Annotated in this window: 44 protein-coding genes (2 of these 44 cut by a window edge); 30 read left to right on the top strand and 14 right to left on the bottom strand. The window is 69.7% G+C overall.

Going from position 1 to position 57,671, the window contains the following annotated elements; genetic code table 11:
- Positions 1 to 610 carry the 5' portion of an N-acyl amino acid synthase FeeM domain-containing protein gene (locus ACG00X_RS13490; protein WP_394488704.1) on the bottom strand. It extends 77 nt beyond the left edge of the window, so 610 of the gene's 687 nt are visible here — the first part of the coding sequence; its start codon is at positions 608 to 610; the stop codon falls past the left edge of the window.
- 386 nt (positions 611 to 996) lie between these two features.
- Here ACG00X_RS13490 and ACG00X_RS13485 point away from each other — a divergent pair, with 386 nt between their 5' ends.
- From ACG00X_RS13485 to ACG00X_RS13380, 22 genes are all read left to right on the top strand, one after another.
- A complete protein-coding gene (locus tag ACG00X_RS13485) occupies positions 997 to 3,054 on the top strand; it encodes an SPFH domain-containing protein (RefSeq protein WP_394488703.1) in 2,058 nt (685 codons plus the stop codon).
- 12 nt (positions 3,055 to 3,066) lie between these two features.
- Positions 3,067 to 4,347, top strand: a complete 1,281-nt coding sequence (locus ACG00X_RS13480; RefSeq protein WP_394488702.1) for a sensor histidine kinase — start codon at positions 3,067 to 3,069, stop codon at positions 4,345 to 4,347.
- Positions 4,348 to 4,411: 64 nt separating this feature from the next.
- Positions 4,412 to 5,098, top strand: a complete 687-nt coding sequence (locus ACG00X_RS13475) for a response regulator (protein WP_394488701.1) — start codon at positions 4,412 to 4,414, stop codon at positions 5,096 to 5,098.
- Positions 5,099 to 5,291: 193 nt separating this feature from the next.
- Entirely contained in the window at positions 5,292 to 5,906 is a 615-nt protein-coding gene (locus ACG00X_RS13470; RefSeq protein WP_394488700.1) for a Pvc16 family protein, read from the top strand.
- A gap of 2 nt (positions 5,907 to 5,908) precedes the next feature.
- Entirely contained in the window at positions 5,909 to 6,697 is a 789-nt protein-coding gene (locus ACG00X_RS13465; protein ID WP_394488699.1) for a hypothetical protein, read from the top strand.
- A gap of 33 nt (positions 6,698 to 6,730) precedes the next feature.
- Positions 6,731 to 8,833, top strand: coding sequence for a phage tail sheath family protein (locus ACG00X_RS13460; RefSeq protein WP_394488698.1), 2,103 nt, complete (start codon positions 6,731 to 6,733; stop codon positions 8,831 to 8,833).
- A 12-nt stretch (positions 8,834 to 8,845) separates the two neighbouring features.
- Entirely contained in the window at positions 8,846 to 9,298 is a 453-nt protein-coding gene (locus tag ACG00X_RS13455) for a phage tail protein (protein WP_394488697.1), read from the top strand.
- A 51-nt stretch (positions 9,299 to 9,349) separates the two neighbouring features.
- A complete protein-coding gene (locus ACG00X_RS13450) occupies positions 9,350 to 11,728 on the top strand; it encodes a hypothetical protein (protein WP_394488696.1) in 2,379 nt (792 codons plus the stop codon).
- A gap of 29 nt (positions 11,729 to 11,757) precedes the next feature.
- A complete protein-coding gene (locus tag ACG00X_RS13445; RefSeq protein WP_394488695.1) occupies positions 11,758 to 12,264 on the top strand; it encodes a phage tail protein in 507 nt (168 codons plus the stop codon).
- A complete protein-coding gene (locus ACG00X_RS13440) occupies positions 12,257 to 13,165 on the top strand; it encodes a CIS tube protein (RefSeq protein ID WP_394488694.1) in 909 nt (302 codons plus the stop codon). The genes ACG00X_RS13445 and ACG00X_RS13440 overlap by 8 nt, the downstream gene beginning before the upstream one ends.
- 9 nt (positions 13,166 to 13,174) lie before the next feature.
- Entirely contained in the window at positions 13,175 to 13,354 is a 180-nt protein-coding gene (locus ACG00X_RS13435) for a hypothetical protein (protein WP_394488693.1), read from the top strand.
- Between the two features lie 2 nt (positions 13,355 to 13,356).
- A complete protein-coding gene (locus tag ACG00X_RS13430) occupies positions 13,357 to 14,436 on the top strand; it encodes a phage late control D family protein (RefSeq protein WP_394488692.1) in 1,080 nt (359 codons plus the stop codon).
- A complete protein-coding gene (locus tag ACG00X_RS13425; RefSeq protein WP_394488691.1) occupies positions 14,433 to 15,149 on the top strand; it encodes a phage baseplate assembly protein V in 717 nt (238 codons plus the stop codon). The genes ACG00X_RS13430 and ACG00X_RS13425 overlap by 4 nt, the downstream gene beginning before the upstream one ends.
- 124 nt (positions 15,150 to 15,273) lie before the next feature.
- Positions 15,274 to 17,244 carry a hypothetical protein gene (locus tag ACG00X_RS13420; RefSeq protein WP_394488690.1) on the top strand — a complete coding sequence of 657 codons (1,971 nt, stop codon included), beginning with the start codon at positions 15,274 to 15,276 and terminating at the stop codon, positions 17,242 to 17,244.
- Positions 17,245 to 17,902: 658 nt separating this feature from the next.
- A complete protein-coding gene (locus ACG00X_RS13415; RefSeq protein ID WP_394488689.1) occupies positions 17,903 to 18,301 on the top strand; it encodes a GPW/gp25 family protein in 399 nt (132 codons plus the stop codon).
- Positions 18,302 to 18,384: 83 nt separating this feature from the next.
- Positions 18,385 to 20,577 (top strand): baseplate J/gp47 family protein, encoded by a 2,193-nt coding sequence (locus tag ACG00X_RS13410; RefSeq protein ID WP_394488688.1) that lies wholly within the window; start codon positions 18,385 to 18,387, stop codon positions 20,575 to 20,577.
- Between the two features lie 102 nt (positions 20,578 to 20,679).
- Positions 20,680 to 23,919, top strand: a complete 3,240-nt coding sequence (locus ACG00X_RS13405; RefSeq protein ID WP_394488687.1) for a phage tail protein — start codon at positions 20,680 to 20,682, stop codon at positions 23,917 to 23,919.
- Positions 23,920 to 23,941: 22 nt separating this feature from the next.
- Positions 23,942 to 26,368 carry a hypothetical protein gene (locus ACG00X_RS13400; protein ID WP_394488686.1) on the top strand — a complete coding sequence of 809 codons (2,427 nt, stop codon included), beginning with the start codon at positions 23,942 to 23,944 and terminating at the stop codon, positions 26,366 to 26,368.
- A gap of 4 nt (positions 26,369 to 26,372) precedes the next feature.
- On the top strand, positions 26,373 to 27,641 hold the full coding sequence (locus ACG00X_RS13395) for a hypothetical protein (RefSeq protein WP_394488685.1): 1,269 nt from the start codon (positions 26,373 to 26,375) through the stop codon (positions 27,639 to 27,641).
- A gap of 1 nt (position 27,642) precedes the next feature.
- On the top strand, positions 27,643 to 29,418 hold the full coding sequence (locus ACG00X_RS13390) for a hypothetical protein (RefSeq protein WP_394488684.1): 1,776 nt from the start codon (positions 27,643 to 27,645) through the stop codon (positions 29,416 to 29,418).
- On the top strand, positions 29,418 to 31,325 hold the full coding sequence (locus ACG00X_RS13385) for an ATP-binding protein (RefSeq protein ID WP_394488683.1): 1,908 nt from the start codon (positions 29,418 to 29,420) through the stop codon (positions 31,323 to 31,325). Before ACG00X_RS13390 ends, ACG00X_RS13385 begins: the two co-directional genes overlap by 1 nt.
- 128 nt (positions 31,326 to 31,453) lie before the next feature.
- A complete protein-coding gene (locus ACG00X_RS13380; RefSeq protein ID WP_394488682.1) occupies positions 31,454 to 34,822 on the top strand; it encodes a phage tail protein in 3,369 nt (1,122 codons plus the stop codon).
- Between the two features lie 14 nt (positions 34,823 to 34,836).
- On the opposite strand, the gene ACG00X_RS13375 is transcribed toward ACG00X_RS13380, so the two are convergent.
- Complete coding sequence (locus ACG00X_RS13375; protein WP_394488681.1) at positions 34,837 to 34,983, bottom strand: hypothetical protein; 147 nt, start codon at positions 34,981 to 34,983, stop codon at positions 34,837 to 34,839.
- Between the two features lie 184 nt (positions 34,984 to 35,167).
- On the opposite strand from ACG00X_RS13375, the gene ACG00X_RS13370 reads away from it, so the two are divergent.
- On the top strand, positions 35,168 to 35,902 hold the full coding sequence (locus ACG00X_RS13370) for a hypothetical protein (protein WP_394488680.1): 735 nt from the start codon (positions 35,168 to 35,170) through the stop codon (positions 35,900 to 35,902).
- A 13-nt stretch (positions 35,903 to 35,915) separates the two neighbouring features.
- Here ACG00X_RS13370 and ACG00X_RS13365 read toward each other — a convergent pair whose 3' ends face one another.
- Both ACG00X_RS13365 and ACG00X_RS13360 read right to left on the bottom strand, forming a co-directional pair.
- Positions 35,916 to 36,989, bottom strand: a complete 1,074-nt coding sequence (locus ACG00X_RS13365; RefSeq protein ID WP_394488679.1) for a phosphotransferase — start codon at positions 36,987 to 36,989, stop codon at positions 35,916 to 35,918.
- 101 nt (positions 36,990 to 37,090) lie between these two features.
- Positions 37,091 to 37,795 (bottom strand): Crp/Fnr family transcriptional regulator, encoded by a 705-nt coding sequence (locus ACG00X_RS13360; RefSeq protein ID WP_394488678.1) that lies wholly within the window; start codon positions 37,793 to 37,795, stop codon positions 37,091 to 37,093.
- 97 nt (positions 37,796 to 37,892) lie between these two features.
- Here ACG00X_RS13360 and ACG00X_RS13355 point away from each other — a divergent pair, with 97 nt between their 5' ends.
- Complete coding sequence (locus tag ACG00X_RS13355) at positions 37,893 to 39,620, top strand: type IV pilus assembly protein FimV (RefSeq protein WP_394488677.1); 1,728 nt, start codon at positions 37,893 to 37,895, stop codon at positions 39,618 to 39,620.
- Between the two features lie 15 nt (positions 39,621 to 39,635).
- On the opposite strand, the gene ACG00X_RS13350 is transcribed toward ACG00X_RS13355, so the two are convergent.
- The 4 genes from ACG00X_RS13350 to lptF all read right to left on the bottom strand — a co-directional run bounded on the left by ACG00X_RS13350 (position 39,636) and on the right by lptF (position 43,288).
- On the bottom strand, positions 39,636 to 40,580 hold the full coding sequence (locus ACG00X_RS13350; RefSeq protein WP_394488676.1) for a CysB family HTH-type transcriptional regulator: 945 nt from the start codon (positions 40,578 to 40,580) through the stop codon (positions 39,636 to 39,638).
- An 88-nt stretch (positions 40,581 to 40,668) separates the two neighbouring features.
- Positions 40,669 to 41,037 carry a sirohydrochlorin chelatase gene (locus tag ACG00X_RS13345; protein ID WP_394488675.1) on the bottom strand — a complete coding sequence of 123 codons (369 nt, stop codon included), beginning with the start codon at positions 41,035 to 41,037 and terminating at the stop codon, positions 40,669 to 40,671.
- Positions 41,037 to 42,164, bottom strand: coding sequence for an LPS export ABC transporter permease LptG (gene lptG, locus ACG00X_RS13340; protein WP_394488674.1), 1,128 nt, complete (start codon positions 42,162 to 42,164; stop codon positions 41,037 to 41,039). The genes ACG00X_RS13345 and lptG overlap by 1 nt, the downstream gene beginning before the upstream one ends.
- Positions 42,161 to 43,288 carry an LPS export ABC transporter permease LptF gene (gene lptF / locus ACG00X_RS13335; RefSeq protein WP_394488673.1) on the bottom strand — a complete coding sequence of 376 codons (1,128 nt, stop codon included), beginning with the start codon at positions 43,286 to 43,288 and terminating at the stop codon, positions 42,161 to 42,163. Before lptF ends, lptG begins: the two co-directional genes overlap by 4 nt.
- A 30-nt stretch (positions 43,289 to 43,318) precedes the next feature.
- On the opposite strand from lptF, the gene ACG00X_RS13330 reads away from it, so the two are divergent.
- The 6 genes from ACG00X_RS13330 to prsR all read left to right on the top strand — a co-directional run bounded on the left by ACG00X_RS13330 (position 43,319) and on the right by prsR (position 52,063).
- Complete coding sequence (locus ACG00X_RS13330) at positions 43,319 to 44,782, top strand: leucyl aminopeptidase (protein ID WP_394488672.1); 1,464 nt, start codon at positions 43,319 to 43,321, stop codon at positions 44,780 to 44,782.
- Positions 44,782 to 45,204 (top strand): DNA polymerase III subunit chi, encoded by a 423-nt coding sequence (locus ACG00X_RS13325; protein WP_394488671.1) that lies wholly within the window; start codon positions 44,782 to 44,784, stop codon positions 45,202 to 45,204. Before ACG00X_RS13330 ends, ACG00X_RS13325 begins: the two co-directional genes overlap by 1 nt.
- Positions 45,205 to 45,338: 134 nt before the next feature.
- Positions 45,339 to 46,478: a branched-chain amino acid ABC transporter substrate-binding protein gene (locus ACG00X_RS13320; RefSeq protein WP_394488670.1), complete on the top strand. Its 1,140-nt coding sequence runs from the start codon at positions 45,339 to 45,341 to the stop codon at positions 46,476 to 46,478.
- Between the two features lie 628 nt (positions 46,479 to 47,106).
- On the top strand, positions 47,107 to 48,489 hold the full coding sequence (locus ACG00X_RS13315; RefSeq protein WP_394488669.1) for a TIGR03013 family XrtA/PEP-CTERM system glycosyltransferase: 1,383 nt from the start codon (positions 47,107 to 47,109) through the stop codon (positions 48,487 to 48,489).
- A gap of 134 nt (positions 48,490 to 48,623) precedes the next feature.
- A complete protein-coding gene (gene prsK, locus ACG00X_RS13310) occupies positions 48,624 to 50,705 on the top strand; it encodes an XrtA/PEP-CTERM system histidine kinase PrsK (protein ID WP_394488668.1) in 2,082 nt (693 codons plus the stop codon).
- Complete coding sequence (prsR, locus tag ACG00X_RS13305) at positions 50,702 to 52,063, top strand: PEP-CTERM-box response regulator transcription factor (protein WP_394488667.1); 1,362 nt, start codon at positions 50,702 to 50,704, stop codon at positions 52,061 to 52,063. The genes prsK and prsR overlap by 4 nt, the downstream gene beginning before the upstream one ends.
- A 49-nt stretch (positions 52,064 to 52,112) precedes the next feature.
- Here prsR and ACG00X_RS13300 read toward each other — a convergent pair whose 3' ends face one another.
- The 6 genes from ACG00X_RS13300 to acnA all read right to left on the bottom strand — a co-directional run.
- Positions 52,113 to 53,333, bottom strand: coding sequence for a potassium/proton antiporter (locus ACG00X_RS13300; protein WP_394488666.1), 1,221 nt, complete (start codon positions 53,331 to 53,333; stop codon positions 52,113 to 52,115).
- Positions 53,334 to 53,351: 18 nt separating this feature from the next.
- Positions 53,352 to 54,512: a mechanosensitive ion channel family protein gene (locus ACG00X_RS13295; protein WP_394488665.1), complete on the bottom strand. Its 1,161-nt coding sequence runs from the start codon at positions 54,510 to 54,512 to the stop codon at positions 53,352 to 53,354.
- Between the two features lie 58 nt (positions 54,513 to 54,570).
- Positions 54,571 to 55,674: an acyltransferase family protein gene (locus ACG00X_RS13290; protein WP_394488664.1), complete on the bottom strand. Its 1,104-nt coding sequence runs from the start codon at positions 55,672 to 55,674 to the stop codon at positions 54,571 to 54,573.
- Between the two features lie 81 nt (positions 55,675 to 55,755).
- Positions 55,756 to 56,307 (bottom strand): hypothetical protein, encoded by a 552-nt coding sequence (locus ACG00X_RS13285; protein WP_394488663.1) that lies wholly within the window; start codon positions 56,305 to 56,307, stop codon positions 55,756 to 55,758.
- A 51-nt stretch (positions 56,308 to 56,358) separates the two neighbouring features.
- Entirely contained in the window at positions 56,359 to 57,432 is a 1,074-nt protein-coding gene (locus tag ACG00X_RS13280) for a M35 family metalloendopeptidase (RefSeq protein ID WP_394488662.1), read from the bottom strand.
- Between the two features lie 146 nt (positions 57,433 to 57,578).
- Positions 57,579 to 57,671: the final stretch of an aconitate hydratase AcnA gene (gene acnA, locus ACG00X_RS13275; RefSeq protein ID WP_394488661.1), read on the bottom strand. Its footprint extends 2,631 nt past the window's final position; 93 of the gene's 2,724 nt are visible here — the last part of the coding sequence; the start codon falls outside the window, past its right edge — the gene reads right to left on this strand; the stop codon is at positions 57,579 to 57,581.

Here is a 57,671-nt window from a genome sequence, read left to right as displayed (position 1 = left end):
GCGATTCCGGGTGACCGCCCCAGAGCGCGATCTGCTCGCGCACCTCGAAAAAGTCCACGCTCATCAGCACGGCGGGGGCGTTCACCCGCGGGTTGTGGCGCGCAGGCGTGCGCGGCACCAGGCCCAGGCAGCGCCGGTAGAAGGCCACATGACGCGGGTTGACCTCGATGACCAGGCGGTCGCAGCGGGCGCGGCGGTGGGCATGCAGATAGGCGAGGTGGAAGATCTGGGCGAGCACCCGCCTGGGATCGAGCGCGTGCTTGTCCATCGCCAGGCCGCCGAATTCGCAAAGCTTTTGCCGCCCCGCGCGCCATTCGTCGAGCTCGGCCTTGAACAGCAGATCGGCATGCAGGCCGCCCTCGCCGTCGAAGCGCACCGACAGCGTGCCGACGATGCGCTCGCCGTCGCGCGCCGTGCAGACGACGTCGCCATCCTGGTTGCGGCTGCTGTAGCGCTCGCGCGTCAGCGTGAGGCCGCGGTCGCCGTAGCGCCGCTCGACGAGGTCGCGGGCGTCACCGTGCAGGCCGCCGAAGCCGCTGTCCAGCGCCAGCCCGGCGCTGTCGTCGGTGTCGTTGGCATGGCGGCGTTTTTCATCGAAGTTGGGAAACATCAACAGAGCATCCATCTCGCCCGGGTGTCGAGCTGCTGTCAGTCTATGAATGCACCGTGCGGCCCCGCGGATAGCTCACAAATCGATACACGGCAAGGCTTGCAGCCATGAGATTTCTCACGCTATGCCGCCGTTTGGTGGGGGAGGCAATGCGGCATTGTCCTACGCGGCAACCCTCGCGGAGTGCTTAACCTGACGTTGCCTGCTTTCCTCCCTCCCTGGGCAGGCGCCTGCTACGAGCGTGTGCGGGCATTGCCCCCGGCCCTGGTGCCGGGGTTCTTTTTTTGTAGCAAGCGCGGGCCAGGCCTGCGACCGTTGCTTCCTTATGCGGCCCTAACGCGACCGTCGACACAGTGGAGCTTCCTCCACCAACCGTCGTGCGTCGCATGGACATCCTGTTTTTCCCGGTCGAGCATCCCTGGCTGAGCCTGCTGGCGGCCGCCGGGCTGTTGGCGCTGATCTTCTACAAGCGGACCTTGCGCCTGTTCGGCTTCGTCATCGTGCCGGACGACTCCATCGGCACGGTCACCAAGGGTTTCGTGCTGTTCGGCCGCCACCGCGAATTGCCGCCGGGGCGCATCGTGGCGCTGTACGGCGAGGCCGGCCTGCAGGCCGACACGCTGGCGCCGGGCCTGCATCTGGGCCTGTGGCCGTGGCAGTACGAGGTCGAGCTCGTCAAGTTCACCATCGTGCCCGACGACGCCATCGGCATCGTCGAGGCCTGCGATGGCGTGCCGCTGCCGGATGGCCGCGTGCTGGCGCGGCATGTCGACTGCGACAACTTCCAGGACGCGCGCGCCTTCCTCGCGGCCGGCGAGCGCGGCCTGCAGATGAGCGTCGTGCCGCCCGGTGCGTGGCGCATCAACACGCTGCTGTTCACCGTGCGGCTGGAGCGCATGACCGTCATCGAGCCGGGCAAGATCGGCATCGTCGAGGCGCGCGACGGCATGCCGCTGACCGGCGGCCGCGTCATCGGCCGCACCGTGGCCTGCGACAGCTTCCAGGACGCGCGGGCCTTCATGGCCGGCGGCGGTGAGCGTGGCCCGCAGATGAGCGTCATTCCGCAAGGCAAGTACCGCATCAACCCCGGGCTGTTCCGCGTCACGCAGGTGCCGGTGACGGACGTGCCCGACAACAAGGTCGGCATCGTCACCACGCGCGAAGGCGCGTCGCTGACGACGGGCGAGATCGCCGGCCCCGAGGTGCCGGGCCACAACCTGTTCCAGGACGCGCTGGCCTTCGTCAACGCCGGTGGCACCAAGGGCCTGCAGGAGCAGGTGCTGTTGGCCGGCCGCTATTTCATCAACCCGATGTTCGCGACCGTCGAGATCATCGACATGACCGAGGTGCCTATCGCGTCGGTCGGTGTGGTCGTCGCCTTCGTCGGCCGTGCCGGTGTGGACGTGACGGGCGAGGGCTTCCGCCACGCCAACATGGTCCGCAAAGGCGAGAAGGGCGTGTGGGTCGATGTGCTGGACCCCGGCAAATACGCGATCAACACCTACACGCACAAGGTGCGCGTCGTGCCCACGGCCAACGTCGTGCTGAACTGGGCCACCGGCAAGACCGAGGCGCACAAGCTGGATGCCAACCTGTCGACCATCACCGTGCGCTCGGCTGACGGCTTCACGTTTAACCTCGACGTCAGCCAGATCATCCACATCCCGCGCAACGACGCGCCCAAGGTCATCGCCCGCTTCGGCAGCATGGAGGCGCTCGTCACGCAGGTGCTGGAGCCCACCATCGGCAACTACTTCCGCAACGCCGCGCAGAACTCGGACGTCATCGACTTCCTCAAGAAGCGCAGCGAGCGCCAGGCCGACGCCAAGGCCGCCATCGCGCTGGCGCTGAAGGCGTATGACGTCGGCGCTGTCGAGACGCTGATCGGCGACATCGTGCCGCCGGCCGAGCTGATGAAGACGCTGACTGACCGCAAGCTGGCCGAGCAGGAGAAGGTCACGTTCACGACGCAGATGGAGGCGCAGGGCGTGCGCCAGCAACTGGAGCAGGCCACGGCGCTGGCCCGCACGCAGGCGCAGGTGGTGGACGCCGAGCGCAAGGTGGCGATCGCCGAGTTCACGGCCCAGGCCGCGGTGAAGACGGCCGATGGCGCGGCGCGTTCCAAGAAGATCACGGCCGAGGCCGACGCCGAAGTCACGCGCGTGACCGGCCAGGCCGAGGCCGGCCGCACGCTGGCCATCGGCGAGGCCGAAGCCGAGGTCATCCGCCAGAAGATCGGCTCGATGGAATCCGGCAACTACGCCATCGTGCAGGTCGCGCAGGCGCTGGCCGGGGCCGGCGTGCAGCTGGTGCCGGAGGTGCTGGTCGGCGGCGGGCAGTCGGCGGGGCAGGGCGGCACGCTGGTCGACGTGTTGCTGGCGGGGCTGGTGAAAGACAGGCTGGCGAAGCCCGAGCAGCCTCAGCCTGTCGCTGAGGCCACCTAAACTGCTCGTCCCGTGATTCCCCGCCCCATCGTCCAGTTCCTGCCCTGGATCGCCACCGGTTCGCTGATGGCGCTCGCCTGGGTGGGCTGGAAGCTGCGCCTGGCCTGGGAGGGGCTGCGCGCGGCCCAGCGCGCCGCGCAGCTCGAGCGGGCTTTGCGCGAGTTTGGCGACCTCATGCGAGACGCCGAGCGCCCCGAGGCCCACGCGCACGAGTTGCTGCAGGCGCTGGAGCAGCTGTCGGGCCTGGCCGCTGCGGCGCTGCTGCGCCCGGCCTGCGGTGCGCAGGACGTCGTGCTGGGCGAGCCCGACGCCAACGCGCTGGCAGGCCTGCAGTTGTGCGCGGGCGCCAGCCGGGCGCTGGGCCCGGGCACGGCCCACCATGCCGGCGAACCCGATCTCTACCTGCCGTTGCGTGGCCGCGATGCGGCGCTGGGCGCGGTCACGCTGCGCGGCCTGGGGAGTGCGCCGCTGGCGGCCGACCATCTCGCGCATGCGCAGGCCTTGTGCGACCAGATGGGCCTGGCCCTGCAGCGGCGCAGCGTGCAGGACGAGGCGCGCCGTGCGGGCGAGCTGGCCGACATGCAGTCGGCCCGCAACGCCATGCTGGCGGCCATCTCGCACGATTACCGCACGCCGCTGGCCACCATCATGGGGTCGGCCTCGGCGCTGCAGACGCAGGCCGAGCGGCTGTCGCACCAGCAGCGTCAGGAGCTTGCCGCGCGCATCATCGAGGAGACGACCCGGCTGGTACGCCTCACCGACAACACTTTGCAGCTCGCACGCCTGGGGGCGCCGGGTGTTGCGCTGCGCTGTGACTGGGAGTCGGCCGAGGAGATCGTCGGCGCGGCGCTGCGGCGCGTGCGTCGCCGGCCGGATGGCCAGCGCGTGAAGGCGCGTGTCGAGCCCGAGCTGCCGCTGTTGTGGTGTGATGCGGCCCTGATGTCTCAACTGCTGGACAACCTCATCGACAACGCCCTCAAGTACAGCCCGGTCGAAGCACCGGTGGAGCTGGTGGTGCGCCGTGTCGGCAGTGAAGCGCTGCTGGCCGTGCGCGACCGTGGCCCCGGCATCGAGCCGGCCTGGCGCGACCGCGTGTTCGACGCCTTCCAGCGTGGCGACCTGGCTGCCTTCAAGCAGCGCCCACCGGGCGCCGGCGTTGGCCTGGCCGTGTGCCGGGCGATCGCCGAGGCGCATCAGGGCGGCTTGAGTCTGCGCCCGCGCGGCCACGGCGGCTGCAGCTTCGAAGCGCGGCTGCCTCTGCACGACGCGCCCGCGTTGCCGGAGGCGACGTGACAGCCCCCACGCTCACTTCGCTTGCCGGCCCCCGTGTGGGCGCGGCCTGCTATGGGGTGGCCGTGTGAGGCTGCTGCTCGTCGAGGACGACCGCGAACTGCGCGTCACGTTGCGCGAGGCGTTGGCGGTCGAGGGCTATGAGGTGCTGACGGCGGCCAGCCTGGCGGATGCAATGGCGCAGCTCGCGCATGCTGGCACGCTCGACGCCGTGCTGCTGGACCTCGGCCTGCCCGACGGCGACGGCGAGGAGCTGCTGCAGGCCTTGCGGCGTGATCGCGCCACGCCGCTCATCGTCATCTCGGCGCGGCAGGTGGAAGGGCACAAGATCCGCCTGCTGGATGCCGGCGCGGACGACTACCTCGTCAAGCCCTTCGGCATCGGCGAGTTGCTGGCTCGGTTGCGCGTGGCGCTGCGCCATCGCGGCACGGTGGCGCAGCCGGCCATCACCCTCTACCGCCGCGACGGGCTGGAGGTCGACCTTACCGCGCATCGCGTGCGCCGCGACGGTGCCGACGTGCGGCTGACGCCCACCGAGTTCAAGCTGCTGGCGCGGCTGGTGCGCCAGGCGGGGCAGGTCGTCACGCACCGTCGGCTGCTGGCCGACGTCTGGGGAGGCGATGCCACCGAACAGACGCATTACCTGCGGCTCTACATGGCGCAACTGCGCGCCAAGCTGGAGGCCGATCCGGCCGAACCCGGCCTGCTGCTGACCGAGCCGGGCGTGGGCTATCGCATCGTCGAGCCGCGCTGACACCCGCCGAAAACGTCGGCCGGCGCCGCTGTTCAGACCTGTCGCCTGCTTCGGTTTCTACCGATTGAGGATGGGGGCGCGACTGTCCCTAAACGAAAGGATGACCGCCGCGTGACGGCGTTCTTAGGATCGCTTCGCCTTGGATGACCAGGGTTGGAGTTCTGGTGGAACAGCTGATTAGGCGAGGCCGCTGATGGCCCGGTACACCGCGATCCGTGCCGTGGGCGAAAGCGTGCTGGAGCTGATGCGCGAGGCCTGCCCGGCGGACGAGCTGCAACTGGGGCCGGCGCCGGCGTTCGAGCTGGCCTCGCTGGGCAGTCTCACCGAGGGGCAGAGCCCGCCCGCCGATGGCTTCTATCTCATCCTCTGGCGAGTGGGCATCGGCGGTTCGCCGCGCAACCTGCCGCCGCGGCGCGCGCGTGACGGTCAGCTCTACAAGCCTTCGCTGCCGGTGGATCTCTATTTCCTGCTGCTGCCCGTGGCTTCGCGGCCGGACAAACAGACGCAGATGCTGGGCTGGGCGCTGACGTTTTTGCACCAGTTGCCCGCACTCAGCGGTGAGGTCATCAACCGCTATACCAAGGGCGGCCCGTCCATCTTCCGCCCCGAGGAGTCGGTCGAGCTGATTGCCGACCCGCTGTCCACGGTGGACTACCTGTCGCTTTGGGACCGCGTGAAGAGTGGGTTCCAGGCGGGCATGACCTATGTGGCGCGCATGGTGCTGCTGGACATCGAGCAGGTCGAACCGACCGGCGCGCCGGTGACCGAGCGGCGCTTCGTTGTGGGCGCGCCAGCGCAAGGCCTGTGATGGTGGCGACGTTGCTCCGGCCCTCGGCGGACGACATCAGGCTGTCGACCGGGGAGGCCCTTGCGTTCATCGATGTCGCCACGGGCATGCCCATCCTCGACGGCCTGAGTTGCCGCCTCGTGTTGCGGCGTGATGGCCAGCTGCTCGGGCATGCGCGTGTCACGCCGTCCGGCGTTCACCACTGGCCTGATCTGGCGCCGAGATGGCATCAGCCCGCGCCGGTGCAGGCCGACGTCTTCGTGCGCGACGAGCTGGGTCGCTTCCTGCCCCTCAGCCTGCCCTGGCCGCTGCCGGCGGCGCCCGCCGGGCAGGTGATTGGCATCACGGTGCGTGGCTCGGCGCGTTTGCTCCAGGTGGAGCTGCTGTCCGCCCCGGGCCGCGTTGCACCGCCCGGGCTGGCCAGCCTGCATGGCTTGCTGATCTGGCAGGCCGATGAGGGCGCCGTCCCCTGGGCCCGCGTTCGCTTTGTGGATGGTGCCGGCCACATGGTCGATGGCGCGAGCGACGCGAATGGGCGCCTGACCCTTCACCTGCCACGCCCGCGCCCCGACAAGGCCGGCTCACCGCCGGAGCCGGCCGCACAGTTGCGCGTCTTCGCCGGCGCCGCCATGGTCGGGCGCGCCGTGCCCGATGTGCTCGGCTTCGCGGCTCAGCCCGAGGTGCGCGCACTGGCCGGCATCGGGCTGGACGATGCCTATGTGCCCCCCGCCTTTCAAGCCGGCGAGCCGCTGATCCTCGCAACGGCGGGCCTGCCGTCCGTGCTGCGCCAGCTGCGGCTCAAGACCCTCTGACCCCACCCGACTTCGCTCACGAAGGAGACCGTCATGCCCGAATATCTTGCGCCTGGTGTATTCGTCGAGGAGGTGTCCTTCCGATCGAAGTCCATCGAAGGCGTCGGCACCACGACCACCGGCTTCATCGGCCCCTGCCGATACGGCCCGGTCACCGAGGCGCCGGAACTGCTGACCAGCCTGACGGAGTTCGAGCGCAGCTACGGCGACGGCAATCGGCTCGGCTTCGACAAGGACGCCGTCATCGGCACCAACTATCTCTGGCAGGCCGTGCGCAGCTACTTCGAGGAGGGCGGCAAGCGGCTGTACGTCAGCCGTGTGTTCCGCCCGCTCAAGGGCCTCTATCCCGCCAACCTGAACTTGCCGTTCACCGGCCTGCCTTACGACGATGGTCATGGGCGGCTGCTGGTGGGCTCTGCGACGGACGTGTTCCGCATCATCGCGCGCTACCCCGGCGCGTTCGGCAACCTGCAGCTGCGCTTCGGTGTGAAGCTGGGCGCGAATGTGCTGGGGGCGCTGCCCGACCCCGGCGGCGGCCCCGGCCTGACGCCCACACTGGCCAACCTCGCTGACGGCGATGTCGTGTGGATCACGACGGCCAAGGCCCAGCTCGACCCGGCGGCAGCCGGCACGCCGCTGCCACCACCCGGGCCGGCGCCCACGCCCGCCACCACGCCGCCGACCACGGCACGCGCCATCGGCGACATCCCGCTCTATGTCGCGCGTCGGGACGCAGCCACCGGCGTCTGGCGCTTCCTCGGCCTGCACCCCGACCGGGTCGCTGCCGAACCGACGGGCTTCCTGCTCGGCGACTTCAACGTCGATCTGAACTCCACCAGCAACGACTCCATCCGCCCGTTGTCGCTCAGCCTCGATGTGCTGACCCTCGACGGTCGCTCGCTCGGCACCTGGAGCGGCCTGCCGCTGGAGCCCAAGCACAAGACGGCTGGGGTCGCGGATGGCATCTTCGACCTGTTCAGCCTCAAGGGCCCGGCTAGCGAAGGCCTGCCTGTCGTGTTGCTCAACGGCAGCGTCGCCGGCGATGGCACGGTGAGCAACACCGTCGATGACGGCAGCGAGCTGCTGAAGGCCCTGGACAGTCTGGACACCGGTCTGGACCTGAAGATCACGCAGATCGAGTGGGACGACGCCGGCCGCAATGAACTGGCCGCGCTGAAGAAGAAGTTCGAGCGCGGCCTCATCGCCACGGCTTATCTGAAGGGCGGCAACGACGGTGCCTTGCCGGGCCGGACCGAGTACGAAGGCCGCGCCGATCCGACCGAGGACTACGCCACCGGCCTGAAGCAGTTCGAGGCCTTGGAGGACATCTCCATCGTTGCCGGGCCCGGCTCGACCTGGCGCGCCAAGGACCGCCCGGAGGACGTGGCTGCCGTCACCAACCTGCTCATCGCCCACGCCGAGAAAATGCGTTACCGCATCGCCGTGCTGGATTCGCACGAAGGGATGAAGCTGGCGGACGTTCGCAAGTTCAAGGCCAAGCTGGACAGCAAATATGCGGCGCTGTACTACCCGTGGGTCACGGTGTTCGACCCGGTCACCCGCCAGCCGCTGAACCTGCCGCCGTCGGGCTTCGTGGCCGGCATCTATGCGCGCAATGACACGGAGCGGGCCGTCTACAAAGCGCCCGCCAACGAGGTGGTGCGCGGCGCGATCGGGTTCGAGACGCAAATCAATGCCGCGCAGCAGGAGGTGCTCAATCCCGAGGGCATCAACTGCCTGCGCTTCTTCGAAGGGCGGGGCAACCGGCTGTGGGGGGCGCGCACCATCAGCTCCGACCCCGAATGGAAGTACGTCAACCTGCGGCGCTACTTCGCCTACCTCGAGCGCTCCATCGACAAGGGCACGCAATGGGCGGTCTTCGAGCCCAACGGCGAGGCGCTGTGGGCCAACGTGCGTGCGACGGTGCGGGACTTCCTCGTCAACGAGTGGGCCAACGGCGCGCTGCTGGGAGACAAGCCGGAGAAGGCCTTCTTCGTGCGCTGTGACCGCTCGACGATGACGCAGAACGATCTCGACAACGGGCGGCTGGTCTGCCTGGTGGGCGTGGCGCCGTTGCGGCCGGCTGAATTCGTCATCTTCCGCGTCGGTCAGTGGACCGCTGATCAGAAGTCCTGATAGGAGCACAACATGGCTGTCGTTCGTGATCGCCCCTACGTCCAGTTCAACTTCCACGTCAACCTTGGCGACGGGGTGACCAACACGCCGCAGGCGGGCTTCCAGGAAGTCAGCGGCATCGGCATGGAAGTCACCATCACCGAATACCGCCCGGGCAACTACGCCTTCAACAACGTCATCAAGACGGCGGGCTTGAACAAGGCCACCGACGTGACGATGAAGCGTGGCGTCATCGGCTCGCTGGATCTCTACAAGTGGCTGGACGATGTGCGCAACGGCGCCAACAGCGGCCTGCGCACCGTCACCGTCGAGCTCAAGAGCGAAGACCGCACGCAGACGGTGCAGACCTGGCGCCTCATCAACGCTCGCATCATGAAGCACACCTCCGGCCCCTTCAACGCGAAGGGCACGGACGTGGCGATGGAGGAGCTGACCTTGAGCTACGAACGGCTGGAGATGGAGTGAAGCCATGAGCCGGCGTTCTGTCCCTGGCGCGTCGTGCGTGGAGCGCTCGGCATGATCGGCGTGCAGATCGTCGACGACCCGTCGCCGGCCGGCGACGGCATGCCGGTCATGGATGTGCCGGTGTTCATCGGCTTCGCGGCGCGTGGGCCGCGCGACCGCCCCGTCGCGGTTGACAGCACCACGGCGTTCGAGGCCGTCTTCGGCGGCTTGCTGGATCTTGTGCAGGCCGGCCGCGGCGAGGACCCCGGCGAGCGCCTGACGGCGCATCTCTACCCGGCCGTTGCGTCGTTCTTCGCGGCGGGTGGGCGGCGTTGTCACGTCATCCGCGTGACGGGGCCGGCGGCGCGATCGGCTCACTTCGCGGTCCCCGGGCTGCGCCGGCTGCAGTACAGCGGCGCTACCGCGTCGCTGGATGCGAACGACGTCGTGCTGCGGGCCGCGAGCCCCGGCACCTGGGCGGATCGGTACGCGCTGTCAGCGCGGGTGCGAAGCCAGGCCCTGCATGTGGGCGACGCGTTGGCACGCGGCGACCTGCTGCGGGCCCGCCGGCCGCTGCACCCCGAGGCGCCGGCCTGGCGGCGCGTGGCGGCCGATGCGGTGCTGACGCCGGACTGGGCGGGCACCGGCTGGTTGTTTGAGGATCTGTCGAGCGCGGCCGTGGACCTGTCCACCTGGCTGGTCGAGCGTGTGCAGCTGGACCTGGCGCTGCGCTCACCCGGCCAGGGCGTGCTGCGCCTCGATGCTTGCGGCCTGTCTGCCGGTGCGCCTCAGCTGCCCTGGCAGGCGCTGGATGCCGAGGCGCGCTACGACGCCGGCCTGCTGCTCGCTGACTGGCCGCTTGCTGGCACGGTCGATGCGCTCGAGGGCGATTGGGCGCTGCTGCCGACGGGCGTTGGCAGTGACTTCGAGGTCTGGCAGCCAGTGACACCCGACGCGGGCGACCCGCTGGAGCGCAATGGCCTGGCGCAGTACGACGCGTCACTGTTTCTCGACCCGGCCTGGTCGCCCGGCTTGCATGGGCGCCAGCTGATGCGCTGGGCCGACGATGTGCGCTTTCTGGGCGACCGCCCGCGGCGCCTGCGCGGCCTGCATGGCGCGCTGGGCCGCGATGACGCCTGCGCCGAGGAGGCCAGCTGGATCGTCGTGCCGGATGCGGTGCATCCCGGCTGGCGGCCCACCCCGGAGGCGCAGGCCCGTCAGGTCACCGTGACCACCACACCCGACCCCGCCTGCACCTGTCCCCCGAAGACCTTCGACGACTGCGCGCCGCCGCCACCCGTGCCGCCACGCCCGCCCCGGCTCGGGTTCGTGCCCGATGCGCTGGCGCCGGCATTGCTGCCGGCCGGCAAGGCCTTCACGCTGAACCTGTGGCGGGACCCGGCCGACGAGGGCGCGCCCCAGCGGCTGGAGGTGCAACTCGCCGGCCAACCCGACTTCTCGGACGCCCGCGTGCTGGCCGACGCGCTGGCGCCGGCGGCACTGCTGCTGCCGGGGCTCCCGGCCGGCGCCTGGTGGCTGCGCGCACGCGCGCACCGGCAGGGGCTGACCGGCGCGTGGAGCGAGTCGGTCGAGCTCGATGTGCGCGCCACGGGCTGGCGGGCGCTGGCGGGCACGTCGGCCGATGTGGTGGCGCAGGTGCACCAGGCGCTGCTGTCGCTGGGCGCCGCCTCGCGCGAGCACTTCGTGCTGCTGTCCCTGCCGCTGGACTGGCGCGAGCGCGACGTCGCCGGCCACGTCGGCGCGCTGCGTGCCGAGGCGGCGCGGGTGGACGCGGCGCAGGCCGGCAGTGCCGCGAGCTTTGCGGCGCTGCATCACCCCTGGCTGTTGCAGCGAGATGCCGATGACCGGTTGCGTGCCCATCCGGCCAGCGGCGCGCTGATGGGCTTGCTCGCTCGGCGCAGCCGGCTGCATGGGGCCTGGGGCGCGTCCGGCGCGGAGGCGCTTGCCACGGCACTGGCCGCGACGGGCGAACTGCAGCCGGGCCCGGTGCTGGAAGCCCTGGGCGTGAACCCGCTCGTGCTGCGCGCCGACGCGCTGGGCACCGGCATCTCGGCGGTCCGCAGCCAGACGCTGTCGCTCGATCCGGACTGGAGCGCCATCGGCGTGCGGCGGCTCTTCATCCTGCTGCACCGGCTGTGCCGGCGCGAAGGGGAGCGTTTCGTCTTCGAGCCCAACGACATGACCTTGCGGCGAGGTCTGGAGCGCAGCTTCGATGCGCTGCTGCACCGCCTGATGCAGCGGGGCGCGTTTCGCGGCATCGATGCGTCGTCGTCCTACCTGTTGAAGACGGCCGCCGGCGCCGATGCGGCGCGCGAGATCGAGCGCGGCGAATGCAGCCTGCTCATCCAGGTGGCGCCGAGCCGGCCGCTGCGCTTTCTGACGCTGCACCTGCGCCGCTCCGGTGAGCAGCTCGAGATCGAGGAGCGCTGAGCCATGCCGCTGCCGAATGCCGTCCTGTCATGGCCGCCCGCGTGGCGGATGGGAGGTCGATGATGGCCGATGCCGAGCGCGAACAATGGCAGCCCTTCTCGACGTTGAACTTCGTCGTCGAGATCCTGCCGGATGGTGACAGCAAGCCGCTGGCCGGTGCGTCGTTCTCGGACTGCGACGGGCTGGAGATCAACCACGAGGTCAAGACGCTGAAGGAGGGCGGCAACCCCAACCGCGTCCACCGCCTGGCCGGCCCGGTGAGCTTCGGGCAGCTGACGCTCAAACGCGGCGTCACGCGCGGTACCGATCTTTGGCGGTGGTTCGACCGCAGCCTGGCCAACCCGGCCCTGCGCGCCGGCATCACGATCAGCGTGCTGCGGCCGGACAAGAGCGAGTGGGGCCGCTTCGTGCTGTCGCGCTGCCTGCCGGTCAAGCTCAAGGCGCCCATGCTCAATGCGCGCGATGGCAACGTTGCCGTGGAAGAGATCCAGGTGGCCTACGAGGCCTTCCGCTGGGAGGACAAGTCCCATGCCTGAGCTGAAGATCCAGCACGCCAAGCTCGTCGAGCTCAAGGACGACCTCAAAGACGTGATGCCCGGCGGCAAGTCGCTGACGGTGCAGTTCAACCCCGAGTCGCTGAAGCTGGTCTATGCCAACCAGGTCAAGGAGCAGCCCAACGCGTCGGGGGGCGGTGGCAACCAGAGCCAGGGCAGCGCCGCGCGGCAGTTTGTGGGCACGGGTTCGACCAAGTTGGCGGTGCAACTGTGGTTCGACGTGTCGGCGGCGACCAGTGCGCCGTTCATCGTGGACGACGTGCGCCGCATCACGGCGCAGGTGCTCTATTTCATCAAGCCCAAGCCGGCGCCGGCCGGCTCGCGCGACGCCTCGCAGCGCACGCCGCCGGGCTTGAGGTTCACGTGGGGCAAATTCCTGTTCGACGGCATCGTCGAAGGCATGGAGGAGACCATCGAGTTCTTCTCGCCCAATGGTGAGGCGCTTCGCGCCAGCATGGCCCTGACCATGGTGCAGCAGGACATCCTCGTGCCCGCCTTCGATGGCAGCGGCCAGGTGCCCGGCTCGCGCCCGCTGTGGCCGGCGGGCGGTGGGCAGTCGCTGCAAACGCTGCAAGACAGCGCACGGGCGGCAGGCGCGGCTCCCGCGCGCGGCAGCGGCGCGGGCGCGGGGGCCGGCACGCCATCGGGCGGCGGCGCGTCGGGCCCCGGCGGCGGGGCGATGAATGTGTTCGGCAGCGGCGGTGCGCCGGGCCTGGCGGCCGGGGCTGGCGGCGTGCTGGCGCTGAGCAGCGGTGCGGCCTTCCAGAAGAGCGGTGGCTGGCAGGCCGTGGCACTGGCCAACGGCATCGAGAACCCGCGCGCCGTGCCGGCGGGCCAGCTCATCGACCTGTCAGCCACCAAGCCCCGCATCGTCAGCGGTTGAGGAGCGTCCATGCCTGTGCAGATCAGTGATTTCGACCTCGTGCAGGCCCCAGCGCCTGCACCTTCGGCCGGGGCGGCGCCTGCCGCCAGCGCGCCTGCGCCGGTCGGGCCCACGCTGCCGCAGCTGGCCCTGCTGCGACGCCTGGCGGTGGCGCAGCGCGAATTGCAACTTCGCACCTTCTCGCACTAGCCATGCCCGAAGCCTCACTCCCTCTCACCAGCGGCAGGCCGACGTTGGTCATCGAAGGGCAGGTCGTCGCCGACCTTGGCGCCGCGCTGATGGCCTTCGAGGTGCGCGAGCGCATCGACGGGCTGGCGCAGGCGCAGCTCGCCTTTGGCAACTGGGGAACGCACGCCGGCGCCCCGGGCTACACCTTGTTCGAGCGGGATCGGCTGGAGTTCGGCAAGGCGCTGCAGATCAAGCTGGGCGAGGACCTGCTGTTCAGCGGCCGTGTCATGGCGCTGCAGGCGCGCTTTCCCGAGGGGGGCGCCGGTGAGGCGGAGCTGCTCGTGCAGGTGGAGGATCGCCTGCAGGATCTGCGCATGAAGCGCCGCACGCGCAGCTTCGAGCGCGCTTCGCTGGCTGCGGTGGCCCAACGCATGGCCAGCGACCACGGCCTGACGGCCAGCGTCGATGCCGAGTCCCCCACGCTGCCGCTGCTGGCTCAGGTCAACCAGAGTGACCTGGCCTTCCTGCGCGAGCTGGCGCGCCGCTGCGAGGCGGAGGTGTGGCTGGACGGCACGACGCTGCACGTCGCGGCGCGCAAGCGCCGGGGCGGTGCGCCGCTGTCACTGGACTATGGCGGCCGGCTGTTGAGCTTCGATGTGCGTGCCGATCTCGCCCTGCAGCGCACCGAGCTCAGCGTGGCCGGCTGGAGCGTCGCGGACAAGCGGCCCATTCGCGAGACCGTCAATGCCGGCAGCCTGCTCGGCGGCGAGACGAGCGACGGCGAGGGCGGCGCAGCGCTGCTTCAGAGCAAGATCGGCGCGAGGCCCGACACCGTCGCCCACCTGCAGCCCGGCTCGGCCGATGAGGCGCGGCAACTGGCCGAGGCCTGGCTGCGGCAGATCAACCGCCGCTTCGTCACGGGCCACGGCACGGCGCAGCCGGATGCGCGGCTGCGCTGCGGCGCCACGGTGGCGCTGACCGGCCTGGGCCCGTTGTTCAGCGGTGCCTACGCGTTGGCCGAGGTCTGCCACCGCTTTGACATGGCGGCCGGCTTGCGCACCGAGTTCGTCGCGGAGCGCCCCTGGATAGGAAGGCCCGCATGAGCCTGTTCGACCTGAGCCCGGCCGAGGCCCTCTACGCCGACCGCCACCCGCAGGGGTGGGGCGGGCGCTGGTATGGGTGCCATGTCGCCGAGGTCGTCGATCTGGTCGACCCCGACGGCCAGGGGCGCGTCAAGATCGCCTTGCCCTGGGCGCCCGATGCCGACGGCCAACGCTACGAGGCCTGGGCGCGCATGACCACGCTGTTCGCCGGCAAGGGCCGAGGCAGCTGGTTCATGCCGGAGGTGGGCGACGAGGTGCTCATCGTCTTCCAGGGCGGCGACCCGCGCTGGCCGTTCATCGTCGGCGGCCTGTGGAACGGCAAGGACACGCCGCCGCAAAGCGCCAGCGCGCAGAACAACCACAAGGTCATCAAGAGCCGCAACGGCGTGGTCGTCACGCTCGACGACAGCCAGGGGCAGGAGCGGCTTCAGCTCGAAACGCCCGGCGGCTGCAAGCTCACGCTGAAGGACGGCCCCGGCGTGGTGACGCTCGAAGACAGTAACGGCAACAGCGTGAAGCTGGAGACGGCGGGCATCACCGTCACCGCGTCGGCCAAGGTGACCGTCAACGCCAGCCAGGTCGCCGTGTCGGCCGGGCTGGTGCAGGTGGATGCCGGAATGTCGAAGTTCTCGGGCGTCGTGCAGGCCGACACCGTCATCACCAACACCATCATCGCGGCGACCTACACGCCGGGCGCGGGGAACATCCTATGAAGCTGTTCACTGCGCCCTTGCCGGGCCGCCGCGCCGGGCCGCCCCAAGCAAGGTCCGCCCCTCTCGGAGGGGTGCCCGCCGTAGCCGGTGGGCGGGGTGCCCAAAGGTTCTCGGGGAACATCCTATGAGTGCTTCTCACGTGCTGCGCTGGGTCGGTGGGCAGAGCTTCGTGGCCGCGCCGGTGAACAACGCGCCGGTGCTGCTGCGCTTTGACAGCGACGACTTCATGGACCGCCTGCTGGCGACGCTGGCCGACGCGCCGCAGACCCTGCCGGCGTTCGTCGCGCGGCCGGAGTCCTGGCAGCAACTGGGGGCGCCCACGCCGGCACCGGCGCCCGCGCCGCCGCGGTCGGCGCTGGCACGGGCCTTCGCGCGCCAGCGGGCGTTGCGGGGCTTCCAGCGGCCGGCGCTTCCGGCGCCGGCGCCGGCACCACTGCCGCTCAAGTTGTTCCAGCCCGTGCATCAACGCTTCTATGTCGCGGCGGCCCACCTCGTCTGCGAGTTGCCGGGGCTGCCTACGCGCGCCACGGCCGGGGGTGACCGCAGCGGCATGCTGCTGCGCCGGCTGTTGCCGGACGGGCGCGAGGCCGCCTTCGTGAAACTGCCGGGGCAGCCGGGCCGCTGGCATCCGCTGGCCGATGCCGGGCAGCCGCTGCCGGGTGAAGAGTGGCTGTCCGTCTTCCCGCTCGCCTACCGGTCGCCGGACGGCCACACCCGCAAGCTGCTGGCCGGCCTGGTGCCGGCGGCGCGGCATGATGATTTCCGCTTCGCGCCCGTCGGCACCACGCCAGAGCCGGCGCTGGACCGGGCGGCCGAGCTCAAGGCCGGCGCCCGCATGAAGCTGATTGCGCCGTGGCAGGGCTTGATCGAGCGCGCGCAGGCCTCGCGCGAGGCCGCCGGCGCCGAGCTGACCGACAAGCCGTGGGAAGACAAGGGGCAGGTCGCCACCGCCGCCGGAGAGACGCTCAAGACGCTGAATGACCAGCTGCAGGAATCCAGCTGGCGCCAGTTGCAGGACATGCAGGAATGGCTGGCCGCCACGTTGCCGCAGGTGCACGCGGCGCTGGCCGACGGCCTCAGCCTGCCGCAGCCGCAGGCGCAGGCACTGCTCAACCTGCTGGCCGGTGCGCACTGGAACGCCACGGACCGCAACGCGGTGAAGGACGCGCTGTCGGATGACGTCAAGGTGATTGCGGCGGGCGCCGCGACGACGCTGCGCCAGGCCTTGTTCAAGATCGGCCAGGCGGGCGTGGGCGCGGCGCTCGATGCGACGGAGCAACCGTTCCCGGAGGGGCCCGGGTGGCCGCCCTTCAGCTTCCCGCTGGCGGTGGCGACGGCCCCGGCCGATCCGACAGCCGTTCTCGCGGGGCCCTTCAATGCCTGGGCGGAAGTCGAGCCGCCGCCTTCATCACCGGACCCGCGCGACCCGCAGGAAGAAGCCCAGCGTCGGCTGGAGACCCTCTACAACGCCGTGGCGCTGGCCATCGACGAGGCGCTGCTGGGCGGCACGCTGGGGCCGGGCAGGGCCCAGGCACCCGATGCTGCCCGCATGGCCACCGAACTGCAGGCCACGCTCGCTGCCGACACCGGTGCGCCACGCTATGTGCTGCGGTTCGTGCACCAGCGCTGCGACTGCGGGCCCTTGCATCCGGCGGTGATGTCCGGCCGCAGCGAGGTGTTCGAGCTGGCCGGCTTCTTCGACAGCGATGCGCCGCTGCGCCCCATCCGCATCGCGCTGCCGTTCGACACCTCGCCCGGTGGGCTGCGCAAGTTCGGCAAGAACAGTGCCTTCATCATGAGTGACCTGCTGTGCGGCCAGATGAAGCGCGTGCGGCGGCTGGGCTTCGGCAGCCTGGTGCTGTCGGTGCTGCCCTGGCCGTTTCACAAAAGCCTGCGCGTGCGCAAGATGGCCCCTTGCGCCAAGCCCGGCGGGGCGAATTTCGGCACGATCTGCTCGCTGTCGATCCCGATCATCACCATCGTGGCCTTCGTGCTGCTCATCGTCATTGCGACGCTGCTGGACCTGATCTTCCGGTGGCTGCCGTTCCTGATGGTGTGCTTCCCGATTCCGGGGTTGAAGGGGAAGAAGCCATGAGCAGCAGGGGTGCTTTGTTGAAGCGAGCTGCTTCTCGGTGCATTGCCGGGAGTCCCGCCCGGCGGCGGGGTAACTTTCTTCTGCCGCGCCAGAAGAAAGTCACCAAAGAAGAGGCGCTGAACCGCACACGAGCGCGGCGCCGCGATGAGCGGCGCGCGAAAACAAGTGCCGGACATGGCTCGACGAAGCGAACCGCTGCGCTCTCGCGTCTGACTTGTCACGAGCACCGCGAATCGGAACACCTGTCCGTCCGACGCGCGGCTGCACGCCGTGCTCACCAGAACAGCCTAATGCAGCGTCGCTCGGGCGACGCGATTGATGAGCACTCCCGGTGCCGTCGCCCCAGCGACGCGGTATTTGCTGATCAGCCCGGCGTGCAGCCGGCGTTAAGCGGCGTGAAGAGGCGATGGATGGCGCTCGTCACAGGGACAGCAGCGAGAGCGAAGCGGGTCGCGTCGGTGCGCAACGCCGCAGCTTGTTCTCGCGCGCCGCTCCTGGCGCTGTCGCGATGGCGTGCGGGTCGGCGCCTCTTCTTTGGTGACTTTCTTCTGGCGCCGCAGAAGAAAGTTACCCCGCCGCCGGGCGGGACTCCCGGCAGCTCGGCTCCGAGTCGAAAGGCTCTTCGCAAGAGCATCCAAACGACGAGAGGACGCCGATCATGAGAGACGAAGCCGCCCTCTACGGCCGTGGCGTCGCTTTCCCGCTGCGCCTCACCCCAGAAGGCCGCCTCGCGTGGTCCGAAGGCGAAGCCAATGTTCGCGAATCCATCCGCATCCTGCTGCTGACGGCCCAAGGCGAGCGCCTGCGCCGCCCCGACTACGGTGCCGGCCTGGAGCGCTTCCTGTTCGAGCCGAATGTGCCGACGACCTGGCGTGCCATCGAGGAATCCATCCGCCGGCAGCTGGCCCGCTGGGAGCCGCGCGTGCAGGTCGAGGCCATCCAGGTGGCCGCCGACCCGAACGACGCCGAGGCCGCGCTGGCCGAACTCAGCTTCACGCTCGTCGCCACGGCCCAGGCCGGCCGCATGAGCCTCTCCATCCCCGTGCAAGGCAGGTAAGTCATGTCGCCTCCACGTTCCCTCCGTTCACGGGCCCCTGTCGGGGCGGTGTCGCCCAACGGGCGGCCGGGCGGGCGCTGATCATGCCCATCCAGCTCCCCGCCATCGACGACCGCGACCATGCCGCGCTGGTGCGTGACACGCTGGCCCTGGCCGCCGTGCACGCCCCGGAGTGGACGCACACCGGCCCCAGCGACCCCGGCGTTACGCTGGTCGAGCTCTTCGCCTTCATGGCGGAGAGCCTGCTCTACCGCGCCAACCTCATTCCCGAGCGCAGCCGGCTCAAGTTCCTGCAGCTGCTGGGCATCGGGCTGCGGCCGGCCCAGCCGGCCCGTGCCCTGGTGCAGTTCAACAACGAGGCCGGCGAGCGCAAGACGCTGACGCTCGCGTCGGGCCTGCCGCTGCAGGCCGGCGCCATTCCGTTCCTGACCGACACCGGGCTGGACCTGCCGCCCGTGTCGGGGCGGGTGGTCTTCAAGCGCACCGTTGGCAGCCCCGACCCCGCGTTGCTGGACTACTACCGCCAGCTCTACGAGGCCACGGGCCAGGACCTGTCGGGCAGCGATGCCGGCGTGGACCCCATCCTCTACGACAGCGTGCAGGTGGACGACCTGCCCGCCGCCATCGACCTGAGCGCCGAGACGGTGGATGGCGCGTTGTGGATCGCGCTGCTGGCCGCGACGCCCGACGAGGTCGAGAAAGCAAATGCCCGTAACGAGCTGGCCGGCCGCACGCTGTCCATCGGGCTGGTGCCGCAGCCGGCGGAGACGAGCGCGCGCCTGCAGCCGGGCCGGCCGGCGGCGGCTCCGCCCGTGCTGCGTGTGTATGCGCCCAAGGTGGGGGCCGGCGGCACCGGCACGCCGGGGGTGTACATCCGGCTCGACGCCACGACCCCCGAAGGTTTTCCCGAGCAGGCCGGCATCCTGCAGGTCACGCTGCCCGTCTCGGCCGATGCCATCGGCACCTGGCCGGAGACCGAGCCGCTGGAAGCCGGCGTCGGCGAGCTGCCGCCGCAGCTCACGGACGACGAGGTGGCCGCGCGCGTGGTGAGCTGGTTGCGTGTCGACGGGCTGGCCACCGCCGGTGTGCGGCTGGCCTGGGCCGGCACGCACTGCGCCGCCGTGCGGCAGCGCAGCCGGGTCAGCCGTGAGCTGCTGCAGCCCGGTGACGGGGCGCCCGAGCAGCGCCGCAACCTCAGCCACGGCCAGGTGCTGGCCGATTCGCTGCAACTGCTCGTGGCCGGCCAGCCATGGGCACTCACCGACGAGCTCGAGGCGGCGCCCCCGGAGGGCCAGCCCGGCGCCACCTTGTTCGCGCTGGATGCCGAGAGCGGCGAGATCCGCTTCGGCGACGGCGCACGCGGCGCGCGGCCCGCCAATGGCGCCGAGATCTCGGCCCGTTTCGACTGGGCGTTGGGGGCCGCCGGCAATGTCGCGGCCCAGGCCATCAAGCTGGGCCCCACGCTGCCGCCGGGGGTCAAGGTCAGCAACCCACGCCCGGCCAGCGGCGGCCTGGACGCCGAAAGCGCGGCCGACGGCGAGAAGCGCATTCCGCTGGTGCTGCGTCACCGCGACCGCGCCGTCAGCGCCGATGACTTCGACGCCATCGTGCGCGAGACGCCGCAGGCCGATGTCGGTCGCGTCGAGGTGCTGCCGGCCTGGCACCCGGAGCTGTCGCCGGGCCTGCCGGGCGACCAGCCGGGGGTGGTCACCTGCATGGTCATCCCGCGCCAGGACCCGCGCCGGCCCGACTACCCGCTGCCCAACGCCGACTTCATCGATGCCATCTGCGACCACCTGGCGCCGCGCCGCCTCGTCACCTGCGAGGTGTTGCTGCGCGGCCCCGTGTATGCGGGGCTGTGGATCAGCGTCGGCATCGAGCTGCACGCGGGGCAGGGGGTGGCCGAGGTGCGGGAGCGCGTGAAGGCGGCGCTGAAAGCCTTCCTCGCCCCGCTGCCTGGCCCCGGCAATGCCACGGGCTGGCCGCTGTTCAAGGCCGTGGCCGCGCTGGAGCTGGCCACCGTGGCCGCGCGCGTTGACGGCGTGCTGGGCGTGACCGGCCTGCTGCTGGGCGATGCGAGCGGCGCGCAGCGCGACAGCGTGCCGCTGGCCGGGCTGCAACTGCCGCTGATCGCCGGCCTGGCCGTGAGCCTGGGCGACCCCGTGCCGCTGTCCGACCTCATCGGCCAGGGCACGGGCGGCGACGGCACTGGCGGCGGCTCCGCGGGCGCCGTTGCCATCCGGCTGCCCGTGCCCCGCGTTCCGGAGAACTGCTGACATGGCGATTCAGCGCATGCACGACGACAGCGACGACGCAACGCTTGCCCGCCCAGGGGGCGTCGCGTGCGGCGTTGTGGGCAGCGTTGGAGGGAGGGGCTGATGGACGCCAACGGCGGCCGCTTCCACGCGCTGGCCACCAAGGCCGACTGGCTGGCCCATGCGCCCGACGGCGACTGGGGCTGGCTGCCCGACGACCCCGCGCACGAGGACGCGCTGGGGCAACTCGTGCTGAAGCCGGCGCTGTACGAATTCAAGGCCAGCGGCGCGAGTGCGCTGCCCGAGCCCACGTCGCGGGCCGGCGGCGCGTTCGACCGCTACGGCAATCTCTATTCGCTGACTGCCGACGGCACCCGCATCCGCGTCTGGTCCAGCGGCAGCGGCTTGCTGACCACCTTCTGGCCGCTGCCGCAGGCGGCGGAGGCGCCCGCTGTGGCCGGCGGCTTCGGCCCCTGTGATCCTGTGATCGCCGAGCCGCTCGTCATGGATGCGCTGACGGTGACGACGGGCCATTACCTCGTCGTGGCCAGTGTCGCCGCCGGCGGCCTGCTCATCTTCGACCTGCACGGCGGCGGGCCGCCGCTGCCCCAGCCCTGGGCGGGCATGCCGGCGCCGCATGCCCTGCTGGCGCTGGACGATGGTGGTGTGGCGCTGTTCGGCGCGTCGCGGCTGCACCGCCTGGGCGCCGACCTGCGACCCTGCGTGCCCCGCACCGCAGGGCCGGTCGTGTTCGGGCCGGCTGCGGCGCTGCCGGCGCTCGAAGACCCGGCGCCGCTGCTGCCCGCCGGGCCGCCCTGTCAGCTCGAGCTCGGGGCCGACGCCACCGCAGTCGCCGCGTTGCCGGGTGGGCGCTTCGTCGTGTTGCGCCGTCAGGCGGACGGGTCGAGGCTGTCCGTCATCGACGCGGCGGGCCTGGAGAGTGCGGCCGTCGGCCCGCTGGAGCAGCAGATCCAGGCCAACACCGTCGGGCATGTGAGCACCGCGCTGTCCAGCGCCACGCTGGCGGTCGAATGGCCGGCCGAGGCCGGCGGCGAGAGCTTCGGCGTGCTGCTGCTCGCGGCCAGTGGCGACCAGGCCTTCCGCTTCGCGGCCGCCGAGCCGGTCTCGGGCACCTGGCAGTTCACGCTGCAGCAGGACTTCATTCCGTTGCGCCGTTACCTTGCGGGTGGCCTGGCAGCGCTGGCGGCCGGACAGGTGCTGCACCGGTTCTCGTCGGCACGGGTGTTCTACGCCGGTGCAGACCGCTGGCTGCCGCTGCTGACATTGCCGCGCCCCCGCTGCCTGCGCGAGGGCACGCTGACCGGGCCGGTGTGGGACAGCGGCACGCCGGCGTGCGTCTGGCATCGCGTGGCGCTCGATGCACGGCGCCCGCCGGGCAGCACGCTGACCCTGCAGAGCCGCACGGCGGAGACACCCGAGGCGCTGCAGCTGCAGCCCTGGCGAGACGAGCCCCGGCTGCAGCCGCATCCCTCTGGGCCCGAGCTGCCCTGGCGCGAGCCCGCCGTCACGGCGTGCAAGGAAGTGCAGACGCTGACCTGCCTGCTGCAGGCCGCTACCGGCCGCTACCTGCAGCTGCGCCTGCAGGCGGGCAGCGATGGGCAGCACAGCCTCGGCCTGGCCAGCTTGCGGGCCTGGTATCCGCGCTTCAGCTATCTGCAGCACTATCTGCCGGCGGTCTATCGCGCCGACGCGGCCAGCGCCGCCTTCACCGAGCGCTTCCTGGCGCTGTTCGAGGGCGAGCTGACGCGCTGGGAGGATCGCATCGCTGCGGCGCAGCTGCTGCTGGATGCGCGCACGGCGCCGCGCGAGACGCTGGACTGGCTGGCCGGCTGGCTGGCCGTCGGCTTCGACGGCTCCACCGGCCTGGCGCGCCGCCGCGCTTTGCTGCGCCATGCGACGGCGGCCCATGCGCGCCGTGGCACCGTGCCCGGCATGCTGCTGGCCGCCACGCTCGCGTGGGAGCACGACAGCGTCGACGTCGAGCCCCTCCTCGCGGTGCCCGAGGCGCTGGCAAACCGCGTGCATGGCGTGCGGCTGCAGGAACTCTTCGGTCTGGCGCCGCCGCTGGCGGCGCAGGCCTGGCGCCCGGCGCTCGGAGGCGGTGACCTGCTGGCGCGGCTGGGCGGCGTCGATGCGCTGGTGGTGGGGCAGCGCACGGCGGCGTTGCGCACGGTGCTGGGCTTTGTGCCGCGCGCGGCAACCGAGGAGGCGGGCCACGTGTTGCCATCGGGTGATGAGCTGCCGGGTGATGCGCTGTTGGGTGAGGCGCCAGCGGCGCCTGCATTGCCGGCCGACAGCCCCGACACCTCCGCTGGGCTGCAGGCGCTGCGTGACCACCTCCAGGCCACGCGCGTACAGGCGCCGTTGCGCACGCGCTGGCAGCGCTTTCTGCAGCAGCGCTGGGCCACGCTCCCCGCGCTGAATGCCGCGTGGTCGAGCCACTGGGCGGCCTGGGCCGACATCCCCGTGCCCACGCAGCTGCCCGCGAGCGATGCCGAGCTGCTGGACTGGGCGCAGTTCGAGCATCAGACGGGCCTCGCTGCCGGCGCAGTGCTGCCGACAACGGCCTGGCAGTCGGCGCAGGGGGCCGCTGCGCTGCGCGCCCGGCTCGCGCCCATTGCCGGGCTGGGCGCCGACGGCGCGGACGCCGCGCTGCTGCAATCGGCGCTGGGTTTCCTGCCGCGCGGCGCGCAGGAGGAGGCGGCGCTGATGGCGTCGTGGCGGCTTGCGGAATTGCCCGACGACGAGCCGCAGTCCCGCAACGAGGCCTTCGACGACTACCTCGCCGCCACCCGGCCCTGTGCGCCGTTGCGCCAGCGATGGCAGGACTATCTGGCCCGCCGCTGGCGCCGCATCTCGCTGCTGAACGCGGCCTGGGGTACCGGCTGGCGCAGCTTCGACCGCATACCCAGCCCGCTGCGCCTGCCCGCCGGTTCGGTGGCGCTGGCCGACTGGTGGCGCTTCGAGGCGCAGATCGTGCGCGCACTCACGCCGGCGCATCGCTTTCGCATCGTGCTGCCGCTGCCGGCCGACACCAGCTCGCTGGACTTCGACGAGCTGGCCCGCCGCCGCGCGGCCGTGGAGCGTGCCGTGGCGCTGGACAAGCCGGCCCACACGGTGGCGGAAATCCGCTTCGGCTTCGAGCTGTTTCGCGTCGGCGAGGCGCGGCTGGGCCACGACACGCGGCTTGAACAGGGGCTGGCGCGCCGGCCCGAGCTGGCGGCGCTGACGGCCGATTCCATCTGGCCGCCCCTCGTGCTCGGCGAGCGCGACCTGGGGGGCGGCCAGCTCACTCATCCACGCCCCTTGCCGCCGCCGGACCGCGTCGGCCTGGATCGCTAGACGCCATTTCTGGGAGACCGACATGGGATGCTGCACAGGCTCCACCTTCACCCCCGCGCCGGATGCGGCGCTGGACCCGATGCAACGCGTCAACTACACCTTCGGCATGGTGCTGGGGGTGGACGACTTCCGGCAGGAGCAGACCTACCTGATGGCGCGCGACGACCGCCTGCTGCGCGAGCTGGTGGGCTACGGCACCTTGCGCGGGCTGACGGTCACGCTGCAGGGCGACCAGGTGCGCGTGTCGCCTGGCATGGCGCTGATGCCGGACGGCCGGCTCGTCGCGGTGCCGGCCGAGCAATGCGCGGATGTCGCGCGCTGGCGCGAGACCGAACTGGCGGCCACGCCTGGCGCTGGTGGCGACCAGACCATCTACGTGCGGCTCTACGCCGCCGATGCGAGCGGCTCGCCCGTGCCCATCCCCGGCGAGCCCTGCCGGGACGAGAGCGAACTCAGCGCCGATGCACGCATCGCCGACAGCTTCCGGCTGGACTTCTCGTTCGCGGCGCCCGATGCCAGCGAGGACCTCGCGTTGCGCGCGGTGGTGGCCTGGATACGCTCGATCAAGGTGGGCCCCAACGGCGTGACGCTGACCGAGTTCTGCGACACCGTGCGCGCGCAGCTGGCCCAAGTCATCGCGACTACCTGGAGCGATGTGCACGCCCCCGTGCCACAGCCGCCGGTGCTGGGCCTGCCGGGCACGCTGCCGGCGCCGCCGGCCGGCCTGCGCATCCCTCGTGCGCAGCTGGCCGAGTACTACGCCGCCGCGTTCGACGTGTGGGTGCAGCTGGTGCGCACGGCGCAGATGACCCACCACGGCCCGGTGCCCGTGGCGCAGGCGCTGCCCGAGCACGGCCTGCTGCTGGCGGCGCTGGAGGTGCAGGCGGGCAAGGCACAGGCGGTTCACATGCTGGGGCGTCAGCAGCTGTTGCATCAGCGCCTGCTGCAGGAATGGCTGCTGCGCGATGGCAGCCAGGACGCGCCGCGCGAGGCGCATTTCGTGCTGGGCAAGGGCGACCCCGAGCTGGACCATGCGCAGGACCTGCAGGCTGACTTTGCCGAGCACAACCAGGCGATGACGCGCATCGACATCGTGGGCGACAACACCGACGGCGCGCTGCCCGGCGCGACGAAGGCGAAGATCGTGCCGGCCGTGAAGTGGCCGGGTGGTGGCGACGGGGGCGGCCCCGACTACTACGGCCCCGGCATGACGCAGCCCATCCCGGTGGCCGATGGCGGCACCGGGCAGAACCTGCTGCCGCAGACCGGCGCGCTGCTGGTGGGGCGCGGCGCGTCGGACGAGACCGGGCAGGCACAGTTCGAGCTGGGCTCGCTGGTGGGTGCGGCGCTGACCAAGCCGGTCGGGCCGTCCAGCAACATCCTGGTCGACCTGGCGCTGTCGCCCCAGATCCGGCTGGACACCGTGCAGGACATCGGGCCGCAGGCCCACCCCACGTTCGCGGCGCTGGACGTGACGGGCATGCTGACCGTGGACCATCTTGTCGTGGACACGGAGGTCGACGTCCATGGCGGGCTCTCGGTGACGGGCGAGGTGACGCTGGGGGCGCCGGTCAGCAGCGTGCTTGCGACCGACGCGCAGGGCGTGGTCGGCGCCGCGCGGGTGTGGGATGGCGATGAGAGCGCGCTGACCCAGGAGCCACCGATCCCCTACCTCTACGCGCCCGGGCAGGGCGACGGCGAGAGCGGGGCGGCCGTACGCGTGGTGGACGGCGGCACGGGGCTGACGCGCCGCCCGCAACGCCGGCAGGTGCTGGTGGGGGCCGACCCCGAGGTCACGGGCGTGCAAGGTGGCGACTATGTGCTCGCGACGCTGCAGTCCGGCGCGAACATCGACATCCGCCTGGAGCGCGATGAGGGCGAGGATTGGCAGCTCGTCATCGATGCCGCCGCGGTGGCGCCGACGCAGGTCGTGGCCACCGGCAGCCCGTCCAGCCTGACGGCCAGCATGGACGGCAACGTCGCGTTCATCGACACCGCTCAACCCTTGCACTTGGACGCGCGGCCGGCGTTCGCGGGCTTGAGCCTCACGAACCTCGAGGTGGAGCCGGCGCCGGACGGCTTGCTGGGCTGGCGCGAGAAGGACCAGCAGGTGGTGCTGACGCGGGGCGGCGGCAGCACCGACATCACCCGCTGGCCGGTGCGCTACATCAGGCAGCGCGACGATCTCGTCTACAAGGACGGCGACATGGTGCTGGTGGCGCTCATCAGTGGTGGGCTGAAGCTGCCCAGCCCCAAGGAGACTGGCATCGGTGATGGGCGTGTGCTCGTCGTGACCTCGGCGACCGAGAAGTTCTCGCTGGACGGCATCGGGTCCGCCACCGACAGCACGTCACCGTCCACCATGCCCCTCGGGATTGGCCAGAGCTGCACGCTGATCTCGGCGTTGGAGCTGCCGGTGCCGGGGTGGCTCGTCATCGGGCGGAGCTGAGGCCATGGCCAGCGTTCTGAACGCCCGCCTCAACCAGGTCGTCGCGGTCGAGGGCGAGCCGCGCAGCTCTTTCTTCAACGGCCGGCTGCTGAGCGCCGAGGACCTCACACGGGAACAGGCCGCGCGTGACGACGCCGAGCGCCGTCTGGCAAGGCTCATCGGCTGCGGTGTGGCGCAGGGGTTGACGGTGATGGGCAGCGCCGGCAGCAGCGTCGTGCACGTCGCGGCGGGCCTGGGGGTCACGGCGGCCGGCGCGGTCATCGACATCGGCAACCTCGATCTGGATCTCAGCAGTGCCTCCCAGGGGGCCTCTTTCAACGGCTTTGGCAACTGCGCGGCGGGCCTGTCCGAGGCCCAGCCCTCGGCGGGTTTGCATCTGCTGACGCTCACGCCCGCGTGGAGCGGCCAGGGGCGGGCCGCCACGCTGCTGGGCGAGGTGGGGGCCTGCAACCGCCGAACGCAGCAGCCGGCGGTGCGCGCCCGGCTCATCGAGGTGGTCGCCACCTCGGGCCTGTCGCGCAACGAGCTGGCCGTGGCGCTGCTGTCGCCGGGCTTCGGGCTTGCCACGGTGCCAGGGGCGGCCCGCGTGGGCTGGTGGATGCGTCAGCGCATCGACGGCTGCGCGGCCGCGCCCGGCTTGACGGCTGAAGAGCTGCCGCTGGCCTTGCTGCAACTGGGCGGCGGTGCGGTGCCGGCGTGGATAGACACCGACAGCGCGCGCCGACGCCTGGCGCCGCCGCCGGGCAGCGCGGGCAACGCGATGTGGCCGCAGGGCTGGCCTGTGGAGATGCAGGCCCTGGCCGCCCAATTCCTCGCACAGCTGTCCGAACCCGCCACGACGGCGGACGATGTCACCTGGCTGCCCCCCGCGCTGCCGTTGACCGCCGCGCAGCTGGAGCGCGTGCGCGCAGTGCTGCCCGAGGTGCCGCTGTATGCCGACCTGCTGGACCGCGCCTGCTTTGCCCGCGCGCTGGTGGAGGGGTGGGAGGGCGAGCCGGTCCTGCGCGGCGGGGCCTCGTTGTATCTGGCGCAGCTCAACGGCCATGCGGACCGCCTGCTGCTGCGGGCGGTGGCCACCAGCGTCGGCACGCTCAGCGACGCGCAGCGCAGCGTGGCCCGGGAGGGCGCAGAGCAGACGTCGGCCCGCGTGGCCTCGGCGGCCGGGCGTGTGCTGGCCGCCGGGCGGCGGCATCCGGCCGGGGGGCCGAGTGCGGATGCGCTGGCGGCCGCCGCATCGGCACTCACGCAGGCGCCCAATCGGCGCAAGCGCTGACATGCCCGCCGCCCTGTCCATCCAGCGCCTGACGGCGCAGCTGCCCCCGAACGCGCAGCCGGTCGGGGCCCGGCTGGCGCTGCAGTCGCTGGTGGCCGACCTGGAAGACGCCGTGCCGCGCGGGCTGCCGCCGCAGGCCTTGCTGTGGATGCGGCGGCTGCGCCTGCAGGCCCCGCCAGCCGCGCTGCTGAACGCCCTGCCCGTGGCGGGGCGCCACGCGTGGATCGGTGCGGGGCGGGAGCAGATGGCCGAGGCGCTGGCCCAGGCGGCGCGCCCGGCGCTCGGCGCGGTGCCGGATTCCGCCCCCGCCGTGCTGTTTGCCGACGAGGCGGAGATGCTGGCCTGCCTCGCGCTGGCGGCCCAGGCCGGCGCGCTGGACCGCTGGTGGTGGCGCGGCCTGCTGGGACGAGCCTGGCCACAGCCTGCGGCGGCCTGGCACGCGCGTCCGCACGCCCAGTCCGCCACGCGTCGCCTGCTGAGGCAACTGGGGCAGGGCGGGGCGCTGGTGGCGCTGGACGCTGCGGAGTCGAGCGTCGCGGCCTGGCGGGGCCCGGCCGCGGCTGCGCCGTTGCCGGCGGGCGGGCCGATGACGGCCGCCGCCGCGCAAGGGCTTGCGCAGCAGCCGCCGTTGATGGCCGTGGCCGGGCTGCCGCCGGGCGTGTCGGCACAGCAGGCGGGTGCAGCCGCCCCGCTCGCCGCCGGAGCCGATGCCGGTGTCGATGCCGACGTGCCGGACCTTGCGCGCACCGATGCGCCGCGCGTCCTTGCTCGGCGGGCGCGTGAGGTCGCGCCGCTGCCCGGCGCAGGGTCGCGGCCCCGCCAACGGACTGCCGCGCCTGCCGCAGCATTGCCGCCTGAGCGGGCCACGGCGGCGGCCGCGCCGCAGCCAGGCGAGCCGCTGCAAGGCCCGGCGCCGCAGGCGCCAGCACCGATGCAGCGGCCCGCAAGGCCGCAGGAGGCGCCAGACGGCCCGGTTCGCCCTCGCCCCAGCGGGGCCGGCGCGCTGTCGCCGCCGAGCACCCGGGGGTGGCGCGAGCCGGTTGCGGCGCAGGCGCCCGTCGAGGCCACCAGGCCGCCGGGCGTTGCGGCGCACGCCCTGGGCAACGCAGCAGCCTTGCCAGCGGAGCCACAGGCGCCGCACGACGCGCAGGGCCCGGCGCCGGCGGCGCCGACGGCCGCGCGCTCACGGGTGCCGCAACCGCCCGATCTGCCTGCTGCGATGGGATTGCAGCCGGCCGCTGCCGACGCCGCCTTGCCGGCATGGCCCTGGCCCCAGGCGCTGCACAGCCATGTGGCACCGTTGCTCTTCGTCGTGAATGCGCTGCTGGAGGATGGCCTGTACCCGGACTTCACCCGCCCGCGCGACCCCGGGCTGCCCGTGCCCCTGTGGGCCATGCTGGCCGCGCTGGCCGCCGCCTGGCGGCTGCCGCCGGATCCATTGCTTTTGGTGCTGGCCGAGCGCGGCGCCGCTGCACCGCCGCCCGTCGACATGCCGGCTGCGCCTGGGGTGGCGGCGGCACCCTGGCCGCAGTGGCTGGCGGCCTACGCGCGCGGTCTGCGCCGGCGGCTGTCGCGGCGCTTGGGCCGGCGCTCCTGGGCGTTCGCGCGGGCGCTGGTGCTGCCGCGACCCGCGCAGCTGTGGCTCAGCGAGGCGGAGTGGGTGGCGGAGTTCGACCTCGCCAGCCACGACGTGGCCTGGCGGCTGGCCGGGCTGGACCGCGATCCGGGTTGGCTGCCGGCCTCGGGCTGCAGCTTGCGTTTCGTCTTTCACAGCTGATGCGGGCCGATCCCTCCCCCGAACTCTGGCCGCAGGCCGCCACGGCGTTGCGCGCCTTGCTGCTGGCGGCGGCCTGGCGCGTCGTGCTGCATGCGCGTGAGCTGCTGGGCGACGACGAGGTCGAGGCGCGCTTCGATTTCGCACTGGGGTATGTCGCGGCATTCGAGGCCCTGCCCGATGAGGCGCCGCCGCATCCACGGCTGGCCGCGTTGGCGCGCAATTGGCCCGAGCAGGCGGTGGAGTTGTGGCTGGTGCACGGGTTGACCGAGGAGGACCGGCGCTTCGGCCCGCTGTTCGAGGCGATGAACCAGGTGCTGGGCGATGAAGGCAGCCAGCCGGGCCCGGCCTGGCTGCAGCAGGCCTTCGGCACGTTGCCCGGCCAGGGGCTGAGGCCGGCGCTGCGGGCGTTGCTGCTGACCGGCGTTTTGAAGCCCGAGCATGCCGGGCAGTCGCGTGCGGCGCAGCGCTTTGAGGTTGACGAGGCGTGTTGGGCGGCCTTGCGTGGCGAGCCGTTCGATGAGCCCGCACCAGGCCTGCGGCTGCGCTCGGCCGAGGCCGCCCCGGCGCTGGAGGCCTTGGTGCTTGCCGATGCCACGCACGAGCGGCTGGCGCGCTGGCAGCCTGGCCAGCCGCTGCTGGTGCGGGGCGCGGAGCACAACGGCCGTGGCAGCCTCGTCGCCGCGCTGGCCCGCGCGCAGGGGCGGCCGGTGCTCGAATGCCGACTCGAGGCCGGTAGCGCCGCGCCGGTCACGCTGGCGGCCCTGGCCGCCCTGTGTGGTGCGCTGCCGCTGCTGCGCGTGGAGGCCTCGCCCGGTGAGGCGCTGCGGCTGCCTGCGCTGGTGTCGGACTTCGCGGTGGTGGCCGCTGACGAAGACGGCCTGGAGGGCTTGCCGGCACAGACGCTGGTGGTCTCGCTGCCGCTGCCGGCGTTCGAGCAGCGGCTGGCGCTCATCGAGCAGGCCCGGCCCGGTCTGCCGGACGCGGCGGGGCTGGCGGCGCGGCTGCACCTGGCCTGCGGCCACCTGCACCGGGCGCTGATGCAGGCCCAGTCGGGCGACGAGGCGGCCCTGCGTGACGCCGCACTTGCCGGTGGCGCGGCCGGGCTGGCCCGGCTGGCGCAGCGGCTGGACCCGGCGCAGGCCCCGCGCGAGGCGTTGGTGCTGGATGACGGGCTGGCCCGCGACCTGGCTGCGCTGGCGGCGCGCTGCCAGCAGCGCGACCGCTTGCGCGCTGCGCTGCCGGCGGCGTTTGCTGCGCGTCTGAATGCGGGCGTGCGGGCGCTGCTGGCCGGCCCGTCGGGCACGGGCAAGACGCTGGCCGCGCAGGTGCTGGCCTGCGAGCTGGGGCTGCCGCTGTATCGGCTGGACCTGTCGGCCGTGGTCAGCAAATACATCGGCGAGACCGAGCGCAACCTGCACCGGCTGCTGTCGGCCGCGCAGGCGCTGGATGTGATGCTGTTGCTGGACGAGGGTGACGCGCTGCTCGCGCCGCGCACGGAGGTCGGGTCCAGCAACGACCGCTACGCCAACCTGGAAACCAACTTCCTGTTGCAGCGGCTGGAGAGCCACCAGGGCCTGGTGCTCGTGACGACGAATGCGCAGGCGCGCATCGACTCGGCCTTCATGCGCCGCTTCGATTTCGTCATCCCGTTCCGCGCGCCGGAGGTGGGCGAGCGGCTGCGGCTGTGGGCGGCGCATCTGCCGGAGGACCATGGGCTGACCGCCGCGCAGTTGGGGGCGGTGGCGGAGGCTTGCACGTTGGCGGGGGGGCAGGTGCGCAATGTGGTGCTGGATGCGGTGTCGGCCGCGTTGTCGCGCGACGGCGTCGTGGGCGCCGAGCTGTTGCTCGATGCGTTGCAGAGGGAGTACCGGCGCAGTGGCGGGTTGTGCCCGTTGAAGGGGCTGTGACGTGTTGCGCGGGTCTGGCCTTTTGATTGCTTTTGCCGGGCGTGTGTTTGCTCGGTGCATTGCCGGGAGTCCCGGCAACACAGCACCGCGTCCAACAGGTTCTTCGCAAAAGCAATCAAGCTGCTGACATGCTCGCGCCCCGCTCCTTCGCCCCTCGCGTCGCCAAGCCCAAGAGCGACCCCCGCTTCGTCGCCGTCGCCGAACAGGCCAAGTCGGCAGCGACCAAGCTCAAGCAACACCCCACGGCAGCGACTAAAGCCAAGCAAGCCAGCAAATCAACAAAACCGCCGGCCAACGAGCGCCTGGCCGCCGCCAAGGCCAAGGTCGTCGACGCGGTGAAGGAAGCACCCGCGCCCAAGCCAGCGCCCACGTCCTTCAAGGCGCTGCTGCGCGCCGAGATCGACAAGGCCATGCCCAAGACGCTGGGCGACACCGAGAAGTTCATGGGCGGCGGCGCCCAGGGGCAGATGAAGGGCGCGGCCAGCGGTGGCGTGTCGCAGCAGAAGGAGGCGGCGACCGGGCCGGTCGACAAGGCAACGAAGAAGCCGCCCGATGCCGGCGCCATTCCGGAGCAGCCCGCCACGCCGCTGCCGGCCGAGCCCGGCGCTGTTGCGCCGCCCATCGCCGGTGGCCAGGCCATGCCGCTGCCGGCCACGGCGCAGGAGGTGTCGCTGCAGGAGACCAAGCAGGACACCGAGCAGGCGCTGAAGGACGAGAAGATCAAGCCCGAAAGCCTGCCCAAGGCCAACGACCCCCGCTTCACGGCCGTGGCCGACGCCAAGGGCAAGGTGGCCGCGCAGGCAGACAAGGCGCCCGCCGCCTTCCGCGCCAAGGAGGCCGGCGTGCTGGCCAAGGCTGGCGCACAGGCAGCGGGCAATGCGCGTGCGGGCGCGCTGCTGATGGCCGGACGCAAAGGCGCGGGCAATGCGAAGGTGCTGACCCGCCAGCAGCAGCAGGCCGCCAAGGAAGAGGCCGAGCGCGCCAAGGTGGCGGCCACCGTCGAGGGCATCTACACGCGCACCAAGACCCGCGTGGAGACCAAGCTGGGCGGGCTGGACGCCGAGGTGTCGGCCATCTTCGACCCCGGCGTGGATGCGGCCATCGCGCAGATGAAGACCTATGTCGACGACCTGCTCTTCGACTACAAGGTGCGCCGCTACCTCAGCATTCCGCTGGTGGGCCTGGCGCGCTGGCTGCGGGACGCGGTGCTGAACCTGCCCGACGAAGTCAACGTGTTCTACACGCAGGGCCGCGCGGTGTTCACGCGGGCCATGGATGCGTTGATCGACCGTGTGGCGGCGCTGGTGGAGAAGCGGCTGGCCGAGGCCAAGGCCGAGGTGGCCGCGGGCCAGGCCGAGATCAAGGCCTATGTGGCCAGCCTGCCCGCCAACCTGCAGGCCGCCGGCAAGGCCGCCGAGACGGCGGTGAACGATCGCTTCAAGGAGCTGGAAGAGGGCATCGAGAGCAAGAAGAACGAGATCGCCGCCGGCCTGGCCCAGAAATACAAGGAGGCCTTCGACAAGGCCGACGAGGCCTTGAAGCAGATGCAGGAGGAGAACAAGGGGCTGATGTCGGGCTTCCTGGACAAGCTGGGCGAGATCGTCAAGGCGCTGATGGAGTTCAAGGCCAAGCTGCTGGGCCTGTTGAAGAAGGGCATGGAGACCATTCAGCTGATCCTGGACGACCCTATCGGCTTCCTCGGCAACCTCATCGCTGCGGTGAAGGGCGGCTTCAACGCCTTCCTGGGTGCCATCGGCAAGCACCTGCGTGACGGGTTCTTCAAGTGGCTGCTCGGCTCACTGGCGGCCATGGGCATCGCGCTGCCGGCTGACCTCAGCATCATGTCGGTGTTCAAGCTCGTGCTGGACGTGCTGGGCATCACCTATCCCAAGCTGCGCGCCAAGGCCGTCAAGCTCATCGGCGAGACGGCCGTGACCGTCATCGAGAAGGTGGCCGAGTATGTGCAGGCGCTGTTCCAGGGCGGCGTGGCGGCTCTGTGGGAGAAGGTCAAGGAGGACTTGTCCAGCCTGAAGGACATGGTCATTGGTGCGATTCAGGACTGGCTCATCGAGACCGTCGTCAAGCAGGCCATCACCAAGATCGTGTCCATGTTCAACCCGGCCGGCGCCATCATCCAGGCCATCCTTGCGATCTACAACGTGGTGATGTTCGTCATCGAGAAGGCGCAGCAGATCATGGCGCTGGTCGAGGCGGTCATCAACTCCGTGCACGCGATCGCAACGGGCGCGATCGGCGGCGCCATCAAGGGCATCGAGACCGCCCTGGCCTCGGCCATCCCGGTCCTGATCGGCTTCCTGGCCCGGTTGCTCGGGCTGTCGGGCATCAGCGAGAAGATCCAGGGCTTCATCAAGAAGGTGCAGGCCAAGGTGGATGCGGCGATCGACAAGGTCATCGCCAAGATCGTCGGGGTCGTCAAGAAGTTGTTTGGCGGTGGTAGCAAGAGCCTGGACCCGGACAAGCAAAAGAAGATCGATGCGGGCGAACTGGCCATCCAGGCGGTGGCCGCGAAGTACGCCGATGGCGTCGCGGAATCCGATGTGCTCAACGAGGAAATGGCGGCAGTGAAGCGGGCGCATCCGGTGTTCACGTCGCTGAGCGTGGAGAAGCAGGGGGCTGAATTCTTTTGGTCCTACAAGGCCAATCCGACCAAGAAGGGCAAGATCAGCAAGCAGTCGGCGGAATGGGCCGTTGGCACGCACACGGTGCCCAAGCCCGTGAAGGTGAGGAGGGCCAAAGGCGAATCTCATCACGTGCCGCAGAAAATCCTGCTGGGCGCTATGGGCGAGTTTTTCGAGGCAGCTGCCACGCCAATCAAGACGGTTCATCCCGACCTGGGCAAGCGCATGGCTAGCTTCGGCAAGGCCAGGATGACGGCGCTGAAGTCGGGTGGGCAGGGCCTGTCTGCCATCTGGCTGAAGTCGGCTGTGCACGACGCCGCGCATCAGCCGGTCGCGTTGTCGGATGTCATCAAGGAGGCCCAGAAGTTGGCCGACAAGGGCGAATCCCTGGACACCCGGGCTGATGGCGCGGAAATCGGCGGTACCGTGGCCATGCCGGCTGCGGGTTTGCGTGCGTCGGCATCGGCGGGGAAGTTGGCGTCCAACTTCTCGGTGGTCGGCCGCGCGCCGGACTCTGGCAAGACCGTCGACGAGGTCAACGCGCATGTGCGGCGCAGCAACCTGTTTGCGGCGGTGGGCGAGGAACTGGGTGGCCAGTTCTTCGGGTCCAGCAAGGCTACGAAGCGCCAGCGCGCTGCAGCGACGCGGAAGATTGCCTCGGGCCCCGCGAAAAAGACCCAAGCCGAGGCGCTGAACCGCAAGGCGATGGCGCTGTTCAAGGCGCAATGGAACGGCCTGCTGGTCACCGGTCTGGCAGGTGTGGGCAATGCGCTGACAAGAGATCCCAACAAAGGCTGGAAGTCCGAGCTGACCAGCCAGGCTCACGCCACCTGGGCCCAGCACCTCAGCCCACCTTGATGCTCAGCGCTGGTTCACGTGCTGTTGTCCAAATGACGCTTGCCATGCTTTGTCATCCGCCCCGTGCCAACCGGCGAGCTAAGACAAGACAAGACGGAGCCGTGTTCGAACGGCGCGATGATCTGGCCGTCGCGGCCGTCCAGGGCGATGATGGCCGACATCAGCCGTGGCGATTCAGGGCAATGAAGGGGACAACGGCCTGCCCGCGCTGAGGTAGAAGGACGGAACCGGGCGGGGGCACGTTCGCCGCCGGGAGGCGCACTTTATGTGCGTGCCGGCTGAGGTCATGCATACACTTCGATCATTTCTCGCCTGTAACGGCAATCTTTTTCATTCTCTCGACCCATGCTCGTAAAGCAAGTCAAGCACTGGCTCGTGACCCGCGCCAACGCCGCGCGGTGGCGCCCGATCCAGGAGTGGGTAGAAGCGCGCGGCGGCACGTTCACGCTGAGCCGGGATGGCGATGGTTTTCTTATCGAGCAGCCTGACGCGTCTGTCGGCGCCTTGCGCGTGGAGTGGGGGGTGTCGCAGCGCAACTACTTGCCCGGCACCGAGCTGCGCATGCGCTGTGAGGTTGGGGTGCACCCCGACATGCAGACCATGGTGCTGTGCCGCTCGTTGATGGAGGAGCTGGAGCGCGTCGTCTTCGAGGCCTACACCGACACCCTGAAGACGCGCGTCGACATGGACACGCCCGAGGAGATGCGCTGGCTGGTCATGTTCCCGAAGTTCACCAATGCGGCCTCAGCGCTCGTTCGCCAGCGCTATGGCGTGCTTGGCGTGACCAAGGAGGTCACCGCGGCGTGGGTGGATGGGGAACTCAGTGATGCACTCACGCAGGCCAGCGAGGATCTGCTGCCCGAGGGCCATCCCTTCGTGCTCATGTGCATGCGGGGCAATGTCTATCTGCGCACGCAGATGACCGAGGCCGATCAGCCCAAGGTGCAGGCGCTGGTGCGGCTGCTGGAGACTGCGGCGCATGCCGCGATGCGTGTGAGCGGCCGGCTGGCGGACTCCGGCGCCTGGCCCACGACAACCTCGTTTGCCTGGATGCCTTCGAGCCGCCCGGGCGATCTCTGAAGGCTGGGGGCGGCTACGCCTGCTGGGCGAACCGCCAGGCGAGTTCGGCCAGTGGCCGGGCGCTCTTGGCGGTTTCCACCGCCTGCGCGCTGGACGCCGTGCCGTCGACGACGCGCTTGGCGATGCCCTGCACGATGGCCGCAATGCGGAACAGGTTGTAGGCCAGGTAGAAGTTCCAGTCCGCCATGACGGCACCGACATCCGCCCGGTTGGTGCGTTCGCAATAGCGTTGCACATAGTCGCGCTCTGCGGGAATGCCCAGCGCGGCCAGGTCCAGCCCACCGAGGCCGCGGGCGGCGCCCGAGGTTGTGATGTGCCAGCTCATGCAGTGGTAGCTGAAGTCCGCGAGCGGGTGCCCCAGCGTCGACAGCTCCCAGTCCAGCACGGCAATGATGCGCGGCTCGGTCGGGTGGAAGACGACGTTGTCCAACCGATAGTCGCCGTGGACGATGCTCACCTCGCGCTCGTCGCGGGCCGACGCGGGGATGTGCGCCGGCAGCCAGTCCAGCAAGGCGTCCATGGCCGGGTTGGCGTCGGTGACGGAGGCGAGGTATTGCTTGCTCCAGCGGGCGATCTGGCGGTCGAAGTAGTTGCCGGGCTTGCCGTAGCTGGTCAGGCCCACCGCGTTGACGTCCACCTGGTGCAGTGCGGCGATGACGCGGTTCAGCTCGTCGTAGTGCGCGGCACGCCCGGCCTGGCTCAGGCCCGGCAGGCCCTGGTCCCACAGCACGCGGCCCGGCATGAATTCCATGACATAGAAGGCCCGCCCGATCACGCCTTCGTCTTCGCACAGCGCGCGCATGGCCGGCACCGGCACGTCGGTGCCAGCCAGTGCGCCCATGACCTGGAATTCGCGCTCGATGGCATGCGCCGATGGCAGCAGCTTGGCCGCCGGCCCCGGCTTGCTGCGCATGACGTAGCGGGTCCCGGGCGTCGTCAGCAGGTAGGTCGGGTTGGATTGGCCACCCTTGAACTGCTCGACGGTGACGGGGCCTTCGAAGCCGTCCACATGGGCGCTCAGCCAGGCGCCCAGGGCGGCGGTGTCCAGCGGCTGGGAGAGGGGGCGGGTGCCGGTGAATGCGTCCATGCGCGCATTCTGCGGGCCAGTGCTGACGCGTGTTGTCGCGCCAGCGTCAGGCCTGTTGGCGGCGGCGCCGCACGCGCGCCGGGGGCGTCAACGCAGGGTTTTCAACGGCTGGCCGCGGCCAGCAGCTTGTCGCGGCTCAGCACGACGAGCCGCGTGGGCTCCACGCGCACGGCGCCTTCGCGCTCGAAGGCCTTGAGTTCCTGGTTGACCCGCTGGCGCGAGGCGCCGAGCAGCTGTGCGAGGTCTTCCTGCGCGAGTTGCAGGCCGATGCGGATTTCGTCGCCCTCCTGCACGCCGTAGGAGCGGGCCAGCAGCAGCACCTGCTTGGCCAGTCGCGCGGCCAGCGGGCGGGTGCTGAGGTCCTCGATCATGTCGAACATCAGCCGCAGCCGGCGGCAGTTCAGTCGCAGCAGGGCGTCGTAGAGCTCGGAGTGCGTCTGCAGCAGCTCGCGGAAGTCGGCCTTGCGCACGCACAGCAGCGTGGTCTCGCCGTGGGCATAGGCGTCGTGTGTGCGCGGCAGACCGTCGAACAAGGCGATGTCGCCGAACCAGGTGCCCGGCTCGACATAGGTCAGCGAGATCTGCTTGCCGGCCAGCGACACCGAGCTGACGCGTACCGCGCCCTTGGCAACGGCCGACCATTCCTCTGCCGGTTCGCCGCGGTGCGACAGCATCGTCTCGTCAGGGAGGCGGCGCACGAAGGCGCGTTGCAGGATGTCTTGGCGCAGCGACTCGGACAGCCGCGAGAACCAGGGACCCTGGTCGATCTGCTGGCGCTCTTCGGGGGTGAGGGCGAGGGCGTTCATGGCTGGCGCATTGTGCAGCGGCCAGCTGCGCACCCCATGCTAGAGTCGTCCGCGCCGTCTCCCCTCGTTCAACTGTACCGCTAGCTTTTCGCCGTCAATGCTTTCCTCGGCCCCGCGCCCGACGTTGCTGGTCGTCCTTGCTTCCGCCGTGGCGCTGTCGCTGGGTCTGTTGTCGCTGAATGCCCAGGCGATGGGCCTGGGGCGGCCGCAGGTCCACTCGCCGTTGGGCAAGCCACTGGATCTCAGCTTTCCGCTCAGCCTCGCGCCGGGCGAACGAGTGCCCGAGCGCTGCGTGCGCGCGGAGGTGTCGGCCGGGGAGGCCCGCGTGCCTGCCGGGCTGCTGCGCACGCAGCTCGAAGGCGAGCCGGGCAGGCAGCAAATCCGCCTGCAGAGCCTCGAGCCCATTGCAGCGCCGGCGCTGCGCGTCACGCTGGCCGTGGGTTGCCCGGTGCAGCTGACGCGTGAGTTCCAGGTCGTGATCGAGCCGGCCAACTCGGCCGACGCCCAGCGCGTCGCGCCGGCGATGGCGTACCCCGTGCCGCGCGCCGTGCCATCCGTCGTTCCACTCGTTGCGCCAGCCACCGTGCCACCCGCCGCGGTTATGGCAGCTTCGGCACCTGCGCGTGCCGCGTCGGCCGCCTCGCCGGCGAGCCGACAACGATCTCGCCCGAAGCCGCAGGCCGCCGGCCCGCGGCTCGTGCTGGAGGCGCCAACGGTGCAAGCCGGCCGGCCGAAACCGCGCCCGCCCTCGGCCGACGCCGCGAATGGCGCTGACGAGGTGTACTCGCCCGAGCTCGAGGCGCAGATCACGCTGCTGGAGCAGAGCGTCGTTGTACTGAGGGCTGAGCTGGAAGCGCGCGTGCGGGCCCGTGCCAACGCGGCTTCCGCAGCTGCGGCGGTGGCTGCAGCACCGGCATCGGCATCCGCCTCGGCCGCGACAGCCGTGGCATCGGCGTCGGCGGTGCCGGCCGTGGCGCGCGAAGCCTCCGCGCCGGCCATGGCGGCGTCGGAGCCCGGCGCTGTGCCGCCGTATGAGGATCCACTGACCTGGCTGCTGACACTGGCGCTGGGCCTGCTGGCCGGGGCGGCGGCGTTCTATGGCAGCCGCTGGTTTGACGAGCGCTCGCGCCGCGATGCGGCCCATTGGCGCACGGTGCATGCGACCGAGGGCGGCGCAACGTCGGTTCAGGCTTCAGCTGGGTTCGCGTTCTCCGTCGCGCCGGATGAAGGCCTGCCGAATTCGACGCGCCCGCAACCCCAGCCGATGCCCTGGGCGCCGGCGCCCCAGGACCTCGGGCCGGCCCTGGAGGCGGTCGACCCCGGTGTGGCGGCAGAACTGCTGGACTTGCAGCAGCAGGCCGATTTCCTTCAGTTGCTGGGTCAGCACGATGCCGCCGCTGATCTGCTGGCCAACCGACTGATCAAGGGTGATGCCGGCGCCATGGTCTACCTGATGCTGATGGAGATCTGCCAGCAGCGTGGTGACCAGCCAGTGTTTGCTGAGCTGACGCGGCAGTACGAGCAGCGCTTCCGCATCCAGGCGCCGTCCTGGTCGCTGAGTCTGTCGCGTGGGCGTGGCCTGGATGCCTGTACCAGCGTGATCGCCCATCTGCAGGTGGTCTGGAGCGACCCGTCAGCGGCGCTGCGCCTGGTTCAGGAGCTGGTGGCTCGTGGTGGTGGCCCCGGCGTCCCGCATTTCGAGCTGCCGGCCTTCCGCGATCTGCTGATGCTCTACAGCGTGGCGCGCGACTTGTTCGAGGCCGGCCAACGCGGCGACCAGGTGGATCTGATGCTGCCGCTGGATTCGCGATTGGGCGGTGTCTGAGCGGCGGCTGCCGTTCTACAGCTCGAAGTCGTCGGCGTCGCCGCTCATCGCCTTCTCGATGAGTTTGCGGCTCAGCCGAGGCGCCAGCAGCTCGGCAAAGCTGTAGACGTAGTTGCGCAGATAGGCGCCGCGCTTGAAGGCGATGCGCGTCACGTTGCTGCCGAGCAGCGGGCCCAGCGGGCGGGCGACGAGGTCGCTTTGCGCGGGCTCCTCTCGCATCGCCATCTCCGCGACGATGCCCACGCCCATGCCGAGGCGCACATAGGTCTTGATGACGTCGGAGTCGATGGCCTCCAGCACGATGTTAGGCGTGAGATGGCGCGCGGCGAAGGCCTTGTCGATGCGCGTGCGGCCCGTGAAGCTGGGGTGGTAGGACACCAGCGGCTCGGCGGCCAGTTGTTCGAGGTTGATGCGCTCGACGCTGGCCAGCGGATGCTCGCGCGGCACCACCATGACGTGCTGCCATTCGTAGCAGGGCAGGGTGACGAGCTCGGGGTATTGCGCGAGCGACTCGGTGGCGAGGCCCAGGTCGGCGGTCTCGTCGATGAGCATGCGGGCGACCTGGTCGGGGCTGCCCTGGTGCAGGCTGATGCGCAGCTGGGGCAGGGTCTTGCGCAGCTGCGCGACCGGCGCGGGCAGCACGTAGCGGGCTTGCGTGTGGGTCGTGGCGATGGAGAACGTGCCGCTGTCCTGGCGCGAATACTCCTCGCCGATGCGCTTCAGATTGGCGACCTCGCGCAGGATGATCTCGATGCAGGCCAGCACCTGTTGGCCGGGCTCGGTGATGCGGCGCAGGCGCTTGCCGTGGCGCGAGAAGATGTCGACGCCCAGCTCTTCTTCCAGCTCGAGGATGGCCTTGGACACGCCGGGTTGCGACGTGAAGAGCGCCTTGGCCGTCTCGGTCAGGTTGAGGTTGCGACGGGCGGCTTCCTGGACGAAGCGGAATTGGTGGAGGTTCATGTCGGTGGCGCGCGGTGGGCTGCACAGGCGTGACTGCACGCCACCGCAAGGCAGCCCGCGGCGCCGGCGTGGGCGTGGACGGAGAGGCTCATTCGAGGACGCTGAGACAGGTCTGCGTGATCGCGTGGAGCACGGCGTCCTGCTCGCCCAGCGGCGCATGCAGCCGCCATTCGACGGTGCTGCCAAAACGTTCGGCCAGGGCCGCCAGCAGCAAGGGAACATCGCGCCGCACGTGCCCGCCTGTGCCGAGGAACAGGGGCAGCACATGCACACGCGTGCAGCCGGCAGCGACCAGTGCTGCCGCAGCGTCTTCCATGCCGGGCGACATCAATTCGAGGTAGGCCAGCGCCAGTGGCGTGCCTGGCCGGGCAGCACGCAGGCGCTCGGCGACGGCCTCGAACGGACGGGCCCACGCGGGATCTCGTGCGCCATGGGCGAAGAGCAGCAGGCCGTCCATCAGCGGTACCGGACGAGCCACGCGAAGGCCGCCATCGACAAGCCCAGGTAGAGCAGGCTGGGCACGGCGGCCGCCACCCAGGGTGTCCAGTTCTTCAGCAGGCCCAGGTGGTTGGCCACGTTGCTCAGCACGACGAAGCTGATGCCCAGCATGATGCCGCCGAACACCTTGAGGCTGATGCCGCCGGAGCGGCCGTGCAGGTAGGCGAACGGCAGTGCCAGGGCCACCATGACGAAGCAGGCGAAGGGGTAGAGCGCCTTGCGCCAGAACTGGATGTTGTGGGCCTGGGCGGATTGCTCCTGTGCTGACAGGTGCTCCGTGTAGCGGTACAGCTCCATCGTCGACATGGACATCGCCGGCAGCACGGCCGCGGCGATCACGCCCGCATGCAGCGAGCTTTGCCAGGTCGACTGCGGCAACTGCTGCTCCTTGACCACCACGTCGCCGACCGCGCCGCTGGCCACGTCCGTCAGTGGCTCCCAGATCGTGCGCTTGACCTGCTGGAGGTGCCACAGCCCCTGACCGTCCACATCCACCTTGCTGGCCTCGGTGCGCGTGATCAGGCGGCCTTGCGGGTCGAACTCGTAGATGCGCACGTCGCCCAGTTCGCCGCCCGCGCCCACGCGGCCTACCTTCACCGAATAGCTGCGCTCCTGGCCGTCGATGTAGGCATGGTCCTTCAGCCAGGCACCGCGTTGCGGCGGGTTGGCGCTGCGCGTGAAACGCGCTCGCATGTCGTCGCTCTGACGCTCGAATTCAGGCGTGACGTAATCGCCCACGACGAAGGTCAGCACCGCGAAGAGTGCGGCCAGCCGCGCCAGCAGCCCCAGCGCGCGAGCCGGCCCGAGGCCCCCGGTGCGCAGGATCGTGAACTCGCTGCTCTGCGCCAGCCGCGCCAGCGCGATGATGGAGCCGATCAGCACGCTGATGGGGAACAGCGTGTAGAAGTTGCCCGGGATCTCCATCGCGGCCAACAGCGCGGCCTTGCCGGCACCCGCGCCGATGCGCGACATGCGGTCCATCTCTTCGACGAAGTCGTTGAAGAACATCAGGGCCAGGAAGCCCAGCAACACCAGCAGCACGGAGCCGACGATGTCCTTGTAGAGGAGGGTGCGGACGGTTCTCATGCGGTCACCGCCGGGGTGCGCCGGCGCAGGCAGAGGCGGTTGCCGTTGTCACGCAGCCAGATGATGGCCAGCGCCAGTACGAAGGCGCCGCCGTGCAGGCCCAGCAATGCGCGCGGCAGCGTGGTGCGCCCGTTATTCACCCAGGACTGCGACACATTGATCAGATTGAAATAGACGACGAAGGCCAGCAGCGCGAACAGCAGGTTCCAGTTGCTTGCACGGCGAGGGTTGGAGGCTGACAGGCCCACGCCCAGCAGCGCCATGTTGACGGCGCCCAGAATCATCCCGAAGCGCCAGGCCAGCTCCCCCATGTTCTTGCGCCAGGCCGCCTGATCCGCCGGGGTGTTGCCAGATGGCGGCTGTAGCAGGTCCAGCGTCGCCATCGCCTTGGGTGGCAACTGGCTGCCGCTGGCGAGCACCTGCGTGTCGGTCAGCACCTTGTACTGCTCGAAGCGGGCGAGGCTTTTCTCGCCGGTCTTGAGTTGGGTCTCGTTGCGCTGCCCGTGGTTCAGCACGAGGAAGCGGTCGTTGTCTTCCATCTCGAGGCGGCCGTGCGATGCGGTGGTCACGGACTCGCGGCCATTCTGGTTGGCGAGGATGAAGACATTGCGGCCCGTCGCGGCGTTGTCGCCGTCGCGCTCGATGAAAAACACGCGGCTGCCGTCGCGTGAGGTCTGGAACTGGCCGGGCGCCACGCGCGACAGGTCGCTGCGCTTCTGGTAGCGGTCGCGCAGCTCGGCGCTGTTCTGATTGCCCCAGGGCCAGACGATGAGTTCCAGCACGACGACGGCGGCCAGGACGGGCCAGGCCATGCGCAGCACCGGCCGCACGAAGCGCTTGAGCGGCATGCCGCTGGCGAACCAGATCGTCATCTCCGACTCGCGGTACAGGCGGCCGAGCGTGATGACGATGGCGAGAAAGAGCGACAGCGTCAGCATGACGGCCAGGTTGGAGATGGTCGTGTAGCCCATCAGCAGCACGACGTCCTGCGGCGCCACGTTGCCACCGGCGGCCTGGCCCAGCATCTTGATCAGCGTCAGCGTGAGCACGATGGTCAGGATGACCACCAGCGTGACCCCGAAGCTCTTCGCCAACTCTGATCGCGTGGATGAATCGAATAACATCAAACGCACTTCTTTCTACTTCCAGTCATTATGGACTTCAAGGTTCAAGCCGCAGAGTTGAATGCTCTCGCTACCGTGGGTGCGGACGCTCTGATCGTGGTGTTGGGCGGCGACACGCTGCCCCAGGGCCTGGACGCCGCCGTGGCCAAGCAGGCCCAGGCTGCCATCAAGCTCGGCGATTTCGCGCTGAAGGGCGGGCAGGCGCTCACGCTGACGCACGTCGATGGCATCAAGGCCGCGCGCCTGGTGCTGGTGGCCAGCGGCAAGGCAACGTTGGCGGCGGCGCGCAATGCGCTGCAGGCCGGGCTCGGGCAGGTCAAGTCGCGCGGCGTCGTCAACGCGGCCGTCGTGTTCGCCGGGTTCGATGCGGCGCTGATCGAGTCGCTTGCCGAGCAGACCGCCATCGCCGGCAGCGACGCCGTCTACATCTACCGCTACACCAAGCCCAGCGCCCCGGAAGCGCCCAAGCTGGCCAAGCTGGCGCTGCTCGTCGGCAAGGCAGACCAGAAGGCCGCCAAGTCGGGGCTGGTGCGTGGTGAGTCCATCGCCGCCGGCATCGAGCTGGCGCGCGAATGTGCCAACCGGCCGGCCAACTATGCAACGCCGACCTATCTGGGCGAGGTCGTCCAGGGCCTGGGCAAGACGCATGGCCTGAAGGTCGAAGTGATGGACCGCAAGGCCGTCGAGAAACTCGGCATGGGGAGCTTCCTGGCCGTGGCGCAGGGCTCTGACGAACCGCTGCGCTTCATCGTCGCCCGCTACGACGGCGCGGCCAAGACCGTGCCACCCGTGGTGCTTGTCGGCAAGGGCATTACCTTCGACACGGGCGGCATCTCGCTGAAGCCCGGCGCCGAGATGGACGAGATGAAGTTCGACATGGGCGGCGCGGCCAGCGTCATCGGCACGCTGAAAGCCGTCGCCGAACTCAAACCCAAGCTGAACCTCGTCGTCATCGTTGCGGCCTGCGAAAACATGCCCAGCGGCCGGGCGGTCAAGCCGGGTGACGTCGTGACGTCCATGTCCGGCCAGACCATCGAGATCCTGAACACCGATGCTGAAGGCCGGCTCATCCTGTGCGATGCGCTGACCTATGCAGAGCGCTTCAAGCCTGCCGTCGTCGTGGACGTGGCGACGCTGACGGGCGCCTGCGTCATCGCGCTCGGCGGTGTGCGCAGCGGCATGTATGCCAGCGATGACGAACTGGCCGACGCGTTGACCACCGCTGGCGACGCGGTGCTCGACCCATGCTGGCGCATGCCGCTGGACGACGAGTACGCCGAGGGCCTGAAGAGCAATTTTGCCGACGTCCCCAACATCGCCGGACGCGCGGGCGGCTCCATCACGGCGGCCAAGTTCCTGCAGCGCTTTGCGAGCAAGTACCGCTGGGGTCACCTGGACATCGCGGGCACCGCATGGAAGGGCGGCGCGGCCAAGGGTGCGACCGGCCGGCCCGTCGGCCTGCTGACCCACTTCGTGCTGGGCCAGGCGAAGTAGTGGTCCAACAGGTCAGCTTCTACAGCGACGCGGCTGATCCGTTGCACTTTGCCTGCCGGCTGGTCCGGCGTGCGCTGGCGGCGGGCAAGCCGGTGGGCGTGCGCGTGCCGCCGGCGCAGATGGCGCGGCTCGACGAACTGCTGTGGAGTTTTGATGCGGCCGAGTTCATTCCTCACCGGCGTTGGGACGGCGTCACGCCGCCGATGCCCGGTGAGGTCTTGCTCGTGGCCGATGCGGCCGTACTGCCGCACCGCGGCCTGCTGCTGAACCTGGCTCCCGACCTGCCCGGGGATGCCTTCGAGTTTGAGCGCATTCTGGAGGTGGTGGGCCGCGACCCCGCGCTCGTGCAGGCGGGTCGCACACGCTACCGCGCCTATCAGCAGACGGGCGCCAAGCTGGATCACTTCTCGGCCGCCGGCTGAGCGTCGCTTTGCTGCCAAGAACCACGCTTTCCCGGATGAGTCGGGGCAGTGATTTGGGATATGGTCAATTCGTTGAAACCTCAACAGTGTTGCCTGTCTCTTTTCTCTCTCCTCTTCCAAACCGGAGTCGATCCATGCAAGTCAAATTGAATGTGTTGGTGGGTGCAGCGGCCGCATTGCTCAGCGGCGCGGCCATGTCCCAGGAGCTGGTCGTGAAGATCGGCCACGTCGGGCCCACCAGCGGTGCCATTGCCCACCTGGGCAAGGACAACGAGATGGGTGCCCGCATGGCGGTCGAAGAACTGAACGCCAAGGGCGTCATGATTGGCGGCAAGAAGGCCAAGTTCGAACTGCTGGCCGAAGACGATGGCGCCGATCCCAAGCAGGGCACGGCAGCCGCCTCCAAGCTGGTGGACTCCAAGGTCAATGGCGTTGTGGGGCATCTGAACTCTGGTACCTCCATCCCTGCTTCCAAGATCTACAGCGACGCTGGCATCCCGCAGATCAGCCCGTCTGCAACGGCTGTCGAGTTCACGAGCCGCGGTCTGAAGACAACGTTCCGCGTGGTGGCCAATGACGGCCAACTCGGTGGCACGCTGGGGCGCTATGCCGCGACGACGCTGAAGGCCAAGAAGGTTGCCATCATTGATGACCGCACCGCCTACGGTCAGGGTGTGGCCAAGGAATTCGAGAAGGGCGCCAAGAGCCAGGGCGCCGTGGTTGTTGGTACGGAACACACGACCGACAAGTCGGTCGACTTCATGACCATCCTGACCACGCTGAAGGCCAAGAAGCCTGACGTCGTGTTCTTCGGCGGCATGGATGCCGTGGCCGGCCCGATGCTGCGCCAGATGAAGCAACTGGGCATCGAAGCCAAGTTCATGGGCGGTGACGGCATCTGCACGGGCGCGCTGCCCAAGCTGTCTGGCGACACGATGGCCGATGGCCAGGTTGTCTGCGCCGAGGCGGGTGGCGTGGAGGGCGAGGCCAAGAAGTCCATGGATGACTTCCGCACCAAGTTCAAGGCGAAGTTCAACACCGACGTGCAGATTTATGCGCCTTATGTTTACGACGCCGTGAATGTGCTGGTCGATGCGATGGTTCGCGCCAAGTCCGCCGATCCGGCCAAGTACCTCCCTGAGTTGTCCAAGACCAACTACAAGGGCGTGACGGGTCTGATCGCCTTCGACGGCAAGGGCGACATCAAGAATGGCGCGCTGACCCTCTACACGTACAAGGCTGGCAACCGCGAGCAGATCGCCGTCGTGCGTTGAGCCAATCGGCTTGAGACGGCCGCTGGTGTCGTCTCTCAGTGTCAATATCAAACCCGCCGAACCTGCTGTCGGCGGGTTTTTTCATATGGCCAGGCTGCAAGGTGTCAGCTGCGGTGCTGCTGCGATGTTGATATTTACAATTATTTTCTGAAAACTGATTTTTCGGCGGCGTGAAACCTTCGCGAGCGTCCCGCGCTGCAAAGCCCCGCTTGAACAGTTGAAATGAGCCGTCGTGCGGTCCGCACGCTTTGTTGGCTCGCAGCGTGGGCGTGCCGCACGTTATCGGGTCTACTCGCAGGCACGTGAAAATGACCGGGGCGCGATCGGGTGGATCGATGCGTTAAGGAGAGGCGGATTCAAGGGGCAGCCCCCCTGCAAACGGGGGGCTTTCAACGCTGAATGGCGCCGGCATGATGCCGGCGCGATCGAAGCTGGGTCGTGCTGTTTATTGCTGCGGCAAGCAGGGGGCTGTCAGGGGTATTTGCGCCGTAGTCGCCGGTTTGTTGTATAGGGGTTTTGTTGCAACCTTTGTATCGGAGTGAACGAAATCAGGGTCGTGAGCCGGGATTGTTCATCGAGGGTCGATACAGGTAGGAAATACACCCAGCAGACGTGGTCGGGGATGTAAATGATTCGGATATTCAACCATTACCTGCACAGGCAAACCTTGCTTCAGGTCTTTTTTGATCTGGGCCTGATTGTTTTTGCCGTCATTGCCGTGGTGCTGAGCCAGGGGGAGTCGGCGCAGACCGTGCTGCCCTTCGCGGCGTCTCATGGGTTGTCGCTTGCCGGTTGCATGTTCGTCATCAATTCAGCGACAGGCTTCTACCAACATGTCCACAACCGCTCGGTGACCGAGTCCTGCGCTCGGGCGCTGTTCGGCCTGCTCTTCGGCTTGCCGCTGGCCTATGCGATTTTCAGCCTGGTGCCGTCGAACACCAGCCATCGCGATCTCCTGACTCTCGTCGCGATGGGGGCGGTAGCTGCCGTGATGGTGCACCGGGTTTATGCGGCGCACTCCAGTGCGCAAGCACGCTTGCGCAGCCGCATTCTCATCTTCGGTACCGGGCCTGCGGCACGTGCTGTCGGCAATACGCTTCGAGCATCCGATCCGCATGCGCAGATCGTGGGCTATTACGCCGGGCCCAACGAGGAGCTCCATGAGGTGTCGCCGGCCGACATCATCAACGATGGCGGCAGCCTGACCGAGGCCGCGCTGCGTCACAACGTCGATGAAATCGTCGTGGCGCTCAGCGAGCGGCGCGGCGGCAGCATGCCCCTGCGCCAGCTGCTGGATTGCAAGTTGTCTGGCGTGCGCGTGGTCGACATTGCCACGCATTTCGAAAAGACACTTGCGCAGATCAACATCAAGCATGTCAATGCGGGCTGGCTGGTCTTCGGGGACGGCTTCAGCCAGGGCATGCTGCGCGCGGCGATCAAGCGTGTCTGCGACATCGTTTTCGCAGCACTGATCCTGGCGGTCACCTGGCCCATCATGCTGGCGACAGCGGTGATCATCCGTCTGGAGTCGCGTGGGCCGGTGCTTTATCGTCAGGAGCGAGTCGGCTTGAACGGTGTGCCCTTCAAGGTCATCAAGTTTCGCAGCATGCGGACCGATGCCGAGAAGGATGGCAAGCCGCGCTGGGCTACGAAGAACGACGATCGCGTGACGCGTGTCGGCCGGTTCATCCGCAAGGTGCGTATCGACGAGTTGCCGCAGCTCTTCAATGTGCTGTGGGGGGAAATGAGCATGGTCGGGCCGCGGCCTGAGCGGCAGTTCTTTGTCGACGAATTGATCAGCAAGATTCCCTACTACGCCGTTCGCCACAGCGTGAAGCCTGGTGTGACGGGGTGGGCGCAGGTGCGCTATGAATACGGGTCGACGATCGAGGATTCGGTCGAAAAGCTTCAGTACGACCTGTACTACGTCAAGAACCATTCCCTCTTCCTGGATCTTCTGATCCTGCTGGAAACAGTCGCCGTCGTGTTGACTGGCAAGGGTGCGCGCTGACCGTCTAGCGCTGGGGCGGGCGCGCCAATCGACGCCAGCTGGCTTGCGGCCTGTCTCGACCTCTCATGCCAGCTTCTGAACTTGCGTCATCAGACCTGGGAGCCGCGCTCGAGGCACTCGCTTCCGTCGCGTCCTTGAATGCTGTCGGCGACCTGGTCTGCTGCGCGGCGTACAGCGTCCTGGCGGTCTACTTCGCCCAGCGACTGGCGCGTGGTCTGGTCCCCATGTCAGCGTTGGCGGTGCTGTTCCTGGCTGCATTGGCTGGCAGCGCCCTGTGGGCGGGGTTCTCCTTGTGGGACGGGCTGCGGCACTGGTCTGACCGGCTGCCCTCGTGGATCGTTCCTGGTCTTGACGTGGTGCGCCTGGGACTGTGGTTCGCCTTCCTGCTGATGCTGTTGCCGCCGCCGCAGCGGCACAGTCTGGCGCGGGTGCGTTCGGTGGTCGGGCTGGTCGTCGCATGCCAGCTGGCGCTCATCGTGTCGTCGGAATGGTTGCCGGTGGATACCTTGGATCGCGCACGCGCTTTTGGGGCGCTTGGGCTCGCGGTGATGGGATTGGTTCTCGTCGAGCAGGTGCTGCGCAATGCCGAAGTCGATGCGCGCTGGAACGCCAAGCCGTTCTGTCTCGGCCTGGGCGGTATCTTCATGTTCGATTTGTTCGTCGGCTCGCAGGCGGCGCTGTTCCAGAGCTTCGATGGCGACACCGTGAGCGTTCGTTCACTGGTTCATGCGGTGGCGGTGCCGCTGTTGTTCGTCGCGTCCCGTCGCCAGGGCGATTGGCGAGGCAAGTTGCACGTCTCGCGAGCGGCGATTTTTCATTCGGCAGCATTGCTGCTGATCGGCGGCTATCTGCTGGTTGTTGCCGGCGTCGGCTATTACGTGCGCTTCACGGGCGGGCAGTGGGGGCGGGCGCTCTCCGTCGCGCTCGTGTTCGTGGCGCTGGTGCTGCTCACGTTGCTGCTGGCTTCGGGCGCGATGCGCGCCCGACTGCGTGTCTACATCAGCAAGAACTTCTTCAGCTATCGCTACGACTACCGTGAAGAGTGGCTGCGCTTCACGCGCCTGCTGGCTGGCAGTGTCGAGCCGGAGCTGACGGCCGAAACGGCCGTGCGGGCGCTGTGCAATCTGGTGGAAAGCCCATCGGGCATGCTGTGGCTGCAGCGCGCCGCCGACGGAGATTTCACGCAGGTCGCGCATTGGAATCTGCCGGCCCAGGTTGGCGCAGAGCCTCGCGATGGATCGCTGGCTTCGTTTCTGAGCCGGCGCTCATGGATCATCGACGTCGAGCAGTGGCGCGCGCGACCCGAGGCCTACCCGGGGCTCGAACTGCCTGATTGGTTGACTGGTGAGGCGCGTTGCTGGTTGATCGTTCCGCTCCTGGTTCATGAGGCGCTCATCGGCTTTGCCGTGCTGGGCAGACCGCGGACCGTCGTCGAGCTCAACTGGGAGGTGCGTGACCTGCTGGGCACGGCGGCGAGCCAGGCGTCCGGCTATCTGGCGCAGGCGCAAGCCACCGAAGCGCTGCTGGAGGCCCGCAAGTTCGATGCCTTCAATCGCATGTCGGCGTTCGTCGTGCATGACCTCAAGAACATCGTCACGCAGCTGTCGCTGATGATGAAGAACGCCAAGCGGCTGCGCGACAACCCGGAGTTCCAGCAGGACATGCTGGACACCGTGGAGAACTCGCTCGAGAAGATGCGCCAGCTCATGCTTCAGTTGCGGCAGGGCGACAAGCCCCACGGTGTGACCAGTGGCGTCGACCTGGAGCAGATTGCCAGGCGGCTGGCCGAAGCCGCTGCCGGCAAGGGGCGGGCGCTGGAGCTGGAACTTCAGCCGGGCGTGAGCACGCGCGGGCACGCCGAGCGTGTCGAACGCGTGCTGGGACACGTCGTGCAGAACGCCTTCGACGCCACGCCCGTGGCTGGCCGTGTGCGCCTCGTGCTGGATGCCGAGGGCAGTCAGGCACGGGTTCGTGTGGAAGACAGCGGCTGCGGCATGAGCGAGGATTTCATCCAGAACAGGCTCTTCAAGCCGTTCCAGACCACCAAGGCCGCAGGCATGGGCATCGGGGCGCACGAGAGCTATCAATACATTCAGGAACTAGGAGGGAAGATCAGCGTGCAGAGTGAATTGAACCGGGGAACCACCGTGACCCTGTTGTTGCCCTTGTTCCATGCGCAGACGCAAGCACCGCTGACCGTCCTCGACGTCCGATGAACACCACACGCCATGCGCCGCTGCTGATCGTCGAAGACGACCTGGCGCTGCAAAAACAATTGAAATGGTCGCTGGACCGTTTCGAATCGGTCACGGCCGATGATGTCGCCAGCGCGGTGCTGCAATTTCGGCGTCACAGCCCTGCCGTCGTGACGATGGACCTCGGCCTGCCACCCGACCGGGATGCGGTGTCCGAGGGCTTCAAGTGCCTGGAAAAGCTGCTCGAGCTTGACCCGGCGGTGAAGGTCATCGTACTGACCGGGCAGAACGACCAGGACAACGCGCTGCGGGCGATCCGCATGGGCGCCTACGATTTCCTGGCCAAGCCTGTAGACCCCGATGTGCTGGCGCTGACCGTCGAGCGGGCCTACCGCCTCTACGAGCTGCAGCAGGAGAACCGGCGCCTGCAGATGCAGCAGGGCAGCGATGTCTTTACCGGGCTGGTCACGCGTGACCCCGGGATGCAGCGCGTGTGCCGCATGATCGAGAAGGTCGCGCGCAGCGACGCCACCGTGCTGCTGCTGGGCGAAAGCGGCACCGGCAAGGAAGTGCTGGCGCAGGGCTTGCACGATGCGTCCAAGCGCAAGGGGCGCTTTGTCGCGATCAACTGCGCCGCGATTCCCGAGACGCTGCTGGAGAGCGAGCTCTTCGGTTACGAGCGCGGCGCCTTCACCGGCGCCACCAAGTCGACGCTGGGCAAGATCGAGACGGCCAATGGCGGCACCTTGATGCTGGACGAAATCGGCGACCTGCCGATGCCGCTGCAAGCCAAGTTGCTGCGCTTTCTGCAGGAGCGGGTCATCGAGCGCGTGGGTGGCCGGCAGGAGATCCCGATCGACGTTCGCGTCGTGGGTGCAACGCACCAGGACTTGAAGGCTCGTATCGCGGAGGGCCGCTTCCGTGAGGACCTCTACTACCGCCTCGCCGAGATCGTGGTGGACATCCCGCCGCTGCGGGACCGGTTGGGAGACCCGGTGCTGCTGGCGCATGCGTTCGCGCGGCGGTTTGCGACGGAAATGCGGCGCCGAGTGCCGACGCTTGCCGACGATGCGGTGCGCGCGTTGGAGGCGCATCGCTGGCCCGGGAATGTGCGTGAGCTCCAGAACATGCTCAAGCGCGCGGTCATCATGGCGGAGGAGGACCGCATCACGGCGGCCGATCTCGGCTTGCGCCAAGACCTCGAACCCTCCCCGGATGCCGACCTGCTGGACTTGCGCACCGTGCGGGAGCAAGCCGAGCGCCAAGCGGTCATCCTGGCCCTGGCACGCACCGACGGCAACATGGTGCGCGCCGCCGAACTGCTGGGCATCAGCCGCCCGACCTTGTACGACCTGATGAATCGGCTTCAGCTGAAGTGATGCCTCGCTGGCTGGGACGCTCCGGGGCGCGTCGCGAGCAGGGCGTTTTCTAGGGCCTGACCAGCTTGAGCGCCCGCGCCAGCGGTGCCAGCGTCGGGCCCTGGATCAGCAGCGACAGCACCACCACCAGGAAGGCCACGTCGAACAGCCGCCAGGCGCCCGGCACACCCGCCATCACCGGATAGGCCGCCAGCACGATGGGCACACCGCCGCGCAGGCCCGACCACGCGACGAAGCACTGTTCCCGCCAGCTGAACCGTAGCGGCGCGAGGCAGGCCACGACGGCGGCCGGCCGCGCCAGCAGCATCAGCCCGGCGGCGACGGCCAGGCCTGGTGCGAGGAGGTGGCCGACCTCGTGCGGCGTGACGAGCAGCCCGAGCAGCAGAAACATGACCGCCTGCGCCAGCCAGGTGTAGCCGTTGAGGCCGGGCAGGCTCATGAGCGTGAGGCGCTCCGCGCGGTGGCGCACGAGCAGGCCGGCGAGATAGACCGCCAGGAAGCCTGAGCCGCCGGCGCGATTCGTCACCGCGAACAGCAGCAGCCCCGTGGCGGCCATCAGCAGGGCCGCCAGGCCGTCGTGGTCGTCCGTCACGGGCAGACGGCGCAGCCAGGCGGCGAGCAGCCAGCCGCCCGCCGCGCCCGCGAGCAGCCCGAGGCCCAACTGTTGTGCCAGCAGCGGCAGTAGCACTGCCAGGCTCGAGGCGGCGTGGCCGTCCGCCGCGCCGGGTGCGGCCATCCAGGCAATCAGCCCCAGCGTCAGCACCATCGCGACCGGGTCATTCATGCCGGACTCCAGCTCGATGGTCGCGGTCAGCCGCGGGCTCAGCTTCAACTGGCTGGCGCTGAACTGCGCAAACACGGCGGCGGCATCGGTGGAGGACACCGCCGCGCCCAGCAGCAGACCCTGGGCCCAGGGCACGTCGAGCGCCAGGTGGGCCAGCGTCGCGACCAGGCAGGCCGTCGCTGCCACGCCCGCCGTGGCCAGCAGGCCAGCCGGCAGCACGCCGTCGCGCACCTGCCGCCAGCGCGTGCGCAGGCCGCCGTCGAACAGGATCAGCGCAAGCGCCAGGTTGCCGACATGCACGGCGAGCGCGTAGTTATCAAACGACAGGCCCAGCGGCCCGTCCACGCCGGCGAGCATGCCGACGACCAGGAACACCAGCAGGTGCGACAGGCCGAAGCGGTGGGTGTAGAGCGCGCCGATGATGGCGATCACCACCAGTGCGGCGGCGGCGGCGGTCAGCAGGTCGGCCGTGCCGGTGCCGTGCATCGCGGCAGCTCGCGGGTGTCAGGCGCCGGTGGCCGGCTGCGGGCCGGCGCGGCCGACCGGCTGTGCGGTCGCCACGCCGTCCACCTGCTGTCTCGGCGCCGCAGCGGCGGCGACGACGCTCACCGCCGGCACCGTGACGGAGAAACTCACGCCGCGCTCACGCAGCGCGCGCATCAAGGCCAGGTTGAGCGCCTGCTGGCGGTCCATGTAGACGTCGTAGCTCGGGTCCAGCACGCGGTAGACGACCTCGAAGTCCAGCGAGCTCTGGCCGAAGCCCTTGAAGTGCGCGCGCACGAATTCAAGTTGCGGGTCGGCCTCGATGAGGTCCCTCACGATGGGCGGTACGGCGGCCACTTCGTCCGCCGAGGCCTCGTAGGTGAGGCCGAAGGTGAAGGCCACGCGCCGCGTCTGCAGCCGCTTGAAATTGGCGACCGTGCGCTTGAGCAGTTCGGCGTTGGACATGACGATCTGCTCGCCGCCGAGGCTGCGGATGCGCGTCGTCTTCAGGCCCACGCGCTCGACGGTGCCGGTCACGTCGCCCACGGTGATGGAGTCGCCCACCTCGAAGGGCTTGTCCACCGCGATGGCCAGCGAGGCGAACAGGTCGCCGAGGATGTTCTGCACGGCCAGCGCCAGCGCCACGCCACCGATGCCCAGGCTGGCGACGAAGGCGGTGATGTTCACGCCCATGTTGGACAGCACGGCCAGCGCGATCACCACCCACAGCGCGCCACGCAAGCCCCAGCCCAGCAGCGTGGCCGAGGCCGACAGTGCGGGTGCCGCGGCGCTCTCGCCGCCCTGGCGCCGCGCCTGGTATTGCAGCCCTTGGGACACGGCCTGCTGGCCCCACAGGCCCAACTGGATGGCGACGACGGCGAACCACAGCTGCGAGACGCGGCCGTGCCAGCGGTCGTCCAGCGGCAGCAGGCCCAGCCCCACCAGCAGCCCGACCACCCAGATGAGTGCGGCGTTGGTTTGTTCCAGCACGCGCACCAGCCCGTCGTCCACCTGCGTGGTGGTGCGGCGGGACAGCGCGCCGAGCCGCTGGATGGCCAGCCGCAGCCCCGCCTTGATGACGATCACGGTGATGAAGCCGGCCAGCACGGCGGGCAGCATTTCGGTCCAGTCGACGTCGGGCAGCGCCGCCGAGGTTCGGGTCAGGAATTCGTTCCAGGTCATGCAGTCGTTCGGGCAATCGGCACCCGGCCACGGTAGTGGCGCCGCCGCCCGGCGTCTGTCAGCCGGGCGCCCGACGGTCTTGTGGGCCGGCGCCGACAAGCGCACCGAGGCGATCGCGCAGCCGCAGCCCAGGCCGCTCGACGGCGTAGTGCAGCGCCGCGCCCACGGCCAGGATGACCGCCGCGTAGACCGGGAACAGGGCCAGCCCCTGCAGTGGCAGCGCCGGCGTCAGCCATTCGTGCACGGCATGCATTGCCAGCTTGTGGCTCAGGTAGAGGCTGTAGGAGATGGCCGCCAGCCAGCCCACGCCGGGCAAGGCACGGCGCATCGTCGTCGCGGCCAGCACCACCAGGCCGAAGCCGGCCGACAGCAGCGGCCAGCCCACGGCGTTGGCCGTCAACCCCGTGCGGTCGCTGAACAACCACAGCGCCACGCTCACCAGTGCCAGGCCACCCAGCAGCAGCAGCGTCGAGCGCGCCTGCAACCGTGCCCACAGCGCGGGCCGGTAGACGTGCAGGGTGGCGAGCATCACGCCGGCCAGCAGGCCGTCCAGCCGTGCCCAGGTGGGGTAGTACAGATCCTCGATGAACCAGGGGCGGGGCGGCTGTGTCGCGTCGTCGTGTAGCCAGACCCCGGCGCGCAGCGCGATGCCCCCGAGCACGAGGGCTGCGCAGATCGCTGCGATATGAGCGCTGCGCGCGCGGCGCGACAGCCCGATCGCGATCAGCGGGAACAGCAGGTAGAAGTGCTCCTCCACGCACAACGACCAGGCGTGAGAGAAGGCCTGGTTCTGGCCGTAGTCGATGAGCAGGTTGAGCGTGAAGGTGGCGAACTGCCACCAGGCCTCCAGCCCCCGCGCCTCGCGCAGGCCGGGGACGGCGAGGTAGACCGCCAGCACCAGCCAGAACGCCGGCAAGATGCGCCAGGCCCGGCGCCAGTAGAAGTCGCGTAGTGCCGGCGGTTCGCCGCGCCGCAGTGCGCGCAGCCACTGCGAGCCGATCAGGAAGCCGCTGAGCACGAAGAAGATGTCCACGCCCATCCAGCCGTAGCGGGTCAGCCACTGCCAGTCCGGCCCGAGACCGCCGATCACGAAGGTGTGGAAGAACATCACCCAGACGATGGCGATGCTGCGCAACAGGTCGAGACCGGGAAGGCGGGGCATGGAAGAACGGCGGCGGAATGGCAGGGCCGGCAGCGTAACGCGCCCGTTGCCGCCACGGCCTCGGCGCGGGGCGTCAGCGCGTCAGCGCGTCAGCGTGGCCTCGCCGCAGTCCTGATCCAAACCCTGGTGCGTCGATCGTGGGCGCGGTGGCGAGTCCTCGGTCATGACGTCGTGCCAGCGCCAAGCAGCGCCGATCTTCAGCGACCCGGCCGCCGGCAGCACGAAGGCCTCGTTGAGCGTCAGTGTGGACTCGAGCTGCTGCCCGGCGGGCAGCAGCAGGTAGTCGCTCGCGGCCGGCTCGCCGCGCTTGCGCATCGCGCCCTGGAACGGCAATTCGTTCGAGCCGGCGTGGACGCGCACGAACCGCCCGAACCAGCCGCCTTCGAACGGGCTGCCCCAGCGCAGCAGCCGCAGCTCGCTCGCGCCGTCGTTGCGCAAGGTGAAGTGCAGCACGACCTGACCCTGAGCGTCGGGCTGCGCGGTGAAGCTGCAGCGCGGCGCTGGTGGCGGTGCTTTGGGTGGCGCTTTGGTGGGCACCTTGGGCGACATGGACCAAGCCATGGAAAGCGGGGCCGCCAGCAGCAGCGCGGCAGCGGCAGCGGCAACCCGGCGGAGTGGCGCAAGCATGTTCATGCCCGCAAGCCTACCGCCAGGCAGCCGGCGCCGCGTCGCGCCGGCGCGGACTCAGTTCTTGGCCGGGTTGTTCTCGGCGAAGTATTCATGGTTGTCCGAGTTGTCCAGCGCCTTGGTCGGGCTGGACTTGGCCAGGCTCAGCGCTGCGCTCTGGCCGTAGGCCCAGTCGTCTGTGGCCGCGATGACGTTGAAGTGCATCATTTCATGCACCAGCGTGCCGCCCTTGCTGTCGGTGCCGGTCATCGGCGCGCTCCAGAAAGCGCCGCAGACGTAGATCTTGTACGGCTGCGTCGGGTAGACGTAGGCGTAGGTGTCGGTCTCCTTGCAGCTGCAGTCCAGAGTCAGCGCGGCCGACTGGAAGGCGTTGCGGGCCTTTACGAAGTGATCCTTGGCCGTGTTCCAGCGGGCCAGCGTGTAGGCGCCGAACCAGCTGGTGTAGCGCGCCGTCGCCGACGGCGTGCCGCTGAGGTAGGTGGCGGAGTTGGCCGCGTAGGTGGTGGCGGCCGACACCGCCGAGGCCAGCGTGGACTTCTGGCTGGTGGTGCAGGCGCCGGTGTAGGTGATGCTGGCGGCGGCCGTGCCCACGTCGGTGGCGGCGGTCGTGGCCAGCGGGGCCGAGGCTTCGGCGTCCAGCTTCTCGTTGCGGTTCTGCGTCCACAGGTACAGGGACGAGGCGCTGCGCATGGCCTGCGCGCCGGAGTCCTGTGCGCCGCGGGCGCTCTGGAACTCGATGGCGTAGCGGCCGTTCTTGCCGAAGTCGTAGTGGCCGGTCAGCTCGACCCGGTAGTTCAGCGTTGCGCCGGCCGCGATCTCGACGTAGTCCTTGGCGGTCGGCGCGGTGCGCTTGATGAGCGCGCCGGTGTAGCGCACGGGCACGTCGTCGCGCGTGACGCGGAACAGCGGGCCGCCCATCTTTTCGCTGGGCAGTTGCCAACGCAGCACCTGCACGGCACTGCGGCAGACGTTGGTCACAGCCACATCGACATGGACATCCACATCGCCGTTCACGACGGCGGCGGGGCTGCTCAGGCGCACATCCAGGCATTCGCCGGAGGGGGCCGCATAACTGGCGCTTGTGGCGGCAACAGCGAGGGCAGCAGCGGTCAACTTGAACAAGGTCTTCATGCAAGCTCCTGTGGCCCCGGGTCGGGGCGCTGGGTTGAGGACGCGCCGGATTCTGTGAAGGCGCGAGGAGCTGCGGGTCGGGGACTATCCTGTCCCCGGAATCGGCTTAGGGCTTCGATCGGTGGCGCTGGCGGCGCCGCCGCTGCTCAGGCGGCCAGCAGCTGCCGCAGCACGAAGGGCAGGATGCCGCCGTGGCGGTAGTAGTCGACCTCGATGGCGGTGTCGATGCGCAGCGTCAG

Origin of the sequence: Pelomonas nitida (assembly GCF_043555975.1) — a bacterium.
Classification (GTDB): domain Bacteria; phylum Pseudomonadota; class Gammaproteobacteria; order Burkholderiales; family Burkholderiaceae_C; genus Pelomonas; species Pelomonas nitida.
Note: the sequence above shows the minus strand (reverse complement) of the source record. Positions and strands in the feature narration are given on the sequence as shown.

What these genes read in the sequence shown, in the direction of transcription:
- ACG00X_RS13375 (WP_394488681.1), bottom strand. Translation starts at nt 34,983, where the DNA reads ATGTCGGCCATCATCGCCCTGGACGGCCGCGACGGCCAGATCATCGCG.
- ACG00X_RS13440 (WP_394488694.1), top strand. Translation starts at nt 12,257, where the DNA reads ATGCCTGAGCTGAAGATCCAGCACGCCAAGCTCGTCGAGCTCAAGGAC.
- ACG00X_RS13290 (WP_394488664.1), bottom strand. Translation starts at nt 55,674, where the DNA reads ATGCCCCGCCTTCCCGGTCTCGACCTGTTGCGCAGCATCGCCATCGTC.
- ACG00X_RS13390 (WP_394488684.1), top strand. Translation starts at nt 27,643, where the DNA reads ATGCCCGCCGCCCTGTCCATCCAGCGCCTGACGGCGCAGCTGCCCCCG.
- ACG00X_RS13485 (WP_394488703.1), top strand. Translation starts at nt 997, where the DNA reads ATGGACATCCTGTTTTTCCCGGTCGAGCATCCCTGGCTGAGCCTGCTG.
- ACG00X_RS13395 (WP_394488685.1), top strand. Translation starts at nt 26,373, where the DNA reads ATGGCCAGCGTTCTGAACGCCCGCCTCAACCAGGTCGTCGCGGTCGAG.
- ACG00X_RS13385 (WP_394488683.1), top strand. Translation starts at nt 29,418, where the DNA reads ATGCGGGCCGATCCCTCCCCCGAACTCTGGCCGCAGGCCGCCACGGCG.
- ACG00X_RS13455 (WP_394488697.1), top strand. Translation starts at nt 8,846, where the DNA reads ATGGCTGTCGTTCGTGATCGCCCCTACGTCCAGTTCAACTTCCACGTC.
- ACG00X_RS13410 (WP_394488688.1), top strand. Translation starts at nt 18,385, where the DNA reads ATGCCCATCCAGCTCCCCGCCATCGACGACCGCGACCATGCCGCGCTG.
- ACG00X_RS13350 (WP_394488676.1), bottom strand. Translation starts at nt 40,580, where the DNA reads ATGAACCTCCACCAATTCCGCTTCGTCCAGGAAGCCGCCCGTCGCAAC.
- ACG00X_RS13360 (WP_394488678.1), bottom strand. Translation starts at nt 37,795, where the DNA reads ATGAACGCCCTCGCCCTCACCCCCGAAGAGCGCCAGCAGATCGACCAG.
- ACG00X_RS13400 (WP_394488686.1), top strand. Translation starts at nt 23,942, where the DNA reads ATGGGATGCTGCACAGGCTCCACCTTCACCCCCGCGCCGGATGCGGCG.
- ACG00X_RS13445 (WP_394488695.1), top strand. Translation starts at nt 11,758, where the DNA reads ATGGCCGCCCGCGTGGCGGATGGGAGGTCGATGATGGCCGATGCCGAG.
- ACG00X_RS13345 (WP_394488675.1), bottom strand. Translation starts at nt 41,037, where the DNA reads ATGGACGGCCTGCTGCTCTTCGCCCATGGCGCACGAGATCCCGCGTGG.
- ACG00X_RS13370 (WP_394488680.1), top strand. Translation starts at nt 35,168, where the DNA reads ATGCTCGTAAAGCAAGTCAAGCACTGGCTCGTGACCCGCGCCAACGCC.
- ACG00X_RS13450 (WP_394488696.1), top strand. Translation starts at nt 9,350, where the DNA reads ATGATCGGCGTGCAGATCGTCGACGACCCGTCGCCGGCCGGCGACGGC.
- ACG00X_RS13415 (WP_394488689.1), top strand. Translation starts at nt 17,903, where the DNA reads ATGAGAGACGAAGCCGCCCTCTACGGCCGTGGCGTCGCTTTCCCGCTG.
- ACG00X_RS13330 (WP_394488672.1), top strand. Translation starts at nt 43,319, where the DNA reads ATGGACTTCAAGGTTCAAGCCGCAGAGTTGAATGCTCTCGCTACCGTG.
- ACG00X_RS13300 (WP_394488666.1), bottom strand. Translation starts at nt 53,333, where the DNA reads ATGCACGGCACCGGCACGGCCGACCTGCTGACCGCCGCCGCCGCCGCA.
- ACG00X_RS13405 (WP_394488687.1), top strand. Translation starts at nt 20,680, where the DNA reads ATGGACGCCAACGGCGGCCGCTTCCACGCGCTGGCCACCAAGGCCGAC.
- prsR (WP_394488667.1), top strand. Translation starts at nt 50,702, where the DNA reads ATGAACACCACACGCCATGCGCCGCTGCTGATCGTCGAAGACGACCTG.
- ACG00X_RS13280 (WP_394488662.1), bottom strand. Translation starts at nt 57,432, where the DNA reads ATGAAGACCTTGTTCAAGTTGACCGCTGCTGCCCTCGCTGTTGCCGCC.
- ACG00X_RS13430 (WP_394488692.1), top strand. Translation starts at nt 13,357, where the DNA reads ATGCCCGAAGCCTCACTCCCTCTCACCAGCGGCAGGCCGACGTTGGTC.
- lptF (WP_394488673.1), bottom strand. Translation starts at nt 43,288, where the DNA reads ATGTTATTCGATTCATCCACGCGATCAGAGTTGGCGAAGAGCTTCGGG.
- ACG00X_RS13435 (WP_394488693.1), top strand. Translation starts at nt 13,175, where the DNA reads ATGCCTGTGCAGATCAGTGATTTCGACCTCGTGCAGGCCCCAGCGCCT.
- ACG00X_RS13320 (WP_394488670.1), top strand. Translation starts at nt 45,339, where the DNA reads ATGCAAGTCAAATTGAATGTGTTGGTGGGTGCAGCGGCCGCATTGCTC.
- ACG00X_RS13380 (WP_394488682.1), top strand. Translation starts at nt 31,454, where the DNA reads ATGCTCGCGCCCCGCTCCTTCGCCCCTCGCGTCGCCAAGCCCAAGAGC.
- ACG00X_RS13295 (WP_394488665.1), bottom strand. Translation starts at nt 54,512, where the DNA reads ATGACCTGGAACGAATTCCTGACCCGAACCTCGGCGGCGCTGCCCGAC.
- ACG00X_RS13460 (WP_394488698.1), top strand. Translation starts at nt 6,731, where the DNA reads ATGCCCGAATATCTTGCGCCTGGTGTATTCGTCGAGGAGGTGTCCTTC.
- ACG00X_RS13425 (WP_394488691.1), top strand. Translation starts at nt 14,433, where the DNA reads ATGAGCCTGTTCGACCTGAGCCCGGCCGAGGCCCTCTACGCCGACCGC.
- ACG00X_RS13420 (WP_394488690.1), top strand. Translation starts at nt 15,274, where the DNA reads ATGAGTGCTTCTCACGTGCTGCGCTGGGTCGGTGGGCAGAGCTTCGTG.
- ACG00X_RS13285 (WP_394488663.1), bottom strand. Translation starts at nt 56,307, where the DNA reads ATGAACATGCTTGCGCCACTCCGCCGGGTTGCCGCTGCCGCTGCCGCG.
- lptG (WP_394488674.1), bottom strand. Translation starts at nt 42,164, where the DNA reads ATGAGAACCGTCCGCACCCTCCTCTACAAGGACATCGTCGGCTCCGTG.
- ACG00X_RS13355 (WP_394488677.1), top strand. Translation starts at nt 37,893, where the DNA reads ATGCTTTCCTCGGCCCCGCGCCCGACGTTGCTGGTCGTCCTTGCTTCC.
- ACG00X_RS13315 (WP_394488669.1), top strand. Translation starts at nt 47,107, where the DNA reads ATGATTCGGATATTCAACCATTACCTGCACAGGCAAACCTTGCTTCAG.
- ACG00X_RS13365 (WP_394488679.1), bottom strand. Translation starts at nt 36,989, where the DNA reads ATGGACGCATTCACCGGCACCCGCCCCCTCTCCCAGCCGCTGGACACC.
- ACG00X_RS13470 (WP_394488700.1), top strand. Translation starts at nt 5,292, where the DNA reads ATGGCCCGGTACACCGCGATCCGTGCCGTGGGCGAAAGCGTGCTGGAG.